At 55.3% G+C, this 55,929-nt stretch carries 57 protein-coding genes, 2 tRNA genes and 1 pseudogene (2 of these 60 running past the window's edge); 32 read left to right on the forward strand and 28 right to left on the reverse strand.

Annotation, left to right across the window (positions count from 1 at the left end):
• Both AC3Y7R_RS01610 and ilvC read right to left on the reverse strand, forming a co-directional pair.
• Positions 1-62: the beginning of a DMT family transporter gene (locus tag AC3Y7R_RS01610; protein ID WP_490040258.1), read on the reverse strand. Its footprint begins 859 nt before the window's first position; the window shows 62 of its 921 coding nt (coding positions 1-62); its start codon is at positions 60-62; its stop codon lies off the left edge, out of view.
• Between the two features lie 88 nt (positions 63-150).
• Entirely contained in the window at positions 151-1,173 is a 1,023-nt protein-coding gene (ilvC, locus tag AC3Y7R_RS01615; protein WP_490040259.1) for a ketol-acid reductoisomerase, read from the reverse strand.
• 134 nt (positions 1,174-1,307) lie between these two features.
• Between ilvC and AC3Y7R_RS01620 the strand changes: the two genes are divergently transcribed.
• The 3 genes from AC3Y7R_RS01620 to AC3Y7R_RS01630 all read left to right on the forward strand — a co-directional run bounded on the left by AC3Y7R_RS01620 (position 1,308) and on the right by AC3Y7R_RS01630 (position 3,529).
• A complete protein-coding gene (locus tag AC3Y7R_RS01620; RefSeq protein ID WP_490040260.1) occupies positions 1,308-1,763 on the forward strand; it encodes an Lrp/AsnC family transcriptional regulator in 456 nt (151 codons plus the stop codon).
• Complete coding sequence (locus AC3Y7R_RS01625; RefSeq protein ID WP_490040261.1) at positions 1,760-2,212, forward strand: Lrp/AsnC family transcriptional regulator; 453 nt, start codon at positions 1,760-1,762, stop codon at positions 2,210-2,212. Before AC3Y7R_RS01620 ends, AC3Y7R_RS01625 begins: the two co-directional genes overlap by 4 nt.
• A 189-nt stretch (positions 2,213-2,401) precedes the next feature.
• The gene (locus AC3Y7R_RS01630; RefSeq protein WP_490040262.1) at positions 2,402-3,529 is read left to right on the forward strand and encodes an aminotransferase class V-fold PLP-dependent enzyme; all 1,128 of its coding nucleotides are present in this window, start codon (positions 2,402-2,404) and stop codon (positions 3,527-3,529) included.
• On the opposite strand, the gene AC3Y7R_RS01635 is transcribed toward AC3Y7R_RS01630, so the two are convergent.
• Both AC3Y7R_RS01635 and AC3Y7R_RS01640 read right to left on the reverse strand, forming a co-directional pair.
• The gene (locus AC3Y7R_RS01635; RefSeq protein ID WP_490040263.1) at positions 3,526-4,710 is read right to left on the reverse strand and encodes a UbiH/UbiF family hydroxylase; all 1,185 of its coding nucleotides are present in this window, start codon (positions 4,708-4,710) and stop codon (positions 3,526-3,528) included. The genes AC3Y7R_RS01630 and AC3Y7R_RS01635 overlap by 4 nt on opposite strands.
• A 37-nt stretch (positions 4,711-4,747) precedes the next feature.
• Positions 4,748-5,395 carry a pyrimidine 5'-nucleotidase gene (locus AC3Y7R_RS01640; protein ID WP_490040264.1) on the reverse strand — a complete coding sequence of 216 codons (648 nt, stop codon included), beginning with the start codon at positions 5,393-5,395 and terminating at the stop codon, positions 4,748-4,750.
• Positions 5,396-5,504: 109 nt separating this feature from the next.
• Here AC3Y7R_RS01640 and AC3Y7R_RS01645 point away from each other — a divergent pair, with 109 nt between their 5' ends.
• A complete protein-coding gene (locus tag AC3Y7R_RS01645; protein ID WP_490040265.1) occupies positions 5,505-6,155 on the forward strand; it encodes a GntR family transcriptional regulator in 651 nt (216 codons plus the stop codon).
• On the opposite strand, the gene AC3Y7R_RS01650 is transcribed toward AC3Y7R_RS01645, so the two are convergent.
• Positions 6,099-8,066 (reverse strand): glycosyltransferase family 2 protein, encoded by a 1,968-nt coding sequence (locus AC3Y7R_RS01650; RefSeq protein ID WP_490040266.1) that lies wholly within the window; start codon positions 8,064-8,066, stop codon positions 6,099-6,101. The two genes, AC3Y7R_RS01645 and AC3Y7R_RS01650, sit on opposite strands and share 57 nt — an antisense overlap.
• 63 nt (positions 8,067-8,129) lie before the next feature.
• Positions 8,130-9,284, reverse strand: a complete 1,155-nt coding sequence (carA, locus tag AC3Y7R_RS01655) for a glutamine-hydrolyzing carbamoyl-phosphate synthase small subunit (RefSeq protein WP_490040267.1) — start codon at positions 9,282-9,284, stop codon at positions 8,130-8,132.
• 178 nt (positions 9,285-9,462) lie between these two features.
• On the opposite strand from carA, the gene AC3Y7R_RS01660 reads away from it, so the two are divergent.
• Both AC3Y7R_RS01660 and AC3Y7R_RS01665 read left to right on the forward strand, forming a co-directional pair.
• A complete protein-coding gene (locus AC3Y7R_RS01660; RefSeq protein WP_490040268.1) occupies positions 9,463-9,921 on the forward strand; it encodes a GatB/YqeY domain-containing protein in 459 nt (152 codons plus the stop codon).
• A gap of 1 nt (position 9,922) precedes the next feature.
• Positions 9,923-10,603, forward strand: a complete 681-nt coding sequence (locus AC3Y7R_RS01665) for an FkbM family methyltransferase (protein ID WP_490040269.1) — start codon at positions 9,923-9,925, stop codon at positions 10,601-10,603.
• Between the two features lie 10 nt (positions 10,604-10,613).
• Here the strand turns inward: AC3Y7R_RS01665 and AC3Y7R_RS01670 are convergent, their stop codons facing one another.
• Entirely contained in the window at positions 10,614-11,153 is a 540-nt protein-coding gene (locus AC3Y7R_RS01670; protein ID WP_490040270.1) for a DUF2244 domain-containing protein, read from the reverse strand.
• A 2-nt stretch (positions 11,154-11,155) separates the two neighbouring features.
• Positions 11,156-12,826 (reverse strand): cytochrome c oxidase subunit I, encoded by a 1,671-nt coding sequence (ctaD, locus tag AC3Y7R_RS01675; protein ID WP_490040271.1) that lies wholly within the window; start codon positions 12,824-12,826, stop codon positions 11,156-11,158.
• Positions 12,827-13,128: 302 nt separating this feature from the next.
• Here ctaD and AC3Y7R_RS01680 point away from each other — a divergent pair, with 302 nt between their 5' ends.
• A complete protein-coding gene (locus AC3Y7R_RS01680) occupies positions 13,129-13,785 on the forward strand; it encodes a lipase family protein (protein WP_490040272.1) in 657 nt (218 codons plus the stop codon).
• 12 nt (positions 13,786-13,797) lie between these two features.
• On the opposite strand, the pseudogene lipB reads toward AC3Y7R_RS01680, so the two are convergent.
• Positions 13,798-14,454 (reverse strand): annotated as a pseudogene (gene lipB / locus AC3Y7R_RS01685) (lipoyl(octanoyl) transferase LipB); the annotation flags it as partial.
• 105 nt (positions 14,455-14,559) lie between these two features.
• On the opposite strand from lipB, the gene AC3Y7R_RS01690 reads away from it, so the two are divergent.
• Positions 14,560-15,930 (forward strand): peptidoglycan-binding domain-containing protein, encoded by a 1,371-nt coding sequence (locus AC3Y7R_RS01690; RefSeq protein ID WP_490040273.1) that lies wholly within the window; start codon positions 14,560-14,562, stop codon positions 15,928-15,930.
• A 142-nt stretch (positions 15,931-16,072) separates the two neighbouring features.
• A tRNA-Leu gene (locus tag AC3Y7R_RS01695) sits at positions 16,073-16,159 on the forward strand.
• Positions 16,160-16,379: 220 nt separating this feature from the next.
• Here the strand turns inward: AC3Y7R_RS01695 and AC3Y7R_RS01700 are convergent.
• Together AC3Y7R_RS01700 and AC3Y7R_RS01705 are read right to left on the reverse strand one after the other, a co-directional pair.
• Positions 16,380-17,054: a hypothetical protein gene (locus AC3Y7R_RS01700; protein WP_490040274.1), complete on the reverse strand. Its 675-nt coding sequence runs from the start codon at positions 17,052-17,054 to the stop codon at positions 16,380-16,382.
• A gap of 824 nt (positions 17,055-17,878) precedes the next feature.
• Positions 17,879-18,865, reverse strand: coding sequence for an autotransporter outer membrane beta-barrel domain-containing protein (locus tag AC3Y7R_RS01705; protein WP_490040275.1), 987 nt, complete (start codon positions 18,863-18,865; stop codon positions 17,879-17,881).
• Positions 18,866-19,125: 260 nt separating this feature from the next.
• On the opposite strand from AC3Y7R_RS01705, the gene AC3Y7R_RS01710 reads away from it, so the two are divergent.
• Positions 19,126-19,734, forward strand: coding sequence for a Hint domain-containing protein (locus tag AC3Y7R_RS01710; protein WP_490040276.1), 609 nt, complete (start codon positions 19,126-19,128; stop codon positions 19,732-19,734).
• Here the strand turns inward: AC3Y7R_RS01710 and AC3Y7R_RS01715 are convergent.
• Genes AC3Y7R_RS01715 through AC3Y7R_RS01745 form a run of 7 tightly spaced genes read right to left on the reverse strand, consistent with a single transcriptional unit; the run spans position 19,700 to position 26,056 of the window.
• Positions 19,700-20,629 (reverse strand): AEC family transporter, encoded by a 930-nt coding sequence (locus tag AC3Y7R_RS01715; protein ID WP_490040277.1) that lies wholly within the window; start codon positions 20,627-20,629, stop codon positions 19,700-19,702. The genes AC3Y7R_RS01710 and AC3Y7R_RS01715 overlap by 35 nt on opposite strands.
• Before the next feature lie 2 nt (positions 20,630-20,631).
• A complete protein-coding gene (locus AC3Y7R_RS01720) occupies positions 20,632-21,426 on the reverse strand; it encodes an MBL fold metallo-hydrolase (protein WP_490040278.1) in 795 nt (264 codons plus the stop codon).
• Complete coding sequence (locus AC3Y7R_RS01725) at positions 21,423-22,220, reverse strand: TatD family hydrolase (protein WP_490040279.1); 798 nt, start codon at positions 22,218-22,220, stop codon at positions 21,423-21,425. Before AC3Y7R_RS01725 ends, AC3Y7R_RS01720 begins: the two co-directional genes overlap by 4 nt.
• A 12-nt stretch (positions 22,221-22,232) precedes the next feature.
• Positions 22,233-23,357, reverse strand: coding sequence for a DNA polymerase III subunit delta' (locus tag AC3Y7R_RS01730; RefSeq protein ID WP_490040280.1), 1,125 nt, complete (start codon positions 23,355-23,357; stop codon positions 22,233-22,235).
• On the reverse strand, positions 23,354-23,983 hold the full coding sequence (gene tmk / locus AC3Y7R_RS01735; protein ID WP_490040281.1) for a dTMP kinase: 630 nt from the start codon (positions 23,981-23,983) through the stop codon (positions 23,354-23,356). Before tmk ends, AC3Y7R_RS01730 begins: the two co-directional genes overlap by 4 nt.
• Entirely contained in the window at positions 23,980-25,149 is a 1,170-nt protein-coding gene (locus tag AC3Y7R_RS01740; RefSeq protein WP_490040282.1) for a D-alanyl-D-alanine carboxypeptidase family protein, read from the reverse strand. Before AC3Y7R_RS01740 ends, tmk begins: the two co-directional genes overlap by 4 nt.
• 31 nt (positions 25,150-25,180) lie before the next feature.
• On the reverse strand, positions 25,181-26,056 hold the full coding sequence (locus tag AC3Y7R_RS01745; protein ID WP_490040283.1) for an SPOR domain-containing protein: 876 nt from the start codon (positions 26,054-26,056) through the stop codon (positions 25,181-25,183).
• Between the two features lie 237 nt (positions 26,057-26,293).
• Here AC3Y7R_RS01745 and AC3Y7R_RS01750 point away from each other — a divergent pair.
• Positions 26,294-26,383: transfer RNA gene (locus AC3Y7R_RS01750), tRNA-Ser, on the forward strand.
• A 300-nt stretch (positions 26,384-26,683) separates the two neighbouring features.
• Here the strand turns inward: AC3Y7R_RS01750 and AC3Y7R_RS01755 are convergent.
• The 5 genes from AC3Y7R_RS01755 to AC3Y7R_RS01775 all read right to left on the reverse strand — a co-directional run bounded on the left by AC3Y7R_RS01755 (position 26,684) and on the right by AC3Y7R_RS01775 (position 32,059).
• Positions 26,684-27,088: a type ISP restriction/modification enzyme gene (locus AC3Y7R_RS01755; protein ID WP_490040284.1), complete on the reverse strand. Its 405-nt coding sequence runs from the start codon at positions 27,086-27,088 to the stop codon at positions 26,684-26,686.
• Between the two features lie 103 nt (positions 27,089-27,191).
• Positions 27,192-27,452: a hypothetical protein gene (locus tag AC3Y7R_RS01760; RefSeq protein WP_490040285.1), complete on the reverse strand. Its 261-nt coding sequence runs from the start codon at positions 27,450-27,452 to the stop codon at positions 27,192-27,194.
• Positions 27,453-27,870: 418 nt separating this feature from the next.
• The gene (locus AC3Y7R_RS01765; protein WP_490040286.1) at positions 27,871-30,159 is read right to left on the reverse strand and encodes an ATP-binding protein; all 2,289 of its coding nucleotides are present in this window, start codon (positions 30,157-30,159) and stop codon (positions 27,871-27,873) included.
• An 80-nt stretch (positions 30,160-30,239) separates the two neighbouring features.
• A complete protein-coding gene (locus AC3Y7R_RS01770) occupies positions 30,240-30,989 on the reverse strand; it encodes a substrate-binding periplasmic protein (RefSeq protein ID WP_490040962.1) in 750 nt (249 codons plus the stop codon).
• A gap of 371 nt (positions 30,990-31,360) precedes the next feature.
• Positions 31,361-32,059, reverse strand: coding sequence for a TetR/AcrR family transcriptional regulator (locus AC3Y7R_RS01775; protein ID WP_490040287.1), 699 nt, complete (start codon positions 32,057-32,059; stop codon positions 31,361-31,363).
• A gap of 74 nt (positions 32,060-32,133) precedes the next feature.
• Here AC3Y7R_RS01775 and AC3Y7R_RS01780 point away from each other — a divergent pair, with 74 nt between their 5' ends.
• The 12 genes from AC3Y7R_RS01780 (at position 32,134) to AC3Y7R_RS01835 (ending at position 43,747) form a co-directional block, all read left to right on the forward strand.
• A complete protein-coding gene (locus AC3Y7R_RS01780) occupies positions 32,134-33,453 on the forward strand; it encodes a flavin-containing monooxygenase (protein WP_490040288.1) in 1,320 nt (439 codons plus the stop codon).
• Entirely contained in the window at positions 33,450-34,352 is a 903-nt protein-coding gene (locus tag AC3Y7R_RS01785) for a bile acid:sodium symporter family protein (RefSeq protein WP_490040289.1), read from the forward strand. The genes AC3Y7R_RS01780 and AC3Y7R_RS01785 overlap by 4 nt, the downstream gene beginning before the upstream one ends.
• Positions 34,349-35,302, forward strand: coding sequence for an SDR family oxidoreductase (locus AC3Y7R_RS01790; protein WP_490040290.1), 954 nt, complete (start codon positions 34,349-34,351; stop codon positions 35,300-35,302). The genes AC3Y7R_RS01785 and AC3Y7R_RS01790 overlap by 4 nt, the downstream gene beginning before the upstream one ends.
• Positions 35,295-36,068, forward strand: coding sequence for an SDR family NAD(P)-dependent oxidoreductase (locus AC3Y7R_RS01795; RefSeq protein WP_490040291.1), 774 nt, complete (start codon positions 35,295-35,297; stop codon positions 36,066-36,068). The genes AC3Y7R_RS01790 and AC3Y7R_RS01795 overlap by 8 nt, the downstream gene beginning before the upstream one ends.
• Before the next feature lie 189 nt (positions 36,069-36,257).
• The gene (locus AC3Y7R_RS01800) at positions 36,258-37,991 is read left to right on the forward strand and encodes an ABC transporter substrate-binding protein (protein WP_490040292.1); all 1,734 of its coding nucleotides are present in this window, start codon (positions 36,258-36,260) and stop codon (positions 37,989-37,991) included.
• 75 nt (positions 37,992-38,066) lie between these two features.
• Entirely contained in the window at positions 38,067-39,131 is a 1,065-nt protein-coding gene (locus AC3Y7R_RS01805; protein ID WP_490040293.1) for an ABC transporter ATP-binding protein, read from the forward strand.
• A complete protein-coding gene (locus AC3Y7R_RS01810) occupies positions 39,131-40,204 on the forward strand; it encodes an ABC transporter ATP-binding protein (RefSeq protein ID WP_490040294.1) in 1,074 nt (357 codons plus the stop codon). The genes AC3Y7R_RS01805 and AC3Y7R_RS01810 overlap by 1 nt, the downstream gene beginning before the upstream one ends.
• Positions 40,201-41,061: a carbohydrate ABC transporter permease gene (locus tag AC3Y7R_RS01815; RefSeq protein WP_490040295.1), complete on the forward strand. Its 861-nt coding sequence runs from the start codon at positions 40,201-40,203 to the stop codon at positions 41,059-41,061. The genes AC3Y7R_RS01810 and AC3Y7R_RS01815 overlap by 4 nt, the downstream gene beginning before the upstream one ends.
• Positions 41,061-41,858: a carbohydrate ABC transporter permease gene (locus AC3Y7R_RS01820; protein ID WP_490040296.1), complete on the forward strand. Its 798-nt coding sequence runs from the start codon at positions 41,061-41,063 to the stop codon at positions 41,856-41,858. The genes AC3Y7R_RS01815 and AC3Y7R_RS01820 overlap by 1 nt, the downstream gene beginning before the upstream one ends.
• 2 nt (positions 41,859-41,860) lie before the next feature.
• Positions 41,861-42,139 (forward strand): DUF2160 domain-containing protein, encoded by a 279-nt coding sequence (locus AC3Y7R_RS01825; RefSeq protein ID WP_490040297.1) that lies wholly within the window; start codon positions 41,861-41,863, stop codon positions 42,137-42,139.
• 80 nt (positions 42,140-42,219) lie between these two features.
• Entirely contained in the window at positions 42,220-42,615 is a 396-nt protein-coding gene (locus AC3Y7R_RS01830) for a BlaI/MecI/CopY family transcriptional regulator (protein ID WP_490040298.1), read from the forward strand.
• Positions 42,602-43,747: a M56 family metallopeptidase gene (locus AC3Y7R_RS01835; protein WP_490040299.1), complete on the forward strand. Its 1,146-nt coding sequence runs from the start codon at positions 42,602-42,604 to the stop codon at positions 43,745-43,747. The genes AC3Y7R_RS01830 and AC3Y7R_RS01835 overlap by 14 nt, the downstream gene beginning before the upstream one ends.
• Here the strand turns inward: AC3Y7R_RS01835 and AC3Y7R_RS01840 are convergent, their stop codons facing one another.
• The 5 genes from AC3Y7R_RS01840 to pobA are packed head-to-tail and all read right to left on the reverse strand — an operon-like array spanning position 43,748 to position 47,638.
• Complete coding sequence (locus tag AC3Y7R_RS01840; RefSeq protein ID WP_490040300.1) at positions 43,748-44,587, reverse strand: 3-oxoadipate:acetyl-CoA acetyltransferase; 840 nt, start codon at positions 44,585-44,587, stop codon at positions 43,748-43,750. It lies immediately after the preceding gene.
• A 39-nt stretch (positions 44,588-44,626) separates the two neighbouring features.
• Positions 44,627-45,247: a protocatechuate 3,4-dioxygenase subunit alpha gene (pcaG, locus tag AC3Y7R_RS01845; RefSeq protein WP_490040301.1), complete on the reverse strand. Its 621-nt coding sequence runs from the start codon at positions 45,245-45,247 to the stop codon at positions 44,627-44,629.
• Positions 45,247-45,987, reverse strand: a complete 741-nt coding sequence (gene pcaH / locus AC3Y7R_RS01850) for a protocatechuate 3,4-dioxygenase subunit beta (protein ID WP_490040302.1) — start codon at positions 45,985-45,987, stop codon at positions 45,247-45,249. The genes pcaG and pcaH overlap by 1 nt, the downstream gene beginning before the upstream one ends.
• Before the next feature lie 41 nt (positions 45,988-46,028).
• Complete coding sequence (pcaC, locus tag AC3Y7R_RS01855) at positions 46,029-46,421, reverse strand: 4-carboxymuconolactone decarboxylase (protein ID WP_490040303.1); 393 nt, start codon at positions 46,419-46,421, stop codon at positions 46,029-46,031.
• A 47-nt stretch (positions 46,422-46,468) separates the two neighbouring features.
• Positions 46,469-47,638, reverse strand: coding sequence for a 4-hydroxybenzoate 3-monooxygenase (pobA, locus tag AC3Y7R_RS01860; protein WP_490040304.1), 1,170 nt, complete (start codon positions 47,636-47,638; stop codon positions 46,469-46,471).
• A gap of 88 nt (positions 47,639-47,726) precedes the next feature.
• On the opposite strand from pobA, the gene pcaQ reads away from it, so the two are divergent.
• The 9 genes from pcaQ to AC3Y7R_RS01905 form a co-directional block, all read left to right on the forward strand.
• Positions 47,727-48,638, forward strand: coding sequence for a pca operon transcription factor PcaQ (pcaQ, locus tag AC3Y7R_RS01865; RefSeq protein WP_490040305.1), 912 nt, complete (start codon positions 47,727-47,729; stop codon positions 48,636-48,638).
• A 209-nt stretch (positions 48,639-48,847) separates the two neighbouring features.
• Complete coding sequence (locus AC3Y7R_RS01870) at positions 48,848-49,618, forward strand: SDR family oxidoreductase (protein ID WP_490040306.1); 771 nt, start codon at positions 48,848-48,850, stop codon at positions 49,616-49,618.
• Positions 49,619-49,822: 204 nt separating this feature from the next.
• Entirely contained in the window at positions 49,823-50,797 is a 975-nt protein-coding gene (gene phnD, locus AC3Y7R_RS01875; protein WP_490040307.1) for a phosphate/phosphite/phosphonate ABC transporter substrate-binding protein, read from the forward strand.
• 75 nt (positions 50,798-50,872) lie between these two features.
• Positions 50,873-51,658 (forward strand): phosphonate ABC transporter ATP-binding protein, encoded by a 786-nt coding sequence (gene phnC / locus AC3Y7R_RS01880; protein ID WP_490040308.1) that lies wholly within the window; start codon positions 50,873-50,875, stop codon positions 51,656-51,658.
• The gene (gene phnE, locus AC3Y7R_RS01885; RefSeq protein WP_490040309.1) at positions 51,655-52,464 is read left to right on the forward strand and encodes a phosphonate ABC transporter, permease protein PhnE; all 810 of its coding nucleotides are present in this window, start codon (positions 51,655-51,657) and stop codon (positions 52,462-52,464) included. Before phnC ends, phnE (AC3Y7R_RS01885) begins: the two co-directional genes overlap by 4 nt.
• A complete protein-coding gene (phnE, locus tag AC3Y7R_RS01890) occupies positions 52,464-53,279 on the forward strand; it encodes a phosphonate ABC transporter, permease protein PhnE (RefSeq protein ID WP_490040310.1) in 816 nt (271 codons plus the stop codon). Before phnE (AC3Y7R_RS01885) ends, phnE (AC3Y7R_RS01890) begins: the two co-directional genes overlap by 1 nt.
• A 2-nt stretch (positions 53,280-53,281) precedes the next feature.
• Entirely contained in the window at positions 53,282-54,169 is an 888-nt protein-coding gene (locus AC3Y7R_RS01895; RefSeq protein ID WP_490040963.1) for an HAD-IIA family hydrolase, read from the forward strand.
• A gap of 96 nt (positions 54,170-54,265) precedes the next feature.
• Positions 54,266-55,288, forward strand: a complete 1,023-nt coding sequence (locus AC3Y7R_RS01900; protein ID WP_490040311.1) for an ABC transporter substrate-binding protein — start codon at positions 54,266-54,268, stop codon at positions 55,286-55,288.
• Positions 55,289-55,290: 2 nt separating this feature from the next.
• A protein-coding gene (locus tag AC3Y7R_RS01905) for an ABC transporter permease (protein WP_490040312.1) crosses the window boundary here: on the forward strand, positions 55,291-55,929 show its 5' end (the start). The gene runs 1,587 nt beyond the window's last position; 639 of the gene's 2,226 nt are visible here — the first part of the coding sequence; the start codon lies at positions 55,291-55,293; its stop codon lies off the right edge, out of view.

Genomic DNA, 55,929 nt, shown 5'->3' on the forward strand with positions numbered 1-55,929 from the left:
CCAAGGATCATGATCAACAGCCAGTTGGTCAGGCCGGGGTTTTGGGGGGTAGGAGTGCTCATGTGTTAATCGGTAACTGAAAAAGGCGCCCCTTGCGAGACGCCTTTTCCGAAAACACTGTATAGTTCAGCCAGAGCCGAAATATTGTGTTTAGTTCTTTTCTTTGTCGACCATTTTGCCAGCAGAGATCCAAGGCATCATGGCGCGTAGTTTGCCACCTACCAGTTCGATCTGGTGCTCGTCGTTGGAGCGACGCGATGCTTTGAGTGTTGGCTGACCAACAGCGTTTTCAAGCATGAAGTCACGCACGAATTTGCCGGACTGGATGTCGCTGAGAACGGCTTTCATGTTTGCCTTGGTTTCTTCGTAAGGCAAGATGCGCGGGCCGGACACGTATTGGCCGTATTCCGCTGTGTTCGAGATCGAATAATCCATGTTGGCGATGCCGCCCTCATAGATCAGGTCCACGATCAGTTTGGTTTCGTGCAAGCATTCGAAGTAAGCCATTTCAGGTTCGTAGCCAGCTTCCACAAGGGTCTCGAAGCCCATGCGGATCAGTTCAACGATGCCGCCACACAAAACAGCTTGCTCGCCGAACAGGTCGGTTTCGCACTCTTCGCGGAAGTCAGTCTCGATGATGCCAGAGCGACCGCCACCGATGCCCGAGCAATACGACAGGCCAATTTCCAGCGCTTTGCCGGATGCGTCTTTGTCGACAGCTACAAGGCAAGGCACGCCACCGCCTTTGGTGAATTCGCCGCGAACCGTGTGGCCGGGGCCTTTTGGCGCCATCATGATGACGTCGATGCCTTCTTTAGGCTCGATCAGGCCGAAATGTACGTTCAAGCCGTGGGCGAATGCGATGGCTGCGCCGGGCTTGATGTTGTCGTGGACGTATTTCTTGTAGGTTTCAGCCTGCAATTCGTCGGGCATGGTGAACATGATCAGGTCGGCCCAAGCGGCGGCTTCTGCGATGCCCATAACTTTAAGGCCTTCGCCTTCGGCTTTAGCAGCGGAGGCAGAGCCTTCACGCAACGCAACCACAAGGTTTTTAGCACCGGAATCGCGCAAGTTCAGCGCGTGGGCGTGGCCTTGGGAACCATAGCCAAGAATGGCAACTTTTTTGTCTTTGATCAGGTTAACATCGCAATCGCGATCATAGTAAACGCGCATATCGGGCGTCCTCATATAGGTTTCGGTTGTGCTCACCATACTGGCTTGGCTGGCAGGGGCCAGAGTTGAAGTGATGGTATTTTTACAAAATATGGTGTCTAGTATTCGTTGATCTAATGATTTAGTAAAAAATCATGCTTGATGATGCTGATCGCCGTTTATTACGTTATTTGCAATCTGATCCGAGTGCCCCCGTGTCGGAGTTGGCGCAGCACTGCGCGATGCAACCTGCCACTGCTGCCCGACGATTGGACAAGCTCAGCGCGAAGGGTATCTTGCGGGGCCAGTATGCGGTGATTGATTGGAGCAAGCTGGGTTTCGCCGTCGAGGTCTCGCTGCGCTTTACGCTTGATAAGACTGCGCCGCGTGCCTTTGACGAATTCCAAGACGCCGCGCGACAAATCCCTGAAGTCATCGCCATCCAGACCTTTCTGGGCCGCGTTGATTTGCGCCTGTCGGTGATTGCGCGTGACATGGCGCATTACCAAAGCCTGTATCGCAACCAAATCCTGACCCTGCCGCATATCGCGGAGCTAGAGGCGTTGATGCATGTGGCGACCATCAAGGCCACTGAGACGCTACCTATATGAGCTGGGACGACACCGATTTTGCCATCCTGCGCGCGCTGAGTGCAGACGCCACGCAAAGCGCGGGGGCGTTGGGGCGTGATCTTGGCCTCAGCCAGCCAGCCACATGGCGACGCATCAAACGGTTGCAGGATGAGGGGGTGCTGGCAGGGCGTCGCGTTGATCTGGATGCACAGGCTTTGGGGTTCGGTGTTACGGTGTTTTTGGGGGTGAAACTGGCCACCAAAGGGCGCGTCAGCCTAGAAGATTTTGAGCGCGCGGTGACGGCCATCCCCGAGGTGCAAACGGTGCAACACGTGCTGGGCCTGTATGATTACCGCCTGCGTGTGGTGGCCCGCGATCTATCAGATTTCGAGCGCGTCCTGCGCCGCCGCATCATGACCTTGCCCGGTGTTGGCGATGTGGAGGCAAATGTGTTGCTCAGCGAGGAGCGGTTGGCGGGGCCGCTTTGAGTGGGGACAAATCCTCACAGAGGATTTGGAGGCAGACTTTCCTCGAAAGTCTGGTTGGTGCGAGTATTCAGGCGCAATGGTTTCCAAAGAGAAACGGGTATTTCATTCTGCGATAGTATTTCAGAAATTAAGCCGTGCATCCCCCCACAATTCCCCCTAATTTCCTCCTCAAACTCAGGAGGTTCCCCTATGTCTGCATTGCTTGAAAACGTCGATCCCGACGGTCTGCGCGAATTCTCGGTGGTGTTCACCGACCGCTCCCTCAACTCTATGTCCAAGGCCTTCCAGCAGGTCATGACCGATATCTCGGGGATGTTGAAAGACGTCTATAACGCTGACAGCGTGGCTTTGATCCCGGGTGGCGGCACCTATGCGATGGAGGCCGTGGCGCGCCAATTTGCCCGTGATCAGCGCGCTTTGGTTGTGCGTAACGGCTGGTTCTCCTATCGCTGGAGCCAGATCATGGAAGCGGGTGGTTTGCCATCCGAGACCGCCGTGATGAAGGCCCGCCAAACTGGTAACGACACCCGCGCGCCGTTTCAACCCTGCCCAATTGACGATGTGGTGGCGCGTATCCGTGACGAGAAACCAACGGTGGTTTTTGCCCCGCATGTGGAAACCTCGGCCGGTGTGATCTTGCCCGATGACTATATCAAAGCCATGTCCGAGGCGGCCCATGAGGTCGGCGCGTTGATGGTTTTGGACTGCATCGCGTCGGGTTGTGCTTGGGTCGATATGAAGGCCACGGGCGTTGATGTGTTGATCTCTGCGCCGCAAAAAGGCTGGTCCGCCACGCCTTGCGCAGGCTTGGTGATGATGTCGGCGCGTGCGCGTGCCAAGATTGACGAGACGACATCAGACAGCTTTGCGATTGATCTGAAAAAATGGCTGGGGATCATGGAAATCTACGAGGGCGGGGGCCACGCCTATCACGCCACGATGCCCACGGACGGGTTGCGCGCCTTCCGCGATACGATGATCGAGACACGCGAATACGGCTTTGAGAAGTTGCGCGACGCGCAGTGGAAACTGGGCAATGGCGTACGGGCGATGATGGCGGCCAAGGGCATCACCTCTGTTGCCGCGGACGGGTTCGGCGCGCCGGGCGTGGTGGTCAGCTATACCGATGATGCGGGTGTGCAAAACGGGTCAAAATTTGCGGCTTTGGGCACGCAGATAGCCGCCGGAGTGCCGCTGCAATGCGATGAGCCGGATGATTTCCACACCTTCCGCATTGGGCTGTTTGGCTTGGATAAACTCTATGATGTGGACGCGACGCTGGCCTCACTGCAAGAGGTCGTGGACCAAGTGCTTTAATGCGCGCCAAGACCTAGTTTCATAAGGGTTTTTCGGATCGGGGCGGCATCATGTATCGCCCCGATACCTGCTGATCTTAGGTCGCGTATCCATGTGGCTTGAGACATCGAGGTGCGGTTCAATAGATCAATTCCGCTAACCCGCGCCCGCACTTCAAAGTGACGTTTTTTGCTATATATATCCAGCATTTCCTTGCCGCCAAGCGGGTGTATGCGCATCAATTCTAATAATTGAGATAAATCCGCCAAAGACATGTTTAATCCCTGCGCGCCAATGGGCGGGGCGACATGGGCGGCTTCTGCGATTAGGGCCACGCGCTCGGCGCTAAATCTGTCGGCCAATTGGGCGATGATTGGCCAAATTGTACGTTTAGAGGCCAAGGTAAGCGGGCCAAACAGGTGGCAAGATCGCTGCGACATTTCTGTATTGAAATCCTCAATGGAAAGAGCATTCAAGCGCGCGGCCTCGGGGCCTTTTTCCATCCAAACAATGGCAGAACTTGGCAGGCCATTATGATCGGGCAACGGGACCAGTGTGAACGGGCCACCCGTGCGGTGGATCTCGGTCGAGACGTTGTTGTGTGGGACCGGGTGCGTCACGGCAAAGGCCAGTGCCTTTTGTCCGTAGCGCGTTGTTTTTACCCCAATTCCCATGCTCTCGCGGATCAAAGAATTACGCCCATCAGCGGCGATAACCAGCTGCGCTGTGCGGGTTGTCCCATCGCTTAGCCACAGTTTAGCAGAGGCTGTGCGGGTGAAAATTTTAGTACAAGCGGTGCCGGGCAGGAACGTGACATTGGGCAGCTCGGCCAGTCTGGCGACAAGCTCGCGGCGGATCAGCCAATTGGGCAAGTTCCAGCCAAAGGGTTGATCTGAAATGTCGCTGGCATTGAAATCGCGCGTGGCGCGTGGGATGCCTGCATCACCGCCTGCATCAACAATTCGCATGGTCTCTAGGGCCATCGCATGCGGTGTCAGTTTGCTCCAAACACCGGCGGCCTCCAACACGGCTATGGCGGGTTGAAGAAACGCGGTCGAGCGTAAATCTGCGCCATCAATATCGCGCTCGGTAATTGGTGGGGCGGGGTCCACGCATGTAACGTTGTAGCCTTGGCTACCAAAAAGGCACGCTGCGGTTAAACCTGCAACGCCGCCACCGGAAATGAAGATATCGCTGTCCATAATGCGCACTTTATGCTGCCGGAGGCTGGGTGCAAGGTTAGTCGACCAGCTGGGTCAGAAAGCCGCGCAAATCATCGGTATGGTGTTCTATATGAGGCTCGGCTTGCGGATCGGGGGCAACGTGAACTGTGCGCATCCCCATGGCATGAGGCACGGCAAGGTTGCGTGGATCATCTTCAAACATCGCGGCTTGTTGTGGCTTTAGCCCGTCCGTAGTGAACACTTTTTCAAAGGCGACTCTATCTGGTTTTGGGTGAAAATCAGCGTGTTCTACGCCATAAAGTGCATCAAATATTCCAGATAAGCCACGGGCTTTTAAGACGTTTTCCGCGTAGGGGGCGGTCCCGTTTGTGTAGATTATCTTGCGCCCGGGCAGCTTGTTTATGGCATTCCGAAGAGCAGGGTCAGGGCTAAGGACAGTGAAATCAATGTCATGTACATCATGTAAGTACCCTTCCGGGTTTACACCGTGAACGCGCATCAAGCCCGCTAATGTGGTGCCATGATCGCGCCAATAGAGCGCGCGCAGGCGATCCGCCTCGGTGTGATCCACACTAAGTGTGGCCATGACCCAAGCGGTCATTCGGACTTCAATTTGATCAAACAAGCGCATATGGGGCGGGTAAAGCGTATTGTCGAGGTCAAAGACCCAAGTGTCGATGTGGGAAAAGTGAGTGGCTGGCATGATGCAATCTTAGCGTGCCGAGTGCCCGGTGCAACCGAAAGCGACGTGAAACTTGCGCATGGCGGGGGGCGACGCTAGCGTGGGTACGTCAAATTGAGGATCGCGGATAATGTCGATTGAGCTACCAGCTGCTAACGATGCTTACGGGCTAATTTTACACGCGATAGATACCGGGATTTACAAGCCGGGTAGTCGGTTGGTGGAAAGTGAACTGGCCGATCGTTTCGGGGTGTCACGCACGCCAATTCGGGAAGCCTTGCAGCGGTTGGAAACCCAGTCGATGCTGACCCGCGATGGGCGCTCGCTGATTGTTGCGTCGCTGGATCATAATCAGATGGCCGAACTGTACACCGTTCGTACGGCGCTTGAAGGATTGGCGGCTGAGTTGGCGGCCAAACATGCGGCAAGCGAAGAGGTTAAAGTGCTGTTCGCTATGGTGGCGGAGGATCGGGAGTTTTTGGAGGAGCCAGCAAAACTGGCTCAGGCCAACAGGCGGTTTCATCGTCAAATCCACCTAGCGTCGCACAATCGGTTTTTGGTGCAACAGTTGGACCTTGTTTATCGCTCAATGGCCTTGCTTGCGACCACATCACTGGCGGCCGAAGGGCGGGGGGAAGTGGCTTTGGCTGAGCATTTAGAAATCGTCAAAGCGATCGAGGCCGGTGACGGAGAGGGGGCGTCGCAGGCGTTGCGCAAGCATTTGTCAATTGCCTTCCAAACCCGATTGCAGATCGACGCCGGGTCTGTTGCCGCTGGTTGATGTCTCCGTCGCTCCTCCGAACATGCCGTGCTCGGTTTTGTCCCAGTAAAACGGGTTGAATAGCAGCTCTGACAGCCCTTTATAGGCGGCCAATGTGCCAAAGATAAAGTAGAGCGGGAGGGTTAATACCCACCCAATTCTGGGCCGTTTTTCTATTTTGGAAACTGCGGTGACAAAGACCGCAAGTGTAATGAGTTCTGCCGCGAAGAAGAATGCGCTGCTCGCTACAACCAAAGGTTTTGGCATCGGGTCGAATATTGGATTAGGCCAGCCAAACAGAAATGTTAGCAAGCTCCACCATAAAATTGGGGCGAGGAAAAAGGACGTGAGCGTGCTGAGAAACAACAGTTGAAAGCCTGCGAACTTTCGTGGGCCCAACTCGCGCCATAGTTGCCGGGGGCGGCGCATGTGAACGCACCATGTTACCGCATAGCCCTTGAGCCAGCGCGAGCGTTGCTTGATCCAGGGCCAAACCTTGCTGTTGGCTTCCTCATGGGTCACGGTCTCGATCATTTCGCATCTATAACCGCGCCGCGCCAAACGCATCCCAAGATCGGCATCTTCAGTGACATTATGAGCATCCCATGCCCCAAGTTTCAGCAGTAAATCACGGCGGAAAAACAAGGTGGTGCCGCCCAGTGGGATCGCGAAACCCAGTTTTTGCAAACCCGGCAGCATGACGCGAAACCAGCCTGCATATTCGAAGAAAAAACAACGAGATAGCCAATTGGTCTGGGCGTTATAAAAGCTCAAAACACCTTGAACACAGGCCAAATCTGACCCGCCATGAGCGAATTTTTTTGCGACATGGTGTAGCTGATCTGGGTCGGGGGCATCTTCCGCATCATAGACCCCAACGAGCGAGCCAGAGGTGAAATCCAGAGCATAGTTTAAGGCGCGGGGCTTGGTCTGTACCCCGCCCATGGGCACGCGAATAACGCGCATCCAACGTGGCAACCCACCGTGGGTCAAGGCCTCTTGGGTAACGGTATCATCGGCCTCAACAACGAGGCAAATTTCTAGCAATTCACGAGGGTAGGAAAGCCGCGCAAGCCGTTTAACCAAGGCGCCAGCAATATCGCGTTCGTGAAAAAGGGGAACAAGGATCGATATTTTCGGAAGCCGGCTTATGGGGGTTGGGCCGAAATCAGGAGGTGACGGCTTGGCTCGCAAGGCAATTACTGCGCAAATGGCCTTGAGCACAGCATTGCAAACCAAGGCTATGGTCGCGATGCCAAAGAGGGTCCAGATCAACCCGATTGGGGCATAGAGGGCTGTTGCGGTGGTTATTATGATAAAGACTGCCAGAACCCATGCCATCCCGGTTGTGGACCAATTGCGGCAACTGTCTTGCGGTGCGGTGCGTACTTCGGCCAATTCTGCCAGAGTTTTCCCCATATGGGTGTGTATTGCATCTTGCAGGTCATCATGCCGCGTCAACACAAATTGAGCGTCGCTTAACTCAAAGGGCAATTTGAGGCGGATGTCGGCGATGCGCTCCGGATGGGCGGTGGCAAACTTCACCACCTCACCTTGTTTGCGCCATGGAATGAAGCCCAGTCGCAGACAATCTTGCGCAGGGACGATGGGCATGAGTTGAGGGTCGGGGGGGGAGGCCGCGAGGTTTACCAAATGCGTGTTATGTTGCTTGGCAAGGATGCGCAGCACATCTTCCTCGGAAACGGACCCCCGGCCCACCAGTATTTCACCCAGCGGCACATTTTGGCGGGCTTGCAAAGCAAGGGCGGTGAGCAGTTCAGGAGAGGTGATCAGGCCTTGATCGAGCAATTGCTCGCCCAACAAGGAGCGAGGCGCTTTTGCACCGGGAAAATCATCGGTTAAATCGTCGTGCCACGCACGCACCTCTGCGCGCGCGCGCAACAAGCGCGGCGATTTCAGGGGCGCGTTCATCTCAGGTTTCTCCAGCAGCGCAGAACATGGCTGGACGATTGAGTGATTCCAGTTAAGGGGGCGTTAAGCGCCTACAGTTGTTTTCGCCGCCATGGCCTTGGCGAAGCGCTCGAACAGGTAGTAGCTGTCTTGCGGTCCGGGGGAGGCCTCGGGGTGATATTGCACTGAAAATACGGGGCGATCCGCCATGCGAATTCCGCAGTTAGACCCGTCAAACAGCGAGATATGTGTCTCTAGCACGCCTTCTGGCAAGGTTTGACTATCCACGGTAAAGCCATGATTCATTGAGGTAATTTCAACTTTCCCAGTGTCGAGGTCTTTCACCGGATGATTGGCACCGTGATGCCCGTGGTTCATCTTGATGGTCTTTGCCCCAAGCGCCAGTGCAAGCATTTGGTGGCCCAAACAGATGCCAAACACGGGGATATTTTTGGCAAGAACACCCTTGATCATCGGCACTGCATAGGTGCCAGTTGCCGCGGGGTCACCGGGGCCGTTGGATAGGAATACGCCGTCAGGATTATGGGCCATAACGTCTTCCACAGTGGCCGAGGCAGGCAGCACGGTAACGTCACAACCTGCGGAGGCGAGGCAGCGCAAAATGTTGCGCTTGGCGCCGAAATCAATCGCCACGACTTTATGGCCGGGCGTGGTGCGTTTGGTAAAGCCGTCGGGCCATGCCCAGCGTTGCTCGTCCCACGTGTAGGATTGCGCACAGGTGACCTCTTTGGCCAAATCAAGGCCTTCAAGCCCGGCGAAACCGCGCGCGGCTGCGACCAATGCTTCAAGGTCAAATTCGCCGTCGGGGTTATGGGCCATGGCCACATGCGGCGCACCTTGGGCGCGAATAGCGCGCGTTAGGCGGCGCGTATCAATCCCGCCAAGGCCAATGCGTCCGGTTTTGGTCAACCACTCGGTCAGCTCGCCAGTGGCGCGCCAGCTCGAGGCCGTCGTTGGGTCCCATTTGACCACCATGCCAGCGGCGACAGGATCAGCGGTTTCGTCATCCTCGGCGGTGACGCCAGTATTGCCGATATGAGGGAACGTGAAGGTCACGATCTGGCCTGCATAAGACGGGTCGGTCATGATTTCTTGGTAGCCAGTCATGGCGGTGTTGAAGCACAGCTCGGCGGTGGTTTGGCCTGTGGCCCCAAAGCCGTGGCCGTAAAAGACGGTGCCATCGGCCAGAACGAGACAGGCTGTCGGTTTGACGGTCATGGCGGCGACTCCAATTTGGCTGGGGCAAAACTTGCCGATATCTACGGGCGGGCGTGAGGGGCGTCAACCACCGCACGGAGATTGAGCGGGCCTTTTTTGCAAGGTGCAAAGCTGTTGTTGTGGTGTGGCGGGGTTTTCGCTAAAAGACGCGCCTTAAGGGTATCAGGGAAGGCACCTTATGACCAAAGACATGCGCACCAGCATTACAGATGCATTGAAAGAAGCGATGAAAGCCAAGGACGTGCTGCGTCTGGGGACTTTACGCCTGATTAATGCTGCGATCAAAGACCAGGACATCGCTTTGCGCGTGGATGGTAAAACTGTCTCTGACGCCGGTATTTTGGCGATTCTTGGCAAAATGGTAAAGCAGCGCCAAGAAAGCGCGCGGGCCTATGAAGAGGGCGGGCGGCTGGAACTGGCCGAGCGCGAATTGGCCGAGATCAAAGTGATTGGCACGTTCCTGCCCGCGCAACTTAGCGAGGCCGAGGCCGAGGCTGCCGTTGATGGGGCCATTGCCCAAACCGGCGCGGCAAGCATCCGTGATATGGGCAAGGTGATGGGTGTGCTGAAAGGCAAATACACCGGCCAGATGGATTTCGGCAAAGTTGGCCCGATGGTTAAGGCGCGGTTGGGGTAGTATGTATATCGTACGCACCCTCGCACGCCGCTTTAAGTCACTGCGCGGGATGACCATCGTCCATGTTGGTGCCCATAAGGGGCAAGAGGCCAGAATTTACGACCACTGGGGTGTCTCTACTGTCGTTTGGGTCGAGGCGGATCCGGCCCAGCTTCCGGGATTGGAAGCCGCGATTGCTGCTTCGCAAGCTGCGCCCCGGTCTTGGTTTGCACGCATAACGCGCGCGCCGAGAACCACCCATATCGTATTGAACGCGCTTGTCGGTGATGTGGACGGCGCGGATACGCCATTCTATTTGTTTTCCAATGACGGCATGTCCAGCTCGATCTTCATGAAGGCCTCAGACGGGGATGACCCGCAACCAACGGTGAATGCCACGGGGGAGGTGTTAAACCTAAAGATGCGCAGTCTGGATGTTTTGTTGCCCGAGGCCGGAATTGCGCTGAGCGATGTGGATGTTTTGGCGCTCGATATTCAGGGAGCTGAGTTATTGGCCCTGAAAGGTGCGGGAACATTGCTAAAAACGCTACGCTACATCGAAACCGAAATTTCAAAACTGCCCTTCTATGAGGGCGGTGTGCTGTTGGGCGAGTTGGAGCCGTGGCTGAACGCCTGCGCTTTTTACAATAAGACCTGGCTGCGCAGACCTTTCATGAACGCGGTGTTTATCCGAAAGGGTTAACGCGGGTGTTCTAACCGGACGGAATAGCCAAAAACCGCAGTTTTTCTTCCAACTCCGCCTTCAATATTTCCCGCTCTTCGGGCGTCAGGAATGCGCCTAGCTCTACCTCGCGCGGGCCACCGCGTAGGGTCAGATAGCTAGGGACGGGTTTGTCGTGGGTGATCACGTCCACCCAGTAGGGGTTGGCTTCCCAGTCTTGGCGCGACCCGTCGGGGTTTATGCGCACCAGCGTGATGCGATCGCGCCAGAGGCTTAGGTCTTCGAGCGTTTGACCCGAGCGGTAGCTGCGCATCAAGAAGAACCAGATGGCCGCGATTGTTCCAAGCAAGAAAGGCAGCAAAGCCCAAAGGGCAGGGGTTCCCAGCAGCGGCAGCAGCGGGGTGGCCAGCAAGATGCAGGTGGCTGCGATGAAGGTGACAAAGCCCGCGCGGGGTAGGGAGCGGTGCGGGTATAGGTGCACGCGGTAGAGCGGCGGGCGACCTTCATAAGTAGAAGGGGCCTCGGGATGATCCGAGGCCCCTTCGGGTAGAGTTATATGCTCAACTGGCATGGCTAGTGGCCGGGGGCTTTGTCCCAGTCCGACTGCTTGGGCAGGATTTCGAACGTGTGCTCTGGTGGAGGGCACGGCAAAGTCCATTCCAGTGTGTCAGCATATTCGTTCCAAGGGTTGTTCTCGGTCACGCGGCGGCCTCTGGTCAGTGTGTAGTACATGACGCCGATGAAGAAGATGAACGACGCGAAGGACAAGAACGCACCCCAGCTCGACACGTAGTTCCAGTAGGCAAAGGCCTCTGGGTAGTCGATATAGCGACGCGGCATGCCTTGGCGACCAAGGAAGTGCTGTGGGAAGAAGGTCACGTTGGCCCCGATGAACATCATCCAGAAGTGCAGTTTGCCTGCCCATTCAGGATACATCCGGCCCGACATTTTCGGCAGATAGAAGTAGATACCCGCGAAGATGCAGAACACGGCGCCAAGGCTCATCACGTAGTGGAAGTGCGCCACAACATAGTAGGTGTCATGGTAGGCACGGTCGATGCCAGCCTGTGACAGCACAACGCCGGTAACCCCGCCAACGGTGAACAGGAACAAGAAGCCAAAGGCCCAGAGCATCGGCGTTTTCATCTCGATCGAGCCGCCCCACATGGTGGCAATCCACGAGAAGATCTTGATGCCGGTTGGCACCGCGATCACCATAGTGGCCATCATGAAGTAGGACTGCTGCGACAGGCTCATGCCGACGGTGTACATGTGGTGTGCCCAGACAACAAAGCCAAGCGCGCCAATTGCAACCATCGCATAGACCATCGGCAAGTAGCCAAACACGGGCTTCTTAGAGAAGGTCGCGATGATGTGGCTGATGATGCCAAAGCCCGGAACGATGATCATATACACTTCCGGGTGGCCAAAGAACCACAACAGGTGTTGGTACAAGATCGGGTCGCCGCCGCCTTCCGCTTGGAAGAACGTGGTGCCAAAGTTGCGGTCTGTCAGCAACATGGTGATGGCGCCAGCCAGAACCGGCAGGGACAAAAGGATCAACCATGCGGTGACAAAGATCGACCATGCAAACAGCGGCACCTTATGCAGCGTCATGCCCGGTGTGCGCATGTTAAGGAAGGTGGTGATCATGTTGATCGCGCCCAAAATGGACGAGGCACCAGACATGTGAACCGCGAAGATGGCGAAGTCCATCGACATGCCAGCCTCATTGGTGGACAGCGGCGCATAGAGCACCCAACCCACGCCAGAGCCAAGCTGGTCATTGCCGCCCGGTGTGATCAGCGAGCAAACCGCCAGTGAGCAACCCGCGACATACATCCAGTAAGACAGGTTGTTCATCCGTGGGAATGCCATGTCAGGCGCGCCGATTTGCAGCGGCATGAAGTAGTTGCCAAAGCCGCCAAACAGGGCGGGGATCACCACGAAGAACATCATGATAATGCCGTGGCCCGTGATCAACACGTTCCACAGGTGTCCGTTCGGGGTACAATCGGCCACCGCGGCTGCGAATAGGCGAGGGCCCTCCAGGCACATGTATTGAACGCCCGGCTCCATCAGTTCCATCCGCATGTAAACGGTGAACAGAACAGAGACCAAGCCCATCAGGCCGGCGGTGAAGAGATACAAGATCCCGATGTCTTTATGGTTTGTCGACATGAACCAACGGGTAAAGAATCCCCGTTCGTCGTGATCGTGCCCATGGGTGGCTGCGTCCGCCATGCGTTTCTCCCGTTTCCACTCGTGTATTGTGTGAGGCTGTTGGCCCTCACGCGTAAGGCAGGACTGAATCGTCCCGTTATTATCAGACTGTTTTACGGGCGATAGGCGCGCGGAGCAATGTTACAACTGCCCTTCACGCGCGCAAAATGTCGCATTCTGGTGCGAAATGTATCCAAGTGTAACGCAAGACCCCATGCAAATGCGCAAATCAGAGCTTTAAAACCTAACCCCTCTCGCGGATTTTGTGAAAAGGCCCGCATCGGGTAGACTGTGCGGATTATTTTACAGATTTGGAGTTTGCCATGCAATTATCCGTCAAGAATGCCGCTGAATTGGCCGAGCAAAGCTATCTGATTGCCGATAGAATTAAACGCGGGCGGGTCCCGCCCGAGGTCAAAGCCCACATCAACCGCAAGGGCGCGCAGGCCTATATGATGAAGCGTGGGGTCTTGGTGGTCCCCGGCTCAAACGAGTTGCTGGACTGGTTTCGCAACTTTGATATCTACCGCATTATGGGGCGCAATTACCGACGCGATGAGCGCGGCAAGGGCCGGACCGGTGCGGTGTTTCATGCGGGATTTCTGCGCCATGCCACTACGCTTTATGCCTTCGCTAAGGAAAATAACGCGCAATACGTGATTGGCCATTCACTGGGGGCGGCGACGGCGCAAATTCTGGGCACGTCGCTGGGCATACCTGCGGTGGGTTTTGCGTCACCGCGCGTTAAAAGAGGGCGCAGGAAACTGAAAAACGAGAGCAAAGTTCTTAATATTTGCAGGATGGACGATCTGGTAACGCGGTTGCCCCCCAGCGAAGCGGGGTTTCGCCGCTTGGGGCTGTCGGTTCGCATGACGCCTGCGGTGACCAATCCGGGGCTGGATCACTCGATGACGCATTACTTGCAGGCGCTAGACGATCACGTTGGCGCGCCGGGGTTGCCCAAACGCTGGCCTGCTTAAAGGTTGGCCCGCTTAAAATACCTGCCTAAAACTGCGCGCCAAAGCGTCGTCCACGTCGCCCATTGTTACGGGCAGGCCCAAATCTACCAGCGAGGTAACCCCGTGCTGAGTGATGCCGCAGGGCACGATGCCGCTGAAATGTTCCAGATCCGGCTCCACGTTGATCGACAGCCCGTGATAGCTGACCCATTTGCGCAGACGCACGCCGATGGCGGCGATTTTATCCTCGGCCAAGGCACCGTCCGCTTGTAGTGGCTTGTCGGGGCGCTCGACCCAGACACCGACGCGGCCCGCGCGAATGTGACCCGTGACGTTGAATTCGGCGAGGGTGGCGATGATCCAGTGCTCTAGCTGTTGCACATATTTGCGCACATCGCGGCCGCGCGCATTCAGGTCAAGCATCGCATAGGCGACCCGCTGGCCGGGGCCGTGGTAGGTGTACTGCCCGCCGCGCCGGGTTTGATGCACGGGGAAGCGGTCGGGGGAGACCAGATCGGCCCGATTGGCAGAGGTTCCCGCCGTATAGAGGGGCGGGTGTTCAACCAGCCAAATACATTCCGGCGCGTCGCCGCGATGAATGGCGGCAACGCGGTCTTCCATGAAGCGCTCGGCCTCTTTGTAATCGGTTAATCCGTCGGTTTTTATCCATTCAACCATGCGCAGCGCCTTTGTTGCTTGGGCTTGGGCGCGTTTTCACGCCTTTTTCCTAGGTCTCACGTAAAACTACATGTTACTATAGAGCAGATATTATAGTCTCGTTCTTGGAGGAAATGCATGTTTTTTAAAAATATTACAATGGCTTGTGCCGCTGTCGCGATGATTACAGTCCCGGCGAGTCGCGTGTCGGCTGGCAGTGGGGATTTCGCAGCAGGCATCGTGGCGGGGGTCGTTGGCTCCGCAATTGTGCGCAATGCGGGTAAGAAAAAGCGCGTTGTGCGCCGGAAAACCTATCGGAAAACCACCAGATCATCGGTTCCGTCCTATGTGCGTCAAGAACGGCGCGACATTCAAAGCTCATTGAATTACTTCGGCTTTCCTGCGGGCTCACCCGATGGGGTTTTGGGGCGTAAATCACGGGCGGCGATTTCCAACTACCAAGCGCATATGGGCTACCCCGCGACTGGCCAGTTGACTGACTATGAGAAGAATTTTCTGTTGCAAAGCCACAACCGCGCCTTGGCTGGCGGAGTGGTGACGAACCAGCAAATCGCGGCTAGCCCAACCGGTCCGCGCGGGCTTTTGACCACCTACCGTACCGAGGCCGCTGGCCTTGCTGGCGCGACTTTCGCGGTGGCTCCGGCGGCGACAACTGTTGTCGCGGCACCGCAGCCGCAAGTTTTGCAGCCTCAAGTTTTGGGCGGCACGACCACCACCACAACGACTGTAACGGCAGTTGCCGGGGCGGCGGGTCTTGGTGCTGCTGCTGCGGGCGGTGGCTCGGCTTTACCAAGCTTCATGGCGCAGACCACTGTGGTGTCACTGGCATCGCATTGTAATCAGGTGTCGCTGCTGACCTCGACCAACGGCGGGTTTATGACGGCCGAGACCATGGTTGATACCAATCTGGCGCTGAACGAGCAGTTCTGTCTTGCGCGGACCTATGCGATTTCCGAGGGCGAGCAACTGGTCGCTAAAATCCAAGGCTTCACCCCGGCGCAAATTACCCAGCAGTGTGAGGGCTTTGGTCCTGCGTTAAAAGAATATGTCGCCGCGATGTCGCTGAAGCCGCATACGGCAGTGCTGCAAGATGTGTCCGGCTTTGTGCTAAAAACCGGTATGTCGCCGGTTCAACTGGCAGGCACCGCCAAAATTTGTCTGTCGGTGGGGTATCGTACGGACAATCTGGATGTGGCCATCGGCTCGGCGCTGTTGCTGACGGTTCTGGGCGAGGCGGTTTATAGCGAATTGATGGGGCATCACTTGGCGCAGGGCTTCGGGGTGTCTAAGCGCACCGATCTGGCGCTGCCATGGTATGACATGGGCCTAAGCGCGATTGAGGGCGGGGCTACAGCGGTATTCGCACCGGGCCAGCCAGAGCGTAACGCCTTGTTGCGCAAGGCGTCTTTCTCGCTGGGTAGCAACACCCAGCCAGTGCCATTGGTGCAACCTGCATCACTGTTGCCGATCTTCAAGGTCGACCAGTAAAGCATCAGTTTTAAGTATAAAGTTGGCGAAGAACAGGCCGGGGGTGCGATGCGCCTCCGGCCTTTTTCATGCGTGGTGATTTAGCGCTTCACAAGGGCCATCGGGCAGGCTAGAACGCCGCCCACATCCCCTCGATGTTTTTGCGGTCGTGGCGGAATTGGTAGACGCGCAGCGTTGAGGTCGCTGTTCTGTAACAAGAGTGAGGGTTCGAGTCCCTCCGACCGCACCAAAGATCTTTCGTGCAACGTCAGATGACTTTGACCTTTGCGTCAACGACTGACCCAATTTCGGGAAATGTTGTAAAGCTGCTATTTGTCCAGAATGCAGCGAAGGTCACTAAAGAGCCCAGTTTTACTGATGCTGCGTTGTGGACGAGTGACCACTTTGGTGCAGATGGAAGATCCTGTATAGGGCATCGATCAAGGCAAAGGGAGAAGACTGATAAACGTTCAGACTAGATCCAACAATGCGCTGTGACAGCCGCGACATCTTTCAATCTCCCGATCAACGTTTTTTTCTGCTGCTCCCGTGAAACCGAAATGCTCTGCGAAATTCGGTCCTCTCCCGCAAAGCGTTATAAGTCGAGCAAGCAAAGTAATGCCTTCTTTGCACGTTTCTAGAAGCTCCCATCCAGTTCCCAGATAGCGCCCCTTCGAATTCCCTTCGAAGTTCTTGTAAGGGCCGCGCCATTCTCGTTTTTTGCCTGCGCCTTTTGCCAAGTCGTGCGCAAGGTTTTCATCACGTATAAGCAATAGAGTTACTGTTTTCGGTTCCTTGATCCATTTATTCAGATCGTCTTTCCAATCATTAAAAGGTCCGCAATATTCAGGATGCTTCCACCTGTTGGCTAACGAGTGGTGTTTTTTAAAATTCTTGAGGGAAAGTGCGGCTTCGACACCATCAGCCAGTTTCGCTACACCTAAGTTCAAGCTATCGCGATAGGTCCAGAAAACATTGTTTATCGCCTGCTGGACATCGCTTGGGTATTCTACGCCAAGGAGGCTTGGACGAGACATGAATTCTTCCACGAAAGCATAATCAACACAAAGTGACTTAAATATTCTCTCAAAATTATCAAGGAATTCAAAGTAATCAGGAACTTTCTTAGGGGGCTCTGTTTTCATGCAGGTGAAACACCACATCAGTGTGCCCTCTTTGATATAAGAAACTATGTTCCCGAGGTTTCAAGAATTGCATAATAGACTCATTTTACTCATCTTGAAAGTCCGCTTCAGTTTATGAGCCATCATTGCTTGCTGAGGAGCCAATGGCAGCAAAGTCCCCCACTGCCGACCTCCGCCCATACCACGCCGAATGTCCGGTCTGGGTCAGAATTGCTTGACGTTTGGGCCAATATTGCGTGACCCGGGCTCCTGTTAAGATTCAGAAAACCCGCTGCATCGAGTCAAAGATGCGCGACGTTCCACACTTTCGTGCAACGAAAGGGCAATCCCTTTCGCGGGATTTCACTGGGCGGCAGTCGTTTCGCAGAAACGATGAGAGCTTTGACGGTTCTAGGTTCGTCCGGCCATCTGCACCATTTTTATTTGGCCTACCGCCTTCGGCTACTTGAGGCCGTGTAGGTTCTAGGCTTCTCCATTCTCCTGCACCATTTCCTATCTCGCGGCGCAAGGCGCTTCCGATGGGGCGGGCTGGCCGCCCGAAGCGCAGTTGCGCTTTTTGGGGGATGGTTTCCAGGGTTGTTTTAACAACTGCACGACAAGCTCTTTGCGCAGCAAAGGGCATTTCCTTTGAATAGAGCTTTGACCGCATTAAGTTTGTCTGATGGGGGCATTAATATTGTCTTACGGCGCAAGGCGCTTCCGCCAGGGGCCTGATGGCCTGCGAGCGGTTGCTCGTTTGGGCGCGCGTATTTTAGGTCCGGCGGGTCAATGGCGCGCTCCCCCGCATGACATGTGGTTGCCAGCGAGAGGGGAGCGCGTTCAGCTTAAAATTGTAGGAAATACGCCGCATTTGCGCCGAATGTTGTGGTGCCCTCTGAGGTGCGTGAAATGTCGGCCCCGAGCGACAATGCACCCGCGTCGCTGATGATATTCACGCCGCCGCTTAGGCGCGGGGCGGTGAAGTTGGTGATATTGCCGAAGCCGTCATCGCTGCGTACAAAATCGACCTCGAACCCGGCGTGGGGCAGGTAGGTTTTGCCACCTTTCTCAACCGGGTTGAAGTTGACCGAGGCCCCAATCGTGGTGACGAAAGCGTCAATCGTGGTGGCACCATAGGCAACGACGGGGAAGGGGGCCACGCTGGTGAAGGCGGGTAAATCCTCGCGAATGGACGCGATGGAGATGAACGGCGAGACCAGAGCGTTCTCGAGGAAAATGCTGCCGGACAGTGTGAGGTTGCCAAATATCTTGTCGCCAGAGAACTGCCCGCCATCGACGTCATAATTCGGTTTGCCGAAGGCTGCGAACCCGTCAAGGCTGAGGGTCTCGGACAATTGTGCAGAGAAGTAGGGGCCAAAAGACAAGGCTTTGGTTTTGATCCGTTGGCCGCTTGGGATGGTGATGCTGGAGACGCTATAGCCGGCAATCACCCCGACGATTAAGGAATCCCCGACCAAGGCGTCTGCCCCGAACAGCAGGTTTGTGGAGTCACCTGAATAAGTGCCATTTAGCGTTTTAGTGTCCAACGACCCCCAGACCGAGGATAGCCCGTTCCATGAGGGTGCATCTTGAGTGGTCAGGGTGGTGGCGTCTTGCCGTGTGGACGGTGCACCCACTGCACCTCGCCGCTGGGCGATGGCTTTGCGGTATAGGGAAAACTCTGACCCAATGGTGGCCTCGGTTACTTCCGAGGACGGGCTGAGCGTCCCGTAACCTACCATTTGCGCAGAGGCCATTTGGGGCAGGGCGAAAAGGGACGCAAGGAGTGAAACGGTTAAAGCTGTGTGTCGCTTGGGTAAAAAATCGAGCATGAAATGACCTTAGGTTGAAATGCTTGCCCTGAGGATACCCTATCCGACGGGAATTTTCCACCAAATGCTTATAGAGAGCGAGGTTTTGCTCAAAGCTGTGGCGCTTTGCTTGCAGTGCGGAATCCTGTTCGGGAAACAGAGCGTTTCCCAACGCGGCGTTAATGCCCCGAAATTGCCATGCTTGGAGATGTAACTGCCCGTTTTGGGACAAATTTGCTGCGTAGGTCATTGTGCAATTACTTTGCATATCAGGTTTTCAAATGTCGCAGCACCACGTCTTGATCAGGCCAGATTCCCAGCTTTCCGTTTCGCGCTCCCGCACGCATAAGCCGTGCTTCGCGCTTGGCACCAAGATTTTGACGCCGATGGGGGATCGGCTCATTCAGGACCTTAAGGTCGGTGATTTGGTCGAGACGTTGGACGATGGGGCGCAGCCAATTCGGGCCATGGGCACACGTCGCTTCGAGGCGCTGGAAGACGTGGCCCCGATCCGCTTTAAGGCGGGGACGCTCAACAATGAGCATGACTTGTGTGTCACACCGGGACACCGCATCCGGTTTGCCGGTTGGCAGCCAGATCTGTTGTTTGGTGAATGGGAGGTGCTGGTCGCGGCGCGTGATTTCGTCAACGGCGTCACCGTGACGCGCGACGTGGGCGGGATGGTGCGCTATCTCTACCTCAGCTTTGACGCGCACCACATCATTTTTGCCGAGCGGGTTCCCGTCGAGAGTTTTCAGCTATCAAGTCAGCCCTTGAAAGGTCAGAGCGCCAAAAGCAAGCTGGCGTTCCCACCGTTGCAAGACCATGAAGCGCAGGTGCTTTTGCGCTCGTATGCTAAGGCAAAAGAGACAGCCAGACCCACACGGTGAGCACCGAGAGCGCGGTCGAGACCAACACCGCCGAGGCCGCGACCCGCTTGCCGACACCATACATATTGGCGAAGACATAGGCGTTCACACCCGGTGCCATGGCGGCGGTCAGCACGGCGGAACGGAACGCGCCGGTGGACAGGCCGACAGCACCGCCGATGAGCCATGTCAGGCTGGGCTGCACCACAAGCATCAACGCGCAAATCATGATGACCGGCCCGATGTCGCCCTCGATTTTGTAGCGCGCCAAGATGCCGCCCAAGCCAAAGATCGCAGCAGGCAAGGCGGCGCGGATCATCAAGTCAATCGCGTCGGTGAGCACGCCGGGCAGGGGCAGCGAGGTGAGGTTGACCACAAAGCCAAGCGCGATGCCGATGATCAGCGCGTTATGCGTGATAGCGCGCCAGACGGCCTTGAAGGTGTGCCAGACGCCGCCACCTTTATTGCGCACGATTTCCATGGCGGTGATGCCGATGCCATAGCAAATCGGCGCGTTCACCGCGATCAACGCATAGTTCGGCGACAGGGCGTCCGCGCCATATGCGCGCTCGGTGATCGGCAGGCCCAACAGCACCGAGTTGGAGAACATTGCGCAAAACCCGATGGCGATGCTGTCTTCCCATGGCCGGTTGAACAGGTAGCGCCCGCCGAGGCTGCCAAGGGCGAAGCATAGGATGGCGGGGATGTAGAAAGACGACAGCAGGCGTGGCTCGAAATAGACGCCCAGTTCCAGGTCAGCGATGCCGCGAAACAACAGACACGGGATGGCGAAGGTCTGGGTGAATTTCATCAACGCGTCTGCACCCTCATTCGAGAACAGCTCTCGTTTGACCGCTATGTAGCCCGCACCGATAACCAAAAAGACCGGCAAAATGACTTCAAGCAATGCGATCATGGCTAGGTATCCACTTCAATCAGCATGCCGTCATAGGCTGGGGTAATATGGTCCGGGGTCTCGGCCTCTAGCGTGGCGTAGTCCAGATCAATATGCATGTTGGTGATCACCGCGCGTTTGGGCGCGAGCGTTTCGATCCAGCCCAGCGTGTTTGCCAGATGGGAGTGGCTCGGGTGCGGTGTGCGACGCAGCGCGTCGATGATAAAACAGTCGAGGCCTTGCAGCGCGGCCCATGTCTCGTCGTAGAATTCCGCCACATCGGGCAGGTAGGCAACGCCGCCGATGCGAAATCCAAGCGCGTCGATGGTGCCGTGGTTTGCCCTGAACGGGGTCAGGGCGATGGTGCCACCGGCGCCGGTGATCTCGACCACATCGCGGATGGAATTGAGGTTCAGGATCGGCGGATAGGGCGAGCCTTCGGGCTGCACGAACGCATAGCCAAACCGCGAAATCAGGCTGTTGGTGGTATCCCCATCGGCCCAGACATTCAGCCGTTCTTTCATGTTGAAAACGATCATGCGCAGGTCATCAAGCCCGTGAACATGGTCCGCATGCGCATGGGTATAGATCACGCCGTCGAGCCGCCCGATCTCGGCGTCTAGAAGTTGTGAGCGCAGGTCGGGGGAGGTGTCGATTAATACGGTGGTCGTGCCGTCAGGGCCAATTTGCTCGATCAGCAGGGAGCAGCGGCGACGGCGGTTCTTGGGGTTGTTCGGGTCGCAATCGCCCCAGTGCCCGCCAAGGCGCGGGACACCGCCGGACGAGCCACAGCCGAGTATGGTAAAGCGGCGCTTCACTTGGCTTTCCAGAACAGGCGCTCGAAATTGGCTTGGGTCTGCGCGGCGAAATCAACGTACTCCAGCCCAAATACTTCCGCGCCGATGCGCGCGGTATAGGCGGAATAGCCCGGCTCGTTGCGCTTGCCGCGATAGGGCGGCGGCGCAAGGTAGGGGCTGTCGGTTTCCACTAAAATGCGGTCCAGCGGCGCGGCGGCAAAGATGTCGCGCAGGTCTTGGGATTTGGGGAAAGCTGCAATGCCGGACATCGACAGATAGAAGCCTAAATCTAGCGCCGCTTGGCCCAGCTCTTTGGACGACGAGAAGCAGTGCATGACGCAAGTGTATGCGCCTTTGGCGTGCTCGTCGGCCAAGATACGGGCCATGTCGTCATCGGCGGCGCGGGCATGAATAATCAGGGGCAGCTTGGTTTGGCGTGCGGCCTCTATGTGGACCAGCAGGCTTTCCTTTTGGATGCCCATGCTTTCAGCGGTGTAGTGGTAATCCAGACCCGTTTCGCCGATGCCGACAAATTTCGGGTGTTCTGCCAAAGCGACCAGTTCCTCGACCGTGGCCAAAGGCTCCTCGGCGGCACTCATCGGGTGGGTGCCTGCGGCGTAGTATACTGACGGGTGCGCCTCGGCGATGGCGCGCACTTGCGGCTCTAGGCGCAGGCGCGTGCAGATCGTGACCATGCGCGTCACGCCAGCCTCGTGGGCGCGGGCGATGATGTCTGGAAGCTCGCCCTCGAAGTCGGGGAAATCCAGGTGGCAGTGGCTATCAGTGATCTGTGCTGTATTTGGGGGCGTGCTCATTTTCGGCCTCGTTCAGGCCGCAGTTTTCGCGGCCACGTCATTCATTGCCAGAACCATATCAAGGACCAGCGCGGAAGGGTCAAGGTTCACCGCACGCCCGTGTTGCGCCCGTGACGAAATATTTGCGGAGACTTCCGCCCATGCGCGCGCAGCATTTGCATCCGGTGACAGGCGCTTGAGGGTGGCCAATTCATTCGGCGCGGCCTCGGTTTGGGGCAGGTCCAGACCTGCGCGCGCCAGCCGCGATAGCAGCATGTCGGTCAGGCGCAGCATCAACTCGAAACGGGCGTCTTGCCCTCGGGCGGCGGCCTTTTCGCCAAGCGAGATCATTGCGGGACGGTCGAGTTTCGGGAAGGTCGAGGCAATCGCCACAAGGTCGCGGTACACGTCCAAGCCGCCCAAGTTTAGCATCCGCAGCGCCTCACCGACCGAGCCGCCGGACAACTCCGCCAGCGCGGGGCCATGGGGGCCGACGTCTGCACCGGTGGCGGTAAGCGCGGCGGACATATCATCCGCCCCGAGGCTTGCGCAGCGCAATTCGCGACACCGCGAGCGGATGGTTGGCAGCAGTCGCGACGGCTGGTGACTGATGAGAAATAACAGCGCGTTGGCGGGGGGCTCTTCGAGGACTTTCAGCAGGGCATTCGCCGCGGCGACGTTCATCTCGTCGGCGGCGTCGATGATAACGATGCGCCGCCCGCCCTCGGTGGCCGATAGCGAGAAGAAGCCTTTGAGCTTGCGGACCTCATCCACGGTAATCTGTTGTTTGAACTTCTTTTTGTCGGCGTCATAGGGGCGCTTGAGCACAAATAGACCCGGCTCGCTGCCAGCGTTCATACGGGCAGCAACTGGGTGGTTTGGGTCCACGTCCAAAGAGGTCGGCATCGGCGGGGCACCAAACATATCATCATCGCGGGCAGGCGGGTTCACGAGCAGAAATTTCGCCAGTTTCCATGCCAAAGTGGCTTTGCCAATGCCGCGCGGGCCGGTGATCATCCACGCATGATGCAAGCGCTCGCCGGTGAACGCGTCCATGAAGGATGCCTCGGCGGCCTGTTGTCCGATCAGCGTCGCGGTTTCACGCGGATGTGGTGCGCCGTCGATTTGGTCGGATTGTGGAAGGACGTCGTCACTCATGTGTTTGTCGCCAGATAGGTATCGACCAATGTGGCTATGTCGCGGCCCACATCTTGCGCGCCGCGTGTGCCATCAATCAGGCGGGTGCGCTTGGGGAAATCTTGTGCGAGCGCCAGAAAACCCGCACGGAGCTTGTGCTGGAAATCAGCGCCGAAGTCCTCGAAACGGTCCTCGCCCGAGCCGCGCGCAAGGCCGCGTTCCAAGGCCACGTCGGGGTCCATGTCGATGATCAACGTCAGGTCCGGCTCACGGCCAATCATCTGGCTGTGAAGGCTGTCGACGGTGGCGCGAAGATCGCCGCGTGTGGCACCTTGATAGACGCGGGTACTGTCGGCAAAGCGGTCGCAAATCACGATTTTTCCAGCTTCTAGGGCAGGGGCGATGGTGCGCTCCAGATGGTCACGACGCGCGGCGGTGAATAGCAAAATTTCGGTCTCGGCAGACCAGCGGCCCGGTTCGCCCTCGACCAAAAGGCGGCGAATATCTTCGGCCCCGGGCGAGCCGCCGGGCTCGCGGGTGAGAACCACGTCGTGGCCTGCGGCCTCTAGGTGGCCAGCCAACAGGCGCGATTGGGTGGATTTCCCAGAGCCGTCAATGCCCTCGAATGTCAAAAACAACCCGCTCAAAACATGGTCGCCGCTTGGCCGGTAAGTTGGCGAAATAACACGGTGGCAGCGGTGCGTACGCGAACCATAAAGCCGCCGGAGGTGACCGTCTCAGTGGCCACAAGGGGGTGAGATGCATCGCCGATGCCGGGGACGCTGACGATGAGCTCGGCGACTTTATCACCGGCTTGAATAGGGGCGTTCAACGGGCCTTGATACTGAATTTTAGCGGTGACGCCGTTTTTTTGCAGCACCGGCACCAATATTTTGATGTCCTCGATGCTGGCCATGCCAACGGTGGCGGCAGAGCCCATCCAAACCTCGGCTTGGGCCATTATAACGCCTTGCTCAGCCAGTTGTTGCTCGGCGAATTGGCGAAAAGCCCAATTGGTGATGCGTTCGCTCTCAGTCGCCCTGTCTTGCTGGCTGGCGAGGCCCGAGAGCACGAAAATAATGCGCCGTGTCCCCTGCTTGGCAGAGCCGACCAAACCGTAGCCTGCCTCGGTGGTGTGGCCGGTTTTCAGCCCGTCTGCGCCAATGCCGAGCTTGAGGAGCGGGTTGCGGTTGAAGCGGTTGTCGGGGGCGCGATTGTCAAAGGCGAACTCGGTTTCAGCGAAGTAGCCGTAGTACTGCGGGAAGACGGTAATCAGGCGTTTGGCCAAGATAGACAGGTCGCGCATCGACATGCGTTGACCGGCGGCGGGCCAGCCGTTGGAGTTGGCAAAGGTCGAGTTGGTCATGCCCAATTCTTGTGCGCGCAGGGTCATCATCTGGGCAAACCCGCGCTCGGTCCCATCGTGGGAAATGGCTTCGGCCAGAACCGCGGAGGCGTCGTTTCCTGACAGCACGATGACCCCTCGGATGAGATTTTCAACCGAGACCCGGTCACGGGTGTTGAGAAACATCGTCGAGCCGCCGTAATTCTGGGCGTGCTGGGAAACGGGCAAGCGTTGGTCCAGTGACAGGCGCCCATCCTCCAAGGCCTCAAACGCCATGTTCAACGTCATCAGCTTCGACATAGAGGCCGGTGGTAGGGCCATATCTGCATTCTTTTCCATCAGGGTTAAGCCTGTACTCAGATCAAGAACGATGGCAGATTTTGCCGATATTTCAAAGGCATGCACGGAAAAACTAATGTTAATAGCGCAGGCGGTGATGGCGAAAAACGAGGCGGCGCGGGGACCCATGACGGCTCCTTTATATATGGTCGGTCTTGAGTTAGTTGGTCACAAAGTAGGCATCGTTAAAGCCTAGAGTTTTGATCTTTTTCAGTAAGGTCGCGCGTTCGGAAGACGTGCCGGAGGGGCCAACGATGACCCGCCAGAACTTCTTGCCTTGGCTTGTGCCTTGCTTAACCGAAGGCAAAATTCCGATGCCGCGCAGGGATGTCGCGGTGTTATCGGCGTTCTCTTTTACCGAGAAAATACCGATCTGGATGAAAGGTTTTGCAAGGCCAGATGCTTTGCGAACTGGCGCTGGTGCAGGCGAAACTGGTTTTGGGGGCGGCGCTATGGTCGCGGGGGGCGTTTCAGTTTTCTTAATCGCGGCTTTGGCCTTGGCGATCGGGTCTAGAGGTTTTGCTTCAATCGCGTCTGGTGGGGGCAGGCTTTCGATTCCTGTCGGCCCCGAGATTGCGGGTTGCGCCACGGGGACAGTCTCTTTGCGCAGGGCGACAACGCTCATTTTCGTGGGCTGCCCAGCAATGAGGCCCAAAGCCTGTGCGGCGTCGGACGACATTTGCAATTTTGGGCCCGGGTTGTCACGTTCGCGACGAAATAATGCACCAATGACGGTTTTATTGTTGGACAGGTTGCGAACAACGACCCGCTCCGGGTTTTTGACGCCGGGGTAGGCCACCCAAACACCGCCAAGCGACGGACGCCCGTCCCAAAGCCCGTCTTCTGTTGCTTGAAATACTTTTGGGGCCTCAACTTCACGCTCGATCAAGTCGACATTGCCCGTTGCATCTTCTTGCAACACCTCGGAGTCAAAAGTTTCTTTTTTCTTCAGGAAGTCAAAGCCTTGACCGTCCTCACAGGCTGTCAAAGCGATTGTGGTTCCAAGTAAAAACGCCACGCGTCGCAGTCGTATCACAATAAGATCTTTTCCCAACATCTCGCCCTTTGCCCGCTGCGCAGTTCAACGCTTTCATGGCTGCTTTGCGCAGCTTTTTTCATATGCCCCCCTAAGTGGGGTGCCTCTTTGTGGGCACCCTATTGAATAATCTGGATTTTGCAAAGCGATCCCTTGCCCGTCGGCAATAATTGGCGTGAAATAATGAAGCATCAGGGGGTTTCAGAATCGAACTTCAAAGGGTAAGTCACCCAAGTCGGAGGAGTGGCAGAGTGGTCGAATGCACCGGTCTTGAAAACCGACGAGGGTGAAAGTCCTCCCAGGGTTCGAATCCCTGTTCCTCCGCCACGGCCTTCTGGTAGCGGCTTGTTTTTAAAATATAATACCTCAAGGTGGGGCGAGTGATCCCCCGCTTGATCCCCCATGTCATTCTGGAACTGTGCGGGACTTAGCGGCGTTTGATCTGTAAGTCACCGAACTCTAAAGAGGCCGCCAGAGCCAACCTCATAGCAGAATCAAAACAGACTTACGGTAAAGTCTTTGGCTATCTCGGCTCTTTGACCGACTTCGGAAAAGCCCAATAAAGCCTTAGAGGTGTTATTATTCCACAGTAATGCCTTGCATGATCTTATCTGTTTCAGACAAGATTTAGATGATGCGTTGATAATGGCGGATATCGTCAAAGCTAAGTTCGTGGGTTTTGCGGTCTTTTAGCCATTTCTGTGCGGGCTGATAGCCACCGATGTAGAAACTCCATGCCAGTTCGGCGATGTCGTCAAAGTACTGACCTTCATTGATCCAAACCTTGCCATCTTCAAAGCGGGGTTTGTCCACCACACCATCGCCATCACCGATAAACGGATAGGGCGTGTGGCCAATGGCGGCGGGTTCCATCAAGTGCAGGCGGCGTATTTGCTGGCCTGCCTGCGAGATTTGCCAGAACTGGTCGGGGGTGGTGGGCCACGAGATGCGCGGAAAGTCGATTTTCAGGAATTCACGATAGGTTTCGCGGTACTCAGGGCAATACAGCACGCCATAAGGGAAAACGGTCAATCCAGCGGGCGCGTGCTAATCACGCTATTTGTGCTATTCGGCCCGTGTTAATCATAATGGCGAGAGTGCTTATTGGGTCTCTTCCCCTATCCTCCAGAGCAATCTACGTGTCTTTAATCTGGTCGCGCATCTGTTTTTTAAGCAAAGCCTTCTGAAAAGCCTTTAGTGCAGAACCATGCCCTTGATGAAATGCAATGGATTTACCGTCGTTAAAGCGTACCAAGTAAGTCGCGGTTTTCTTTTTCCGCCCACCGAATGCAGCGCCAACAATCAAACCAACACCACCAGTAAGCAAACCAGCACCTACAGCCCACGCGGCGGTTGTACCAAGCGAACGGTAATTCTCTTCTGTTACTTCTTGCACCTCGGCGACATCATCAGGGGTGTAGACAATAATGATTTTAGTGATCTACTTAGTCTCAGTGCGCTGGAAACAATAGCCATGTGCTAGGGATGTTTTTAGTTTTATGTCCCCGATACCGTCTGACGCTTCAATTACTTTTGTCATTATTTTTTACCTATAGAACTCTAATGCAATTTATATGCTGTACTATACCCATACGTTTCACGTTATGCTTGATTTACAATATGTGTATTTGGAGTAATGGAAATTGCGACATACAAACAAATGGCGCTTGCAAGACGTAATGCTGCAAGCGCCCAATGTTTAGCTTTTTACCCCGTCACAATTCGATAGGCTTCTTTCCGCACCTTGACCGCCCGAAGCGCGGTCACCTTTCTCACAGTCGTTGGCAAACATAACACATCGCAAGAAAAGCCGCTCAAGTGCGTTGAGTTAATCTCTGAGTTCCGACGTTAGTCAGGATTACTTCCAAAAGTTCTGACAGGGGCATTGGTTTTTCCAGGACCAAAAAGTTCTCAAGATCATCATTCATGGCACCTTGCCGGTTCCCGGTAATAATGGCTACGAACATATCAGAGAAGGCAGTACCTACATAATTTGCAACATCAAGCCCTGACCCATCTGCCAGCTGAAGGTCACACAATAGAACATCATAGGGTCGAGCATTGGGGGCTGCACGCAGTAGATTAGTGGCCTCGTCAACTCCCCTTGCAGTGTCTGCTTCAAGACCATTCACTTTAAGGTAACGGGCGGTTGTCTGACGGATCGCTAGCTCATCATCGACAATCAGAACCCGGATAGGGTTTGTTGGGGGCCTCAAGTTTTGCCATGCTTCGCCAGTTCTTTTGCCGTTTGCCGGTGTAACACCGATTGGTAGTTTACCTTTCGCTACGGGGAAGTAGAGACTAAAGGTTGTCCCTTCGGTGACGATGCTCCGCAGGGCGATTGTTCCGCCAATTTGAGTAATAAAACCATGGACTTCTGATAGCCCTAGGCCCGTGCCCTTTCCCAATGGTTTTGTAGAGAAGAATGGATCAAGAATCCGCCCTTGTAGCTCTATGGGAATCCCGCTGCCAGAATCCGTGACTTCAACAACAAGGTAGGATTGGTCTGCTGAAAGTTGGTTTTCGCGGGCCTCTTTTTGCCCCACAGGTTTCACTCGAAACGTCAGGTAGCCCTTGCCAGACATTGCGTCGCGGGCGTTGATAGCAAGGTTAACAATTGCCCCGTCGAACCTATCTGGATCTACATTCAGCAACATGTTGTCGGGGCATTCAGTCATGAGAGTAATCTCGGGTCCCAAAATGTTATCAAGCATCGCCCGCAAGTCTTTAAGTTGATTTTTCACCTCAAAGATTTTAGGTTCAAACGTATCAGCACGGGAAAACCTGAGAAGTTGACTCACCGTTTTTGCAGCGCGTTTTCCCGCAGCCATCGCAGTGACCAATGTTGGCTGATGATGGTCTGGCAAACCTTGTGCCTGCATAAGTTCAAGAGACGACGAAATGATTGCCAGCATGTTGTTGAACTCATGCGCGACACCACTGGTCAGCAGTCCTATTGATTCCATTTTGTGCAACTGAGATCTGGCTGCCTCCAAATTGCGAGACCGGGTTATATCGGTCACGAGATAGGCAAACCCGCCATCGTCTAAATCCACCGCAGCGATGTGGTGATGCTGTCTATTTTCAAAGACAATCTCCAGCTCAAAGTGAATTTGGGCCTTTTTGTCGTCGGGCGGCAATGAAATAACTGTGGAAATGTCTGGCCTTTGTTCTAAGTTTTTTTGAAACTCTTCTGCATCACGAATTTTACGTTCAACCAAGGGCACTAGCAGTCGTTTGCCTTCCTCACCAAAAGAATAGGTTGTAACTTGATCATCTCGATCAAAGTGGAGCAGAGCCGTCTCTGACATTGAAATGACTTGCTTAAGGATACTGCTTTGTTGCGCGTTCAATCCCGCTTGGTACTTTTCAAGTCGCAGTGACGCTGCGAGCTCCATGCGCTGTTCTGATATCTTCCCGTGCGTTTGATCAATGTGTTCGGCGAGCTGTTGTAACTCTTTAAAGTTGAGGTTTTGAGGAATGGCGGGGCGTTTAGCCTGCCTTTCAAGATTTGGAAGCCAAGTGTGTAGATTTTGCAATCCCTGTAAAAGAGGTTTGAGAGCAAGGAAGTGAAAAGTTAACCCAATGAGCACCGCGAATGTGGCCGTGACTAACACAGACCAAATGAACCATCCGGTTAGCCTTGAATTCAGAAAATTACCAAGAGAGGCATCAATTTCTACCGTCCCAAACTTGCCGTTCCTTGCGGGGATCACGCGATAAAAATGCAGTTTTTTACCAAACCCCAGAAATATTTCTAAATCTGAAATTGGAGGAGGAGGTTTGTCTTTGGCTGAGGATGCAATTTGGTTCCCGAAGTCATCATATACGCGTACCGAAAAGATGCTTTCATTAGCTATTAGGCCATCTGACACTTGTTGCGCCAGATATGGATCCAAGAACGCTACAGCGCTTTCTAATGAACTTTGAACAGCATCGACGGCTGCATCGACGTTTCGCTCTTCCCACAATATTACTACCCTGATTTCGCGGGCGGCCAATAGGCTGGACAGGAGGATGAAGACCGTGACACATGTTAGCAATGTAATTCTAGTCGTTCGACCGATAGATGGCTTTTCCGTCTGGTTGGAGCGTTTTTTCACAATGCTCTGCCCCTCACCTCGTTTGTAAGCCCAAATGTTATGGGCTCAGTTTGAGAATGAAATGGAACCAATTTGGTCAATTATTGAGGTTCCGGAACGCCGGGACGCCAAGTTTTCCAAATTTCGCTGAAAGTGCCATCTTTGCGCATGCTATTATAAGCGGTGTGGAGCGCTTTTCTGGTTTCTGGATCCAATTTTTGACTGGCGGTTAAAAATGTTGCATCTCGATCGAAGACTACAGGGTAAATGACATCAATTTTTGACATGACGTCATTGGAAATGCCCCATTTATCTGGAGAGGCAAGAATTTGGGCCAAGCCGCCGCTCTCGGCGATAAAACCTGTTATGGTACCCTCGGCGATACGTTGAAAAAGCCCTACAAATTGGGTGCTTTCTTTTTGGCGAACTGTAGATTGCATTGCCGAGAAATGTGATGCGAAGTATGGATCGTCTTTTATCCTAGCATCAAATTCAAGCGATAGTGCTACATCCCTTCCCTTGGCGAAATTCTTTCCGTCTCCAACAAATGCGTCAAGTGTATCAAATGCATCGGGCTTTGTTCCTTGGCGCACAAGTAGAGCCATCAGGCTCATGTCATATGGCCCAACGTAGTCAAGGAACTCGGTTCGCTCCTCTCTCCAAGAAGCGCTATGCAATAGATCTAGCTCACCCGTTTTGGCCATTTCCAATGCGCGCTTCCAAGATAAATCTGTGACAACTTCAATGTCGAAACCCATCCGTTTCCCAAGTTCAGTCGTTGCCTCTATGACGAACCCATTCCATTCACCGTCGCTGTCAATAAATTGCACGGGCGGCCCCGTATCTCTCATACGAATGGATAAGCGTTTCTTTTTTGTTTCGCCAAAGCTCGGTTTTGATATAATGGTTGCGAGTAGAGAACCTAGGACGGCTCTACGAGAAAAACTCCACACAATACTCTTCCTCCTGTTAAATATTTTCAATCTTCAACTAGTCAAAGTACATCACTCAAAATTGTTTCATGATTGTAGTTAACAAATGATTAACGAGGGTGGAGTGCGATGAGCCAAGCGACTCGGCTCAATATGAATTAAGGTGAAAATTGAGATCGGTAGCAAGCGGGTCTTGTACGGTGCTAACTGCGATATGAGATGAATATAAGTACTTCAAAATATTAAGTAATTATTTGCTTTGGAAGGCTTCTTCTGTGATCGTATATGGCTTAATCTGAGACGTTGCATGGGCCCCGGGGTTGAGGATGCTTCCCCAAAACCCTATCTATTCCTGCGTCACAGAAGTGGACTAAATCAGCCAGCAGGGTCTCCTGATCCGGGGGCTGTGTAATGCCTCCAAGGGCTACAACGCGCCATTGCGAGGTGCAGAGCGACAGCATCGCTGACACCGTAAACACAAAACACGCGGCCACCGCTTGGGGGGGCGCATTGCGGTATTGTCGGGCAATCGCGGAAATGAAATGTTTGGCGGTGGGGTCAAAGCAGCTTTGGGCAATGCCAGTCCAGCGCGGATCAGCCGAGACTTGGGCGATGAGGCGCACATAGGCCAGCCATTGTGGCGTCTCGGGGGTGGCTTTCTCCAAAAGTGGGCGGATGAAACACTCAAGTATATCCTGAAGGGCGGGGTCTTTGGCCTGCTGTAGCTCTTGCAATGCGGCAAGGCGTACTTCGGATAACACTTGCGCGCGCCGCTCTATGACTTTGGAAAACAGCCCCTCTTTTGATCCGCCATGAAAGCTAACCAGCGCTTTTTGCACCTTGGCGGCTTCGGCGATGTCGCGGATTGACGCCCCCTCAAACCCGCGGTCGGCAAATATCAACTCGGCCGCGTCAAATATGCGCGTGCGGGTTTCCAGCGAGCGTTTCGAGGGCGCGCGTTGGCGCTTGGATTCAGGTGGTCTTGTCATATGTAAAAACAATTTGCCTTATTTTGACCGATCGTTCAAGTTAAGCGAAGATAAAAATGCGCTGCGGGGGTAATGTGGAAAACACACGAGAACAATTTGCTTTGATTGGGGCTGGCCCGATGGGCTTGGCGATGGCCAAGACCTTGTTGGAACAGGGTGTAGATTTTCAAGGCTTCGAGTTGGCCGAGGATGTGGGCGGTCTGTGGGACATAGATGCGCCTTTGTCGACGATGTACGAATCCGCGCATCTGATTTCCTCGAAAACCATGACCGAGTTTACCGACTTTCCGATGTCGGAGGATATGGCGGAATATCCCTCGCACCGCGAAATGAAGACCTATTTTCATGATTTTGCCAGTCATTTCGATCTGTACCGCCACTATAAATTTGGCACCAAGGTCACTTTAGTGACGCCGATTGGCGGCTCTGGTGAGGGGTGGAGGGTATGCTGGGAGGATGCGCAGGGTCGCGCCTTTGAGGCGGTTTTTGCCGGTGTGTTGATTGCAAACGGGACGTTGGCCGAGCCAAACGAGCCAAGTTTCAAGGGGGAGTTTTCCGGCGAGTTGATCCACGCGGCGAAGTACCGATACCGCGAGCAGTTTGCCGGCAAACGGGTCTTGATCGTTGGGGCAGGGAACTCGGGGTGCGACATTGCGGTGGATGCGATTCATCATGGGGCCAGCTGCGACTTGTCTATGCGTCGGGGGTATTACTTCGTGCCGAAATACGTGTTCGGGGTGCCTGCCGACACGATGGGCGGCAAGATAAAACTGCCGATGTGGCTGAAGCGGAAAGTGGATGGCACCATCTTGAAGTGGTTTGTCGGAACGCCCGAGAAATACGGCTTCCCCAAGCCTGATTATGCGCTCTACGAATCCCATCCTGTGGTGAATTCGCTGATCCTGTTTCATGCTGGCCATGGGGATTTGAAAGTGCGTCCCGACATCGACCATTTCGATGGGGAAACGGTCGTTTTCAAAGATGGCACCAAAGCCGATTACGACATGATCCTGACGGCGACAGGCTATCGCTTGCATTACCCGTTTATTGATAAGGCGCTTTTGAATTGGCAGGGCGAGGCACCGCATCTGTATTTGAATGCGCTCCATCCAGACCGTGATGATCTATTTGTGCTGGGAATGGTCGAGGCCTCGGGGCTGGGGTGGCAGGGACGCCATGAGCAAGCCGAGATGGTGGCGCGCTACATTGCCGGGCTTCGCGATAATACCGAGGCCGCGCAGGCCTTGCGCGCGAAGAAATCCAAAGGGTTTGATCGCGCGACGGGAGGCATGAATTACATCGACCTGCCGCGCATGGCCTATTACGTTGATAAGGCCACGTACCGCCGTGCGGTGACGGGGCATATCGATGCGCTAAAGGCAGGTGTGCCATGAACAATATCGACGCGGTGAGCCTGAATTTCAGCGCCGGAAGTCTGATGCTGCTAAATGCTATTCTTGCAGTCGTTATGTTCGGGATCGCGCTGGACCTGAAGATGTCGGATTTTCGCGCTTTATCGGCGGCCCCAAAGCCGCTTTTGGTGGGGCTGGTCTCGCAGTTTTTGGTATTACCTGCGCTGACTTACGTGCTTTTGCTGATCTTTACGCCGCAGCCGTCTATCGCGATGGGCCTGATTTTGGTCGCGGCGTGTCCCGGCGGCAATATCTCGAATTTCATCACTCATAGGGCAGGTGGCAACGTCGCTTTATCGGTGTCAATGACGGCGATAGCCACATTCGGCGCCCTGTTTATGACCCCGTTCAATATTGCGCTCTGGGGCACGCTATACGCGCCGACACGCCCCATCTTGCAAAGCATCACAATTGATCCGGTCTCCTTGGCGATAACGGTCGGATTCATGCTGCTGTTACCGCTGGTTCTGGGGATAATGTTGAACAGTTTTCGCCCGGCTTTTGCGGCAAGAATTCGCCCGCCGATGCAATGGCTCTCGCTGGGGATTTTCCTGACATTTGTTGTGCTGGCGCTGGCTGGAAATTGGGAGTTCTTCATCCAGTTCGCCGGGGCTGTGGCTTTGTTGGTGGTGGTGCATAATGCTGTGGCGCTTGGTGCTGGGAACCTGACCGCGCGGCTGGCGCGGGTGAGCGAATACAACCGGCGCGCGATCACAATCGAGACGGGTATCCAGAATTCCGGCCTTGGGTTGGTGCTGATATTCGGGTTTTTCGGGGGGCTTGGCGGCATGGCTGTCGCGGCCGCGTTTTGGGGGATATGGCACGCAATTTCCGGGCTGGTGCTGGCGCTGATCTTGTCTCGCAGGGTGGCTGAGCGATGAGCAAAATCCTTATTACCGGCGCAGCGGGGGCGGTCGGATCTGCGCTCTTGGCCCTGCTTGCCGCTGGCAAGGGGCTGACGATTGTTGCCACTGACATTCGCCCGCCAGCGGAATTGCCGGAAAATGCAACCTATGAGGAAATGGATGTTCGCGGCGCGGATCCGGCGCGGATTATTGCGGCGCACAAGCCTGATATCGTGGTGCATTTGGCCTCGATCGTTACCCCAACGAAAGGCTCGACCCGTGCGTTTGAATATGGCGTTGATGTCGACGGAACCCGCAATGTATTGGCGGCCTGTCTGAGCCACAACGTGCGCCGCCTCGTGGTGACATCATCGGGGGCGGCCTATGGGTATCACCCTGAAAACGCAACGCCTTTAGTCGAAACCGACCCGATCCGCGGCAATCATGAATTCGCATATTCCTGGCACAAACGTCTGGTGGAGGAGATGCTGAGCGAGGCGCGCACTGCCAACCCAGAGTTGGAGCAGGTGGTGTTGCGCGTCGGCACTGTGCTGGGCGTGGGGGTGGAGAACCAGATCACCGCGCTGTTTCGCAAGCCTAAGCTGCTGGGGCTTAAGGGCGCGGAAAGCCCGTTTGTGTTTATCTGGACCCGCGACTTGGCCAGAATTTTACTCCGCGCGGCCACTGACGGGCCTGCGGGAATATTCAACGTCGCGGGGGACGGGGCGATGGGGGTGCGGGATCTGGCGCAAGCCATGGGTAAAACCGTGCGCTGGTTGCCACCGCGTTTGATCAAACTGGCCCTGGCTGTGGCCAAACCTTTACGCCTGTCGCGCTACGGGCCGGAGCAAGTGCGGTTTTTACTCTACCGCCCGGTGCTGGATAACTCCGCGTTGAAAGCCGAGTTTGGCTATGTTCCGGAAAAGACCAGCGCCGAGGTGTTCGATCTGTGGTGGGCTGGCTCGGGGGCAAAACCCCATGCGTAAGACGGCCGTTATAACCGGTGGGGCAGGTGGCTTGGGGCGTGCGTTGGCGCAGGCTTTGCAGCGTGACGGCTGGTTTACCGCCCTTATTGATTTGCCGTCTCCTGCCTTGCAAGATTGCGCCACTGGCCCGTTGCAACAGGCCTATGAGTGCGATCTGACCGATGCGGCGCAACTACAGGCAACCTGTGCGCAAATCTGTGCGGATCGCCCTTCGGTTGATCTGGTGGTTTATAACGCTGGTGTGACGCAAATCATGCCGTTTGAGGGGGCTGATATCCAGGCCCACCGTCGGGTGTTTGAGATCAACTACTTCGCGGCGGTCGCCTGTGCGCAGGCGTTTTTGTTGCCGTTGCGAAAATCCAATGGGACGCATCTGGCTGTCTCCTCGGTCGCGGGGTTTTCGCCATTGCTGCACCGCACGTCCTATGCTGCAAGCAAGCATGCGCTTGAGGGATTTTTCAAGTCTCTGCGCTCGGAGGAGGCGGTGCATAATGTGCGCACGCTCATCGCGGCGCCCTCATTTATTGCGACGAATTTGGGCAATCCGGGGCGCGATGTCGCCGGAATTGCGCGCCCGGGTTCAGCTACGGACGGGGTAGATTACATGAGTGCAGAAGCCGCAGCGCAGGTCATTTTGAGCGGCCTAAGAAAGCGGCGGAATTTTATTGCGGTCGGGCGCGTGGCATGGATGGCCTATGCGCTCAATCGCATTTCACCTTCTCTGTTTCAGATGATGATGGAGCGAAAAATGCGCGCTGAAGACTAGCGTTGCGGTTTGGCGACTCGATTTCGACGCGCAGTTTGATGAAGGTTCTCAATGAGGGGCTCTTGTTAAGATATTGATAATAGTCCTTAATTATCTACTAATTTTTTAGTTTGACAGAATTGTTAACTCCGGCCTAACGTAAGGCAGTCGGCGAAATCCGGCTCACAGAAAAAATAGGGAGGAGACAAGATGCGCAAGTATCTGCTCTCCGCGACTGCGGCTTTTGCTGTTGTTGCGGGGCATGGGACTGCTTTTGCCGACGCGGCGGCAGCCCAAAAATGGATTGATTCAGAATTCCAGCCATCAACGCTTAGCAAGGACGAGCAAAAGTCCGAGCTGGATTGGTTTATCAAGGCGGCTGAGCCGTTTAGCGGCATGGAGATCAACGTGCTGTCGGAAGGTATTCCAACGCACGGCTACGAGTCGGAAGTTCTGACCAAAGCCTTTGAGGAAATCACTGGCATTAAGGTTAACCACCAAATCCTCGGTGAGGGTGAGGTGGTGCAAGCGGTGCAAACGCAAATGCAAACGCAACGCAACCTATATGACGGCTATATCAACGATTCCGACTTGATCGGCACCCACTCGCGGTTGCAACTGGCTTACAATCTGACGGACCAAATGGCTGGTGATTGGGCAGGGACAACCTCGCCGACGCTGGACCTTGAGGACTTCATGGGCATCCAGTTCACGACAGGACCGGATGGCGATCTGTACCAGCTGCCTGACCAACAATTTGCCAACCTGTACTGGTTCCGCAAAGATTGGTTCGACGATGAGGGCAATAAGACGGCGTTCAAAGCCAAATACGGCTACGAGTTGGGTGTTCCGATCAACTGGTCCGCCTATGAGGACATCGCAGACTTCTTCTCAAATGATGTCAAAGAGGTCGACGGGACCACCATCTACGGCCATATGGATTACGGCAAACGCGCGCCTGATCTGGGCTGGCGGATGACCGATGCGTGGCTGTCTATGGCCGGTGCTGGTTCCAAAGGCGAGCCAAACGGCGTTCCAATCGACGAATGGGGCATCCGTATGGAAGCCGGTAGTTGTAACCCGTCGGGCGCATCTGTGACCCGTGGTGGTGCAGCGAACGGTCCGGCTGCGGTCTATGCGATCCGCAAATGGGACGAATGGCTGCGCGCCTATGCGCCTCCCGGTGCGGCGTCTTACGACTTCTACCAGTCGTTGCCAGCTTTGGCGCAAGGCAATGTGGCCCAGCAAATCTTCTGGTACACCGCCTTCACTGCCGACATGGTTAAGCCGAAGTCCGAGGGCAACAACACCGTGGACGACGAGGGCAACCTGTTGTGGCGGATGGCTCCATCCCCGCACGGCCCGTATTGGGAAGACGGCCAGAAGGTTGGCTATCAGGATGTGGGGTCTTGGACGTTCTTGAAGTCCACTCCGTCTGATCGTGCGCAAGCGGCTTGGCTCTATGCTCAATTCGTGACCTCCAAGACTGTCGATGTGAAGAAATCCCACGTTGGGTTGACCTTCATGCGTGACAGCACGGTTAACCACGAGAGCTTTACCGAGCGTGCGCCAAAGCTGGGCGGATTGGTCGAATTCTACCGCTCTCCTGACCGCGTGGCTTGGTCGCCAACCGGCATCAACGTACCCGATTATCCTAAGCTGGCTCAAATCTGGTGGCAGCAAATCGGTGACGTGAACTCCGGTGCGTTCACCCCTCAGCAAGCAATGGATCGCTTGGCCGAAGAAATGGACATCACCATGGCACGGATGCAAGCCGTTGATGAAGCCGCCAACGTTTACGGTGGCTGTGGTCCACGTCTGAACGAGGAAAAAGACCCCTCGGAATGGCTGGGCAAAGGCGGTGCTAAAGCCCAGTTGGACAACGAGAAACCTCAAGGTGAGACCGTCAACTATGACGACCTTGTGGCGCGTTGGAACCAGTAAAATAACGCTGGTCGGGGTCGATATGATCCCGGCCACATCCAACCTGCGACAAGCAGGATTACAGGGTAATGAGACATGACAGTTGAGCTAAAACAGGCCAGCAAGGTGACCCGCGGCATCACCCACATCAAGCCGACATCACTGGTATTAGAGGCCGGGCATTTCAACGTGCTGCTGGGCCAAACCGGGTCGGGCAAGACATCGTTGATTAAGTTAATGGCGGGGCTGGACAGGCTGGCCTCGGGGCGGATTTTCATGGATGGGGTCGATGTGTCGAAACTGTCGACGCAAAAGCGCAACATCTCCCTCGTGCACCAGTTTTTCGTGAATTATTCGCAAATGACGGTTTTTGACAATATTGCCTCCCCTTTGCGGGTTGCAGGCATGGCCAAATCCGAGATTGCAGGCCGGGTAGAGGAAGCCGCCGATATTTTGCAACTGCGTCCGATGCTTTTGCGTCGCCCGCAAGAGTTGAGTGGCGGGCAGCAACAACGCTGCGCTTTGGCGCGGGCAATTGCCAAGGAAAGCCGCGCGGTTTTCCTCGACGAGCCATTGGCCAATTTGGATTACAAGCTGCGCGAAGAATTGCGCGAGCAGCTGCCAGAATTATTCGCGGGCAGGGGGGCGGTCGTGGTCTACGCCACCTCCGAGCCGGAAGAGGCGCTGTTGCTGGGCGGCAAGACGGCCCTGATGGATGACGGCGTGGTCACGCAGTTTGGCACCACAGCCGACATCTACCGAAAACCGCATAGCCTAACGGCGGCGCGGGTGTTCTCTGACCCGCCGATTAACTCGGCCGAGATCGTAAAGACGGGCTCTGAAGCGCGCCTGAAAACGGGCGTCACATGGCCGCTCGAAGGTGCGGCAGCAGCGTTGCCGGACGGGGCATATACCGTCGCAATCCGCCCGCATCATGTGACCCCAGCATCCGCAACGTCCAAGGATGTGGCGCTGATAGGCACGGTGCAAGTCACGGAATTATCCGGCTCGGATTCCAGCGCGCATTTTGTCATGGGCACTGACGATTGGGTCTCGCTGGCCCATGGCGTGCACCCCTACACAATTGGACAGGAGCACATGTTTTACATGGACGCGTCGCATTGTTTCTACTTCGATCCCGACGGGAGGCTCGTGGCATAATGGCAAAAATTACCCTCTCGAACCTACGCCATTCGTATCTGCCAACCCCCTCAGGGCCTGCGGATTATGCACTGAAAGAGATTGACCTCGACTGGCAGGATGGCGGGGCTTACGCGCTGCTTGGGCCGTCAGGTTGTGGCAAGTCTACGTTGCTCAACATCATCTCGGGGCTGCTAACCCCGTCCGAGGGGCGCATCCTTTTTGATGATCGTGACGTGACTGATCTGCCCCCTGATCAGCGCAACATCGCGCAGGTTTTCCAGTTTCCGGTGATCTATGACACGATGAGTGTTTACGATAATTTGGCGTTTCCGTTGCGCAATCGTGGGGTCGATGCGGCGCGTGTTGATGCGCGCGTGCGTGAAATTGCGCAGATGTTGGAGATGACCGATATGCTGGGCATTCGCGCCTCGCACCTGTCGCCTGATAACAAGCAAAAGATCTCTATGGGGCGTGGCTTGGTGCGTGATGATGTGAATGTGGTGATGTTTGACGAGCCATTGACCGTGATTGACCCGCATCTGAAATGGAAGCTGCGCAGCAAGTTGAAAGAGCTACACCAAAGGGTCAAGGCGACGATGATTTATGTCACCCACGACCAGACCGAGGCGTTAACTTTTGCCGATCAGGTGGTGGTGATGCAGGACGGTGAAGTGGTTCAAATCGGCACGCCTGTAGAGCTGTTTGAGCGCCCGCAGCATACGTTTGTGGGGCACTTCATTGGCTCGCCGGGGATGAATGTTCTACCCGCAACACAGACGGGCGGAAAAGTCACCTTTGAAGGGCAAGTGATTGCGCTGGAGGGGGCTGTGAGCGGCACAGGCGGGGTCACGCAACTTGGCATTCGGCCCGAGTTTGTGGCGCTGTCAAATAAGGGATTAGAGGCGCGCGTGCGCAAAGTTTCCGACATTGGCCGCCACAGCGTCGTTGAGGTAATGGTCGGTGATACGTCGGTAAAAGCCATCGTCGAGGGCGATGTGCCGGGGCAGGGCGATGCCGTGCATTTGGACTTCCGCACAGATCAAACGCGGCTGTATCGCGATGGCTGGATTGCAACTGAGGTGGCATCATGAAGACCGAAAACCAAAAAGCATGGTTCTTTGTGTTGCCGGTCTTGCTGCTGGTTGCTTTCAACGCACTAATTCCAATTATGACGGTGGTGAATTACTCGGTCCAAGAGACCTTTGGGAGTAACCTATTTTTCTGGCAAGGCCTTGATTGGTTTGAGCAAATACTGAGTTCGGAGCGGTTTCATGCGGCGCTTGGCCGGCAGTTTTTGTTCACGTTCCTGATTTTGATTATCGAGGTGCCTTTGGGCATTCTCATAGCGCTTTCGATGCCAAAGCAAGGCCTTTGGGTGCCGGTTTGTTTGGTCACGATGGCGTTGCCGATGTTGATCCCGTGGAACGTGGTAGGGGCGATGTGGAACATTTTCACGCTGCCTGACATTGGCTTGCTTGGGTACTTCTTGAACAGTGTTTTGGGCATCAACTATGACATGACCCAAGACCCGATTGCGGCTTGGGTGACGATCATCACGATGGATGTGTGGCACTGGACATCGCTGGTGGTGTTGCTGTCTTACGCGGGGTTGGTGTCGATCCCGGACGCGTACTATCAGGCGGCCAAAATCGACGGGGCCTCGCCTTGGAAAGTATTCCGCTACATCCAGCTTCCCAAGATGAAAACCGTGCTGACCATCGCCATTTTGTTGCGCTTCATGGACAGTTTCAACATCTATACCGAGCCGTTTGTGCTGACTGGTGGTGGGCCGGGCAATTCGACCACATTGCTGTCGATTGATTTGGTTAAAATCGCCCTTGGGCAATTTGACCTTGGCCCTGCTGCTGCGATGTCGCTGATATACTTTGCGATCACCTTGCTGGTGTCGTGGCTGTTCTACACTATTATGACCAAGGACGATGAATAATGAAGAAAAGATACATCATTCCAATTGTCTACATCCTGTTCTTAATGTTGCCAATTTACTGGCTGGTGGCGATGAGCTTCAAGACCACCAATGAAATTTTATCAGGGTTTTCGCTGTTCCCGCAGACGTTCACCTTGGAAAATTACATCGTCATATTTACCGATCCTTCATGGTATTGGGGCTACATCAACTCCATCATATATGTGACGCTGAACATGGTAATCTCGATCACTGTGGCGCTGCCTGCGGCCTATGCATTCTCTCGCTACAGCTTTCTTGGGGATAAGACGCTGTTCTTTTGGTTGCTGACCAACCGGATGGCGCCTGCGGCGGTCTTCGCGCTGCCGTTCTTTCAACTGTATTCCTCGGTGGGGCTGTTTGACACACATCTGGCTGTGGCGCTGGCGCATTGCCTTTTTAATGTGCCGCTGGCGGTCTGGATATTGGAAGGTTTCATGGGCGGCGTCCCCAAAGAGCTGGACGAGACGGCCTATGTCGATGGCTACTCCTTCCCGCGCTTTTTCATCACCATCTTCTTGCCAACAATCAAAGCCGGGGTCGGGGTGGCAGCGTTCTTTTGCTTCATGTTCTCATGGGTGGAGCTTTTGCTGGCCAAAACGCTCACCGCCGTGGCCGCAAAGCCAATTGCGGCGGTCATGACCAAGACCGCCTCGAGCGCGGGGTACGAGTTGGGATTGCTGGCCGCCGCGGGCACGCTGACGATCATTCCCGGCGCTATAGTTATCTACTTCGTGCGAAATAACATCGCCAAAGGCTTTGCCTTGGGGAGGGTGTAAATATGTTGAGTTGGATGGCTTGGACTTGGCCCACGGGGCTGTTTTTTATCGGCCTTTTCATCGTGATGGGGATCATCACTTATATCGAGATTAAAAAACCCGGAACGTCCGAGCGCGACGGGGTGCTTGGATTGACCACTACCCGAGGCGATCGACTGTTTCTCAGCCTGCTGGGGTCCGCTTACATTTTCCTCGCATGGCTTGGCCTAATTGGTCAGCCATTGTGGTGGCCAATATTGATTGCGGCAGCATGGACGGTGTTCTGTTTTCGAAAAGTGTGAGAAACAGTTTGGTAAAACGAAACTCATAGTATTTACTCGCTAGATATAAATAGTGAGCGATGCGTTAAGACGGAATGGTAATGAGACAAAAGAAAAAAAGCGAGCTGCTGACCGAGGTTGAACTTGAGTTCATGACACAGCTTTGGGCTTTGGGCGAGGGGACGGTGCGTGATGTGCTGGACCAACTCTCGGAAGGTCGAAATCTGGCTTATACCTCTGCCGCGACCGTTCTGCGCATATTGGAACAAAAAGAATTCGTCACCAGCCGGAAGGATGGGAAACGCCATGTTTTCAAGCCGACGCTGGCCAAAGACGCGTATCAAACCCGCTCACTGAAAGACCTCTCGATGAAGCTTTTTGACGACACGCCCGCCTCGCTGGTGGCGCGTCTGGTCAATGATGACGAGCTGACAGAAGAGGCGTTGGGGCAAATCCGGGCACTTGTGGATCGGAGGTTGAAAAATGATACCGGGTGACGCTGTTCTCGACGCTTTCATCAATGCCAATATCTTATTTATGGTGGCTTTCGCGCTATGGCGCGCGGCCCGATTTTTATTTGAGCGAACGGGGCTGAAACATGCCTACGCGACACAGCTCAAGCTCTTAAATACGGTCTTTTTGGCGATTGTTTTTTCGCCTTTCCTAATTCTTGCGATGACCGCCTTACAAAACACGGCGCTTGGAGGCGGGGTGAATGTGAACCTGTCTGACATGGTTGTATCCTACTACCTCAATGGCGGATTCGAGATGCGGGCGACTGATTTCGAGAGCATTTTGTCCCTTCGTGACACGTTCACTGCCGACGTAATGCGGGCAGGTAGCTGGGGTGCATGGGCCGCAATCACAGCCTTCGGTGCTGGTGTGTTGCTTGGGGTGATACGGCTGGCCTATTCGATGTTTTGCCTGCGTAAAATTGTATCTGCCAGCTATGCATGGCGCAGTTTTGGACGCTTGCGCATCCGCCTCTCTGACCAGACCATGGTGCCGTTCTCAACTCGGGGGGCGCGTAATTATTACGTGGTTATTCCGTCACATATGTTGGGTGAGCCACAGGAATTGAAGGTCTCGTTGGCGCATGAATTCCAACATTTGCGCCAAGGCGATATTGAGTGGGAAATTCTGCTAGAAGCGCTTAAGCCGTTGTTTTTCCTGAACCCAGCCTATCATGCATGGAAGCGCCAAGTCGAAGATTTGCGCGAATTGGCCTGCGACAGCCAAGTGTTGATCCGCGGACGGATCGACATCAAAGCCTATTGCGATACGTTGTTGAGTGTGTGCCAGCAGACCTTGCGGCGTGACCGGGTGTTTGTGGTTGCGGTGCCGAAGGTAACCTTGGTGACCGCCGACCGATCCCCCCTGCGCGACGGCAAGATGAGCTTCCTTGAGCAACGCATCTCCACATTGTTTGACATGCGCAGCCTTCGCTACCCTAGGCTGGTTTATGCGGCCATTGTCGCCCCGCTGATGGCGGCAATTTTGCTCACAGCAATGGCTATTCAACGCCCCGGGGATTGGAGCCAAGATCGCCTGATGCTTTCAACCGTGGTCAATCTGGAGCGGCTGGACGAGATTAACCGGCTGTCCACCTTTGGGCGGGTTCGGAATTAGTTAAGTCGTTGGATTTAAAGGAACCCCAAGGATGTCGCGGGCCTGTTGCCATGTGGCGACGGGGCGCTCGTATTTGTCACAAAGCGTGACTGCGCGTTGCACCAGCGCGGCGTTTGAGGGGGCCAGCGTGCGGTTGTCCACGCGGATGTTGTCTTCCAAACCGGTGCGTGTATGCCCGCCTGCCGCTATGGCCCATTCATTAACCACCAGTTGATTTACCCCGATGCCTGCGGCGCACCACTGTGCATCCGGCGCGCGGGTTTTCATGATCTGGACGTAGAAATCAAAAACCTCTTTATCGGCGGGCATGGCGTTTTTCACCCCCATAACAAACTGCACATAGAGTTGGCCAAACAGCGCGCCTTCGGCATGCATTCGGATGGCGGTTAAGATGTGGCTCAGATCGAACGCCTCGATCTCTGGCGTGACGTTATAGGTTTGCATCTCGCTCGCCAACCAGTGCACCAGATCGGGGCTGTTTTCATAAACGCGCGCGGGGAAGTTGTTGGAGCCAACCGACAGCGACGCCATATCAGGGCGCAGCGGTAACATGCCCCCGCGCTCATGCCCCGCACCAGAACGCCCGCCCGTGGACAATTGCACAATCATGCCGGGGCAATGTTTGTGTAGCCCTTCCATCAAGAGCGCAAAGCGGTCGGGATCGGAGGTGGGCGTCTCATCGTCATTGCGCACATGGCAATGCGCGATGCTGGCGCCGGCCTCGAACGCCGCGTGGCTGCTCTCTATTTGCTCGGTGATTGTGGTGGGAACCGCCGGATTGTCGGCCTTGGTGGGAACAGATCCGGTGATTGCAGTACAGATAATGCAGGGGGTATTCATGCTTATGTCCTTGGCAGCGGCACCAATGGGGGCGAGCCTCTAAATGTCGAAGAAAACAGTCTCGCCGTCGCCTTGCAAGCGAATATCGAAGCGGTAGACGACTTTTCCGTCGCGCTCGGAGCGTTTGGCAATCAGCGTTTGGCGGCGGTTTTCCCACTCGATCAGGTTGATAACAGGGTCAGCCGCATTGGCATCGTCTTCATCGTCAAAATACAGGCGGGTATTTAGACCAATGTTGATGCCGCGCGCCACGATCCACAGGTTTATATGCGGGGCCATGGTGCTGCCAGAGCGCCCGGCAACACAGCCGGGTTTGACCGTCTCAAAGCCCCATTCGCCGGTGTCGAAATCGGTGATCACACGGCCCCAGCCGCGAAATCCATCCTCTACATCTCCGGGGTGTTCGGGGTGGGCATAGATGCCGCTCGCATTGGCTTGCCACGCCTCAATCAGCACGTCTTTGACCGGGCTGCCGGTGCCGTCGATAACCACGCCCTCGACGCGAATACGCTCGCCCTTGGCGTTGGGGCCTGCGATGTCCCAGCCAAGCTCTTGTTTATAAATGTCAAACCCTGCGGCACCGGGGGCTAGGCCGATGTGAACATAGGGGCCAGCGGTTTGTGACGGGGTTTCTTTCAGGTAGTCAAGTTTCTGAGGCATTAGTTTCCCTCCAGACGGTTTTCAAACAAGGTAGAGCGGCGGCCGCGCAGCACGATGTCGAATTTATAGGCGATACTATCAAGCGGTATGGTCGCGTTCATATCCAGAACGGCGACGAGTTGTTCAATCGCGTCAGGGTCGGGGATTGTTTGCACAATGGGGCATTTTGCGATCAGCGGATCACCCTCAAAATAACATTGCGTGATCAGGCGTTGTGCGAAACCAGTACCAAAGACCGAGAGGTGGATATGCGCGGGGCGCCAGTTGTTGACCCAGTTGCGCCAGGGGTAAGCCCCGGGTTTGACCGTGCGGAAAAAGTAGTATCCGTCCTCGTCGGTCATGGTGCGTCCGCAGCCGCCGAAATTGGGGTCAATGGGGGCAAGGTAGGTGTCTTTCTTGTGACGATAACGCCCGCCTGCATTGGCTTGCCAGATCTCGACCAAAGTGTTGGGAACGGGGCGCGCATTCTCGTCCAGAACACGCCCGTGCAAGATGATCCGCTCGCCAATTGGCGCGTTGCCGCTTTGGGCATAGTTGGACAACAGATCATTATCAATCGGGTCAATGTCATTGTGACCAAAGCGCGGGCCAGTGATTTCGCTGGCGGTGTTTTCCAGCGAAATGAGGGAGTATTGCGGCGAGCGCGCGACGCTGGTTTTATAGGTCGGCGTCAGGGCAGGGGCGTGCCACTCACGGTCTCGCTGGTAGAATTCAGCAGGCTTGTTAGCGGGTTTGTTCATGTCGGCTGTCTCCTTGATCTGGCATGGATAAAAGGGCGTATTCAGGTGTTATTAGTCGTCTCAAGTTCCATCTCGGCATAGGTCTGCTTGGCCAGTTTTAGGGCCTGATTGGCGCGCGGTACACCTGCATAAATCGCCACATGTTGGAAGGCCTCCAACACGTCTTGCTTGCTGGCACCGGTGCGTGCGGTTGCGCGGATGTGCATCGGAATTTCCTCGAAATTCCCCAAAGCCGCCAGCAATGCGAGAGTGAGCATCGAGCGCTCGCGTGCAGCGATTGCGTCACTGGCCCAAACGGTGCCCCATGCGGCCTCGGTGATCAGGGTTTGAAACGGCTCGTCGAAGGGGGTTTTGCCAGCTTCCGCACGCTCCACATGGGCCTCGCCCAGCACCGCGCGGCGGGTCTTCATTCCGGTCTTGAATTTGTCGGTCATGGTGACGTTCTCCGGTTTGTCGTTAGCCCAAACTGTGGGCATGTGTCTCAGTAGGGCAGCCCGACATAGTTCTGAGCCATGGCAATTTGGGCAGCCTCATTGCTGCGTAAAAACTCGATCTCGGCGGTCTGCATTTTCTTGTCGAATTCGGATTGATCTGGAAAGCGATGCAGCAGATTGGTCATCCACCAGCTAAACCGCTCGGCCTTCCAGACACGGGCAAGCGCGCGCTCGGAGTAGCGGTCGATGCCCTCTGGGTCACCAGTTGCGTAGAATTGCGTCAAGCCTGTATAAAGATAATGGATGTCGCTCGCGGCAGTGTTCAGCCCCTTGGCCCCGGTGGGCGGCACGATATGGGCCGCATCGCCGCACAAAAACAGGCGGCCCCACCGCATTGGCTCGGTCACGAAAGAGCGCAGCGGCGCGATTGATTTCTCAATGGAAGGCCCGGTGATAAGGCGGTCCGCGACATCGGCGGGAATGCGGCGTTTCAGCTCGTCCCAGAAGGCCGCGTCGGTCCAGTCGTCGGGACTGTCGGAGAGCGAGCATTGGATATAATAGCGGCTGAGATTGTCGTTGCGCATGGAGCACAGCGCGAAGCCGCGCTCGGAGCTGGCGTAGATCAGCTCGTCATGGACGGGCGGGGTCTCTGACAAGATGCCGAGCCAGCCAAACGGGTAGAGTTTTTCGTACTCGCGGCGCACATCGAGCGGGATGGACTGGCGGCTGACACCGTGAAACCCGTCGCATCCGGCGATGTAGTCGCAGTCGATCCGCTGCGTGGCCCCGCCTGAGATATAGGTTACATATGGGGCGTCCGTGTCAGCATCGTGAATTTCGACGCCCTCCACGTTGAATTCGATTTTCCCGTTCATTTTTTCGCGGGCTTCATAAAGGTCACGGGTGACTTCGGTTTGGCCGTAGACGACAACATGATCACCAGTTAGCGCTTTGAAATTGATGGTAAATTCTTCATTTTTATAAGAAATAACCGTGCCGTCATGCACGTAGCTTTCCTTGTCCATCCGCTCGGCAACACCGGCCTCGCGCATCAGGTCAACAAAGCCAGTTTCAAGGATGCCCGCACGAATGCGGCCCAGAACATAGTCTTTAGTTTTGCGTTCAAGGACGACCGTATCAATGCCCTTGCGGTGCAATAGCTGGCTGAGCAATAGCCCCGATGGCCCGCCTCCGATGATGACAACCTGTGTTTTCATGTGTGTTCCCCTCATGGTGACTATACCAAGCAATTCTGTTATATAAAGTGAGTTTTTACCCAATATACTTTCCGAAAATGGAATCAATATGATCGACCGCCGGATTAAGTTTCGCCACATCCAGTGTTTTGTCGAAATTGCCCGACAGAAGAGCTTTAAGGGCGCGGCCAAGGCCTTGTCCTTAACGCAGCCAGCGATTTCCAAAACCGTGAAGGAGTTGGAGCAGATCATCGGGGCGAAGGTTATGACCCGCAGTCGCTCTGGCGTGGCGTTGACCAAACAAGGCGAGGTATTTTTGCACTTTGCCCAGATGTCTCTTGCCAGTTTGCAGCAGGGGTTGAACGGGCTGGAGCAGGAAGGGCGTGCCGATAAGGAGCGCTTGACTGTCGGCTCGTTGCCCAGCGTCGCGGCTTGGCTGATGCCTGCCGTGGTGGCGGAGTTCAACACATTGGCACCCAACGCAATTTTGCGCATCATTGACGGCCCGCACGGCTATTTGGTCGATCAGTTGCGACTGGGCGAGTTGGACATGGTAATTGGGCGATTGGGCCGACCGGAGACGATGCAAGGCATTTCATTTACCCAGTTGTATAATGAGAAAGTCAGCTTTGTTGTGCGGCCCGAGCATCCGCTATTGGATCACCCCGATGTTACCCGTATCGGGGAGTGGCAAGTTATTTACCCGCCTGACGGCTCTGCGATTAAGCCGCTGATTGAGCGCTATTTGATCGCGCATGGCGTTGGCGAAATTCCGAACCGCTTAGAAACAGTTTCCGGCGCATTCGGGCGGGTTTATACGCGCCAGTCGGATGCGATTTGGATGATATCGGATGGGGTGGTGGCCAATGAAATTGCGGATGGGCTGTTGGTTCGGCTGCCGTTTGACACCGGCATCACCCAAGGCCCCATTGGTCTGATGACGCGCCCGGAAGCGCCAGTGAGGCCAATCCAACATGTGTTCCAGATGGCTGTACAAAATGTAGTCTCAAAACTGGATTGAGCAAGCAGAATACGACGGCATAAATGCGTGCCACGGAAGTGAAGACTTGTATGGCGTGGTGTTTTGAATGGGTATACTTCAAGTCTCAGGACCATGGGACGGTGATCATCATGGATGTGGCCCAGTTGGCCGGTATTCGGGCGGCGTTCGCGTCCCTCAACGCCAGCTTAGCGGCCTTGAAAAGGCTAATTAAAGTAGGAGTCTGACCCGTGGATGTTTTGAAATCTTTCGATCTGTCTGGAAAAACGGCCCTTGTGACCGGGTGTAAACGCGGCATCGGGCGCGGCATGGCAGAGGCCTTGGCCAGCGCGGGGGCCGACATCGTGGGGGTTAGTGCGTCGCTAGAATTCTCCGGCAGTGAGGTGGAAAATTCCGTCACTGCCATGGGCCGCGGCTTCAAGGCGTACCAATGCGATTTCTCGGACCGCAAAGCATTACGGGCGTTTGCAGCGCAATTGGAAGCCGATGGCGTGAAGCCTGACATTTTGATCAATAACGCTGGCACGATTTTGCGCAAACCCGCCGCCCATCACGAGGATGAGCTGTGGGATGAGGTGATCGAGGTAAACCTGAACGCGCAATTTATATTGTCGCGCGAAATTGGGCGCGGGATGATCGAGCGCGGCTCGGGCAAGATCATTTTCACCGCCTCACTGTTGACCTTTCAGGGCGGCATTACCGTACCGGGCTACGCCGCCTCCAAGGGCGGGATCGGGCAATTGACCAAAGCGCTGGCCAATGAGTGGGCGCCGCATGGGGTTAATGTTAACGCGATTGCACCGGGCTATATTGCCACCGACAATACGCAGGCTTTGCAAGGTGACCCGGCCCGCTCCAAGTCCATACTGGAGCGTATCCCGTCTGGTCGTTGGGGCAAGCCGGAAGATTTTGCCGGTGCGGCGGTGTTCTTGGCATCGGCAGCATCCGACTATGTTCAGGGAACGATCCTGACCGTAGATGGCGGCTGGATGGGGCGCTAGGTTTAGGCGCCGGGGTTTTGCTCTCGTGCTAAAATCCCAGAAACAAACGCTTTTTGGGACTTTTGACCCTCCTGACATTTGTCATATCCTTTTTGAAAACCTAGCGTAATCAGGTCTGTAGGGAGGCGGCACTCGGGAAGGGAAAGAATTCTCTTGCCGAATGCAGCGTTTCCAAACAAGCTTGGTAAATCGGAGGGAATTTCAATGAAACTTATGACGACACTTCTATCTGGCGCGGCACTTGCCCTTGGCATGACTTTGGCTGGCGCTGCTGCGGCCGAGGATTGCGCGCGCGGCGATTTGGACAAACGCTTTTGCGATGTGGATGGCGACTTGATCGCTGACACGCCGACTGATCCGGCGGATCAGCTTGACCCGGACACTTTGATTTTTGCGTATACGCCGGTTGAAGATCCGGCGGTTTACAAGACGGCTTGGTCCGATTTCCTGACGCATCTGGAGAAGGAAACTGGCAAATCCGTCGTGTTCTTCCCTGTGCAAAACAACGCGGCCCAGATTGAGGCTATGCGTTCGGGGCGCCTGCATATTGCGGGCTTTAACACCGGCTCAAACCCGTTGGCGGTGAATTGCGCGGGCTTCAACCCGTTCACTATCATGGCGTCTAAGGACGGCAATTTCGGCTATGAGATGGAGATCATCACCTATCCCGGCTCCGGCATCGAGAAGGTCGAAGATATCAAAGGCAAGCAATTGGCCTTCACTTCGCCCACGTCGAATTCGGGCTTCAAAGCGCCATCCGCGATTTTGAAGGGTGACTTTGATATGTTGCCAGAGCGTGACTTCGAGCCGGTTTATTCCGGCAAACACGACAACTCGATCCTTGGCGTGGCCAACAAAGACTACATGGCGGCCTCCATCGCCAACTCGGTCAAAGCACGCATGATCAGCCGTGATGTGATCAAGGCAGAGGACGTTGTGACGATCTACAAATCACAAACGTTCCCGACCACTGGCTTTGGCACGGTCTACAATCTGAAGCCCGAGCTGAAAGAGAAGATCCGCAACGCGTTCTTCAACTTTGAGTGGGAAGGCACCTCGCTGCAAGCCGAGTTTGAGAAGTCGAATGAGGGCCAGTTCCTAGAGATGACTTACCAAGAGTTTTGGGATGTGATCCGTAAAATCGACACGGCAAATGGCGTTAGCTATTCCTGCCAATAAGTGCAAAAAATGCTGATTGGGCGGCTCTTCGGGGCCGCCTTTTCCAACAAATAAATCGGGCAGGGGGAGGCTTTCATGCTGCGGCTTGAGAAGCTTGTGAAGACGTATAAAACTGGGGATCAGGCGCTAAAGGCTGTTGATCTAGAGATACCAGAGGGCCAAGTTTTGGCCCTTATTGGCCCGTCAGGTGCGGGTAAATCCACCCTGATCCGGTGCATCAATCGGCTGGTTGAGCCGACATCTGGCAAGGTCTATCTTGGCGATGTCGAACTGACAGGGCTATCTGCTGGTGCGTTGCGCAAAGAGCGCCGCCGCATGGGAATGATTTTCCAAGAATATGCGCTGGTTGAGCGGTTGACAGTGATGGAAAATGTTCTGTCTGGCCGTTTGGGCTATGTTGGTTTTTGGCGCAGCTTTTTGCGTAAATTCCCGCAATCTGATGTGGATGAGGCCTTTCGCTTGCTGGACCGTGTGGGCCTTGCGCATATGGCGGATAAGCGCGCCGACGAGCTGTCGGGTGGGCAGCGTCAACGCGTTGGTATTTGCCGCGCGTTGATCCAAGACCCGGCGCTGCTGCTGGTGGATGAGCCGACCGCCTCGCTGGACCCAAAAACCTCGCGCCAGATCATGCGTTTGATTTGCGAGCTGTGTCGCGAGCGCGGGCTGGCGGCAATTATTAACATTCACGATGTGGCCTTGGCGCAGATGTTTGTGCAGCGCGTTATCGGCCTGAGGGTGGGCGCGATTGAGTTCGACGGGGAGCCGGATGCGCTGACCCCGGATGTGTTGACCACAATTTACGGCGAGGAAGACTGGGAAGCGACGATTGAAGAGGTCGAAGGCGATGAGGCCGGTGAATGAGTACGCTTGAAGCAAAGCTTGGCCAGCCGTGGAGAAAGCCGTCATTCATCCAACGCCCTTGGTTGCGCTGGACGTTAATCATTGGCTTTCTAGCCTATTTGATTGCCGCTTATATGACCATCGACGTCAATTGGTCCCGCGTTTATGACGGGCTGGAGCGTGGCAAAAAATTCGTGCTGGCCTTCACCAATCCGGACTTTACCACGCGCTCTACTGATATCTGGGAGGGCATGATCGAGAGCATCATTATGACCGTTGCCTCCTCGGTCGTGGGTATTGCTATTTCCATCCCGATTGCGCTTGGGGCGGCGCGCAATGTGGCCCCGCTGCCTGTGTATTTGATCTGCCGTTCGATCATTGCCATTAGTCGTGCTTTGCAAGAAATTATCGTGGCTATCCTACTGGTGGCTATCTTTGGGTTTGGCCCGTTGGCGGGGTTCCTGACCCTTAGCTTCGCGACCATCGGTTTCTTGTCAAAACTGCTGGCCGAAGACATCGAGAGCATGGACCGTGTGCAGGCAGAGGCGATAAAAGCCACTGGTGCGCGCTGGACTCAATGGATTAACTATGGCGTGCAACCTCAGGTTATGCCTAGATTAATTGGACTTAGTATATATCGATTGGATATCAATTTTCGCGAAAGTGCTATTCTGGGCCTTGTTGGTGCAGGTGGTATTGGTGCGACGCTGAATACGGCGTTTGACCGCTATGAATATGATACTGCGGCGGCAATTTTGTTGATCATTATCGCCATTGTTATGACGCTGGAGTATCTATCCGGCGTGATCAGGGCGAGGGTGCAATAATGCCAGTTCGTGATTTAAATGGCCTGAAAATGTGGCAACGCCGTACGGGCCGCGAAAGCCTGACCCATTGGCTGATCTGGTTGGTTGGCGTGGCGATTTTTGCCTATTGCTGGCAGCAAATATCCAACGTCACCACATGGTTTTTCGTCTGGGATGCCCCGCGTATCGCCGATGATATCTGGACCCGCGCGACGCCGCCAAAATGGGGGTATATCACGCAGTTGGGTAAGCCCATTTGGGACACGCTCAACATTGCCACTTTGGGCACGATCATCTCCTTGATGCTCGCCGTGCCCGTGGCGTTTTTGGCGGCGCGTAACACCACGCCCTCGGCCTTGATTTTACGCCCCTTAGCCTTGCTGATTATCGTTGCGACGCGCTCGATCAACTCATTGATCTGGGCGTTGCTGTTGATTGCGATCATCGGGCCGGGCGTTTTTGCCGGTGTCGTGGCGATTGCAATCCGCTCCATCGGGTTTTGCGCCAAATTGCTTTACGAGGCCATTGAGGAAATCGACGAGACGCAGGTTGAGGCAATCGCTGCCACCGGCGCGTCGCGCTGGCAGATCATGGCCTACGGTATCGTGCCGCAAATCATGCCTGCATTTGCCGGTATTGCAGTGTTTCGCTGGGACATTAACATTCGTGAATCGACCGTGCTGGGCTTGGTCGGGGCTGGGGGCATTGGCTTGCAATTGTCCTCCTCGTTGAATGTGTTGGCATGGCCTCAGGTCTCGCTGATTTTGCTGGTGATCTTGGCTGCCGTCGTGATCTCGGAATGGGTGTCGGCTAAAGTGCGCGGAGCCATCATTTGAACATGGAAGAGGCCTTCGCGGCCTATGAGGCGGTGCGCCACCGTTTGCCGGCCGTGGGCCGCAATGCACCGTGTGAATTACGCGCAAACCTTGATGCCATCGCGGATGAGGTGGATGTGTTTTTACTGGACGCCTTCGGGGTGCTCAACATAGGTGAAACTGCGATCCCCGGCGTGCCGGAGCGTGTCGCGGGCCTGCAAAAACGTGGCAAACGGGTCATGGTGGTTTCAAACGCGGCGGGCAATCCCCATTCTGATTTAATGTTGAAATACAAACGATTAGGGTACAATTTTGCACCTGAAGATATCATTACCAGCCGCAAAACGACCCTTCATGCACTGGTCATCGCGCCTGTATATCATTGGGGGTTGATGGCGAACGAGGCCCTTGGGCGCGAAGATATCGGGCACTTGAATGCCACGTATCTGGCGGATGATCCGGCGGTTTACGATAGGGTGGAGGCGTTTGTGATGTTGGGCAGCGCGGTGTGGACGGAGGCCAGACAAGCCTTGCTGGAGGCCGCGCTGATCCGCAATCCACGCCCGGTTTTTGTTGGTAACCCCGATATTGTTGCGCCGCGTGAAGACGGGTTCTCGACCGAGCCGGGCAGCTATGCCCATAGATTGGCGGACCGAACTGGAGTTAAACCGCGCTTCTTCGGCAAGCCGTTCCGCAATATTTTTGACTTGGCATTCGCGCAATTGGGGGCGTTCAACCCCGCGCGTACCGTCATGGTGGGCGATAGTTTGCACACCGATATTTTGGGCGGGCAGGCGGCAGGGGTGAAAACAGCGTTGATCTCAAACTACGGATTTTTTGGCGGTGCAGACGTGCATGGCCCGATTGCCGCGTCGGGGATCATGCCGGATTATATTTTGCAACAACCCTAGAGGCGTAGCGCGTTTTTTGTTGCCAGATGCGATATGGCTTCCTAACCTCGTTGTTACAAAACTGTTACAAAACAGCTTTTCCTGGGAGGGATTATTATGACTTCATTTAAGATACTGCTTGGCGCAACGGCGCTTGCGATGACTGCGGGGACAGCCGCGCAGGCCGAAAAATTGACGCTTTATTGTTCTGCACAAGAAGATTGGTGCCAGTTGGTTGCCAACAGCTTCCAAGATGCATCTGGCATTAAGGTTGCGATGACGCGCAAATCCTCGGGCGAGACTTTCGCTCAGATCAAGGCCGAAAGTGCCAATCCTAAGGGTGACGTTTGGTGGGGTGGTACGGGCGATCCGCACTTGCAAGCCGCCGAAGAAGGGCTGACCGCGGCCTATGTCACACCGATGCGCGACCAGTTGCACCCTTGGGCGATTGCTCAGGCAGAAAGTGCAAGCGACAAGACCATCGGCATCTATTCAGGTGCTTTGGGCTATGGGTATAACACCGATATTTTGGCGGCGAATAACCTGCCAGAACCCGCTTGCTGGAAGGATTTACTGAAGCCCGAATACAAGGGCCATGTGCAGATGGCGAACCCGAATTCATCGGGCACCGCCTACACGACTTTGGCGACGATGATGCAGCTATTTGGTGAAGATGACGGCTTTGACTTCATGAAAGGCTTGCACGCCAATATTAACCAATACACCAAATCAGGCTCGGCCCCGATTAAGGCGGCGGGTCGCGGTGAGAACACCATCGGTATCGTGTTTATGCATGACGCGGTGAAGCAGGCTGTGTCCGGTTTCCCGATCAAAGTTGTGGCCCCATGTGAGGGCACTGGCTACGAGATCGGCTCCATGTCGATCATCGAGGGTGCGCGCAATATGGACGAGGCGAAGAAGTTCTACGACTGGGCTTTGAGTGCTGAAGCGCAGAACCTTGCACTGCAAGTGAACGCGTTCCAAGTGCCGTCCAATGTCACTGCCGAGACTTCGGACAGCGCGCCGGATATGAGCCAGATCAAATTGATTGACTATGATTTCAAGACCTTCGGATCATCCGCCACGCGCAAGCGGCTGTTGAAAAAATGGGATGACGAGGTGTCAGTACTGCCGCAATAAACATGACACATCTCACCTCTGAAAAAACCGCCCATCCGGTTTTGATCTTCTGGATCATTGCCGGGTTGGTCGGGTTCTTCCTCCTCCCCTGGTATGGGGTGGAGGATTTCTTTACGTTTGAGTGGCTCGTTGACGGCTACCCGTTCGATACGGATTACGCGCCTGCTGCCTTCCTTATGGCGCAGGGGGAAAAGCTGTGGGTTGCCCCGCTGATTGTGCCGCTTTTGGCCCCCTTAGCTATCTTGTCAAAACGCAAAACTGACCCGATTTACGCCAAAGTGTTAATTCTTGCGGGGGCGGTTGGCTTTGGCTGGCTGATGATCCAAGGCTTCTCTATTGGCATTCGGGGCTGGAATTTTGAGTGGGCAAAAGCACTGTTCGGCGAGCTAGGCGACCGCCAATACGGCATGGGATACGGCGCGTTGCTGTGTGCCTCGGCCTTCTTGTTTCTGTTCACCCAAGGCATAGCTGCGCGCGGGGCGATCAATGGCGACGTGTTCGTTGTCAGCTCAATCGGCGGCGTGGTGGTGATCGTGGGGATTTTCGTGTTCTTCCCCATCGCCAAGATGCTGACGGCGGCCTTCATTACTGATGATGGCGGCTATTCCATCGGAGTGTTCTTCGCCAAGTTTTTGGATGAC

The organism is Litoreibacter sp., assembly GCF_058136045.1.

Bases quoted from the DNA above. Each gene is read 5' to 3' on its own strand.
- AC3Y7R_RS01795 (WP_490040291.1), top strand. From the start codon at position 35,295: ATGCGTAAGACGGCCGTTATAACCGGTGGGGCAGGTGGCTTGGGGCGT.
- AC3Y7R_RS01810 (WP_490040294.1), top strand. From the start codon at position 39,131: ATGGCAAAAATTACCCTCTCGAACCTACGCCATTCGTATCTGCCAACC.
- phnE (WP_490040309.1), top strand. From the start codon at position 51,655: ATGAGTACGCTTGAAGCAAAGCTTGGCCAGCCGTGGAGAAAGCCGTCA.
- AC3Y7R_RS01645 (WP_490040265.1), top strand. From the start codon at position 5,505: ATGTCGATTGAGCTACCAGCTGCTAACGATGCTTACGGGCTAATTTTA.
- AC3Y7R_RS01640 (WP_490040264.1), bottom strand. From the start codon at position 5,395: ATGCCAGCCACTCACTTTTCCCACATCGACACTTGGGTCTTTGACCTC.
- AC3Y7R_RS01620 (WP_490040260.1), top strand. From the start codon at position 1,308: ATGCTTGATGATGCTGATCGCCGTTTATTACGTTATTTGCAATCTGAT.
- pcaC (WP_490040303.1), bottom strand. From the start codon at position 46,421: ATGACCGACAAATTCAAGACCGGAATGAAGACCCGCCGCGCGGTGCTG.
- AC3Y7R_RS01690 (WP_490040273.1), top strand. From the start codon at position 14,560: ATGTTTTTTAAAAATATTACAATGGCTTGTGCCGCTGTCGCGATGATT.
- ilvC (WP_490040259.1), bottom strand. From the start codon at position 1,173: ATGCGCGTTTACTATGATCGCGATTGCGATGTTAACCTGATCAAAGAC.
- AC3Y7R_RS01665 (WP_490040269.1), top strand. From the start codon at position 9,923: ATGTATATCGTACGCACCCTCGCACGCCGCTTTAAGTCACTGCGCGGG.
- AC3Y7R_RS01820 (WP_490040296.1), top strand. From the start codon at position 41,061: ATGAAGAAAAGATACATCATTCCAATTGTCTACATCCTGTTCTTAATG.
- AC3Y7R_RS01835 (WP_490040299.1), top strand. From the start codon at position 42,602: ATGATACCGGGTGACGCTGTTCTCGACGCTTTCATCAATGCCAATATC.
- pcaG (WP_490040301.1), bottom strand. From the start codon at position 45,247: ATGCCTCAGAAACTTGACTACCTGAAAGAAACCCCGTCACAAACCGCT.
- AC3Y7R_RS01785 (WP_490040289.1), top strand. From the start codon at position 33,450: ATGAACAATATCGACGCGGTGAGCCTGAATTTCAGCGCCGGAAGTCTG.
- ctaD (WP_490040271.1), bottom strand. From the start codon at position 12,826: ATGGCGGACGCAGCCACCCATGGGCACGATCACGACGAACGGGGATTC.
- AC3Y7R_RS01790 (WP_490040290.1), top strand. From the start codon at position 34,349: ATGAGCAAAATCCTTATTACCGGCGCAGCGGGGGCGGTCGGATCTGCG.
- AC3Y7R_RS01700 (WP_490040274.1), bottom strand. From the start codon at position 17,054: ATGAAAACAGAGCCCCCTAAGAAAGTTCCTGATTACTTTGAATTCCTT.
- AC3Y7R_RS01730 (WP_490040280.1), bottom strand. From the start codon at position 23,357: ATGAGTGACGACGTCCTTCCACAATCCGACCAAATCGACGGCGCACCA.
- pcaH (WP_490040302.1), bottom strand. From the start codon at position 45,987: ATGAACAAACCCGCTAACAAGCCTGCTGAATTCTACCAGCGAGACCGT.
- AC3Y7R_RS01805 (WP_490040293.1), top strand. From the start codon at position 38,067: ATGACAGTTGAGCTAAAACAGGCCAGCAAGGTGACCCGCGGCATCACC.
- AC3Y7R_RS01725 (WP_490040279.1), bottom strand. From the start codon at position 22,220: ATGAGCACGCCCCCAAATACAGCACAGATCACTGATAGCCACTGCCAC.
- AC3Y7R_RS01635 (WP_490040263.1), bottom strand. From the start codon at position 4,710: ATGGACAGCGATATCTTCATTTCCGGTGGCGGCGTTGCAGGTTTAACC.
- AC3Y7R_RS01830 (WP_490040298.1), top strand. From the start codon at position 42,220: ATGAGACAAAAGAAAAAAAGCGAGCTGCTGACCGAGGTTGAACTTGAG.
- carA (WP_490040267.1), bottom strand. From the start codon at position 9,284: ATGACCGTCAAACCGACAGCCTGTCTCGTTCTGGCCGATGGCACCGTC.
- AC3Y7R_RS01710 (WP_490040276.1), top strand. From the start codon at position 19,126: ATGTCGCAGCACCACGTCTTGATCAGGCCAGATTCCCAGCTTTCCGTT.
- AC3Y7R_RS01715 (WP_490040277.1), bottom strand. From the start codon at position 20,629: ATGATCGCATTGCTTGAAGTCATTTTGCCGGTCTTTTTGGTTATCGGT.
- AC3Y7R_RS01625 (WP_490040261.1), top strand. From the start codon at position 1,760: ATGAGCTGGGACGACACCGATTTTGCCATCCTGCGCGCGCTGAGTGCA.
- pcaQ (WP_490040305.1), top strand. From the start codon at position 47,727: ATGATCGACCGCCGGATTAAGTTTCGCCACATCCAGTGTTTTGTCGAA.
- AC3Y7R_RS01770 (WP_490040962.1), bottom strand. From the start codon at position 30,989: ATGAGAGATACGGGGCCGCCCGTGCAATTTATTGACAGCGACGGTGAA.
- AC3Y7R_RS01680 (WP_490040272.1), top strand. From the start codon at position 13,129: ATGCAATTATCCGTCAAGAATGCCGCTGAATTGGCCGAGCAAAGCTAT.
- AC3Y7R_RS01660 (WP_490040268.1), top strand. From the start codon at position 9,463: ATGACCAAAGACATGCGCACCAGCATTACAGATGCATTGAAAGAAGCG.
- AC3Y7R_RS01815 (WP_490040295.1), top strand. From the start codon at position 40,201: ATGAAGACCGAAAACCAAAAAGCATGGTTCTTTGTGTTGCCGGTCTTG.
- AC3Y7R_RS01705 (WP_490040275.1), bottom strand. From the start codon at position 18,865: ATGCTCGATTTTTTACCCAAGCGACACACAGCTTTAACCGTTTCACTC.
- AC3Y7R_RS01630 (WP_490040262.1), top strand. From the start codon at position 2,402: ATGTCTGCATTGCTTGAAAACGTCGATCCCGACGGTCTGCGCGAATTC.
- phnC (WP_490040308.1), top strand. From the start codon at position 50,873: ATGCTGCGGCTTGAGAAGCTTGTGAAGACGTATAAAACTGGGGATCAG.
- AC3Y7R_RS01740 (WP_490040282.1), bottom strand. From the start codon at position 25,149: ATGGGTCCCCGCGCCGCCTCGTTTTTCGCCATCACCGCCTGCGCTATT.
- AC3Y7R_RS01800 (WP_490040292.1), top strand. From the start codon at position 36,258: ATGCGCAAGTATCTGCTCTCCGCGACTGCGGCTTTTGCTGTTGTTGCG.
- AC3Y7R_RS01650 (WP_490040266.1), bottom strand. From the start codon at position 8,066: ATGAACGCGCCCCTGAAATCGCCGCGCTTGTTGCGCGCGCGCGCAGAG.
- AC3Y7R_RS01840 (WP_490040300.1), bottom strand. From the start codon at position 44,587: ATGAATACCCCCTGCATTATCTGTACTGCAATCACCGGATCTGTTCCC.
- AC3Y7R_RS01670 (WP_490040270.1), bottom strand. From the start codon at position 11,153: ATGCCAGTTGAGCATATAACTCTACCCGAAGGGGCCTCGGATCATCCC.
- phnE (WP_490040310.1), top strand. From the start codon at position 52,464: ATGCCAGTTCGTGATTTAAATGGCCTGAAAATGTGGCAACGCCGTACG.
- AC3Y7R_RS01775 (WP_490040287.1), bottom strand. From the start codon at position 32,059: ATGACAAGACCACCTGAATCCAAGCGCCAACGCGCGCCCTCGAAACGC.
- AC3Y7R_RS01895 (WP_490040963.1), top strand. From the start codon at position 53,282: ATGGAAGAGGCCTTCGCGGCCTATGAGGCGGTGCGCCACCGTTTGCCG.
- AC3Y7R_RS01825 (WP_490040297.1), top strand. From the start codon at position 41,861: ATGTTGAGTTGGATGGCTTGGACTTGGCCCACGGGGCTGTTTTTTATC.
- AC3Y7R_RS01900 (WP_490040311.1), top strand. From the start codon at position 54,266: ATGACTTCATTTAAGATACTGCTTGGCGCAACGGCGCTTGCGATGACT.
- pobA (WP_490040304.1), bottom strand. From the start codon at position 47,638: ATGAAAACACAGGTTGTCATCATCGGAGGCGGGCCATCGGGGCTATTG.
- phnD (WP_490040307.1), top strand. From the start codon at position 49,823: ATGAAACTTATGACGACACTTCTATCTGGCGCGGCACTTGCCCTTGGC.